Source organism: Paenibacillus humicus NBRC 102415 (assembly GCF_004000905.1).
GTDB lineage: Bacteria > Bacillota > Bacilli > Paenibacillales > Paenibacillaceae > Paenibacillus_O > Paenibacillus_O humicus.
Map to the genome: position 1 here is coordinate 1 of NZ_BIMD01000011.1, position 56,111 is coordinate 56,111.

Below are 56,111 nucleotides of genomic sequence, written 5' to 3' on the forward strand. Positions count from 1 at the left end.
CGAGCGGCTGAGCGTGGCCAACGCCGTAGCCATGCCCGCCGGGAGCCTCCTGCAGCGCCTGGACCTTGCTGCAGCCCGGAGGCGGTCCAAGAATGAGGGACTGCTGGATCGGCGCCACAGCCTTGGCGTATTCTTCTTCATCTACGCAGTACGCCAGGTTCATGATTTCCTTGGGCGTGAAGCGGAGGAAGTCCGAGCCATAGACGATATCCGGAGTCGGCTGATCGAATATCGTCAGGATATGAGCCTTCTCGGACAGCGTCACGATCCAGTGGAACCAGCCCTTCGGCAAGACGGCGACTTGACCCGGCTTCAGCTTTCAGTTCATCAGCTTCTGAGTGAACGGATCAAATACGGAGGTCATGACTTCGCCGCTGATGACGAAGACCAGCTCCGTCACATTGGTATGCCAATGCGGCTGAATGATGATGCCTTTAGTCAAATGAACGTTGAATAGGCCCGTCCGGATGGCCGGAAGCTGCTCGCCGAACAGCTGCGTAATGTAGTTGTGCGAATCCCGCTTGAAATTCAGCACCTCGTTGGAGTCAGCGCATAAGGTCAAATTCGGGGATTGCAGGATGGAATCGGTCACGTTCATGTTCCTCCACTCTAGGTTGCAGTCTAGTTCACTGTATGCCCAGAACGGCCGATCTGCTCCTCCCTGCCGGCAAGCCCATCGCCTGCATCCTAAAAAAAGAAAAAGCACGGGCAACAAGCCCGCGCTTACTCAAGCTATTCGATCTTGAACCGGTCGACCATCCGCTTCATCTCTTCCGCCATAGCGGAGAGATTGCTGGCCGAAGCATGGATCTCCTCCATCGACGCAAGCTGCTCTTCGGTCGAGGCAGCGGCTTCCTCCGAGCCGGCCGCATGGGACTGGGCGATGCCGGCGATCTGCGAGGCCGCATCGGTGACCTCCTGAATGCTGCCCGTAATCTGCTTCACGACATCCGCCATTTCCTCGATATGCGGAATCATGTTTTCTGTGCCGGACAGAATTCGGGAGAACTTCTCCGAGGTGAGCTCCGATATGCTCAGTCCCTGCTGAGCGCCAGCCACAACCTCGCTCATGATGGCGACGGACGCTTCCGTGTCCTGCTGGATGCCGGCGATCAAGGCCGCGATGTTCTTGGCCGACTGCTGCGACTGCTCCGCAAGCGCCCTTACTTCGCCGGCCACGACCCCGAAGCCTTTGCCGTGCTCGCCGGCGCGGGCGGCTTCGATCGCCGCGTTCAAGGCAAGCAGGTTCGTCTGACGGGCCAGATCCGCAATGACTTTCAGGATGCCGCCGATTTCGCGGGAGCGTCCGGACAGCGAGGCGATCACCTCATTGGATTTTTGGACCGACTCATGAATGAATCTCATCTGGTTCAGGTTGTCCTCCACATACCGGCTGCCGTCCTCCGCCTCTCCGAACGTCTGGCGGGAGAACTGCAGCACGCTCTCGGAGCCCGCCGAGATGAGCCTTGCGCCTCCCAGCACTTCCTGAAGGGCATTCTGATTCTGATCCAGCCGCACCGTCGTCATCTCGGCGCCGCCCGCGATTTCCTGGATCGCGGAGGCGACCGTCTCGGCAGCCTTGCCCGACTGCTGCGCCCCAACCTTGAGCTGCTCGGCGGATGCGGCCAGCTGTCCGGCGCTTCCGGCAATGCCCCCGATCATTTCTTTCAGTCCGACCGTCATCTCATGGAAGGCTTCGTTCAGCTGATAAATTTCGTCCCGGCCGTGGATGACGAGCTTGTCCCCCGTCAGATTTCCCTCTGCGACCTGCTTCACCGATGCAGACAGCCGGATGAGCGGACGGGTAAGAAACCACGACACGAGGCCGCCCAATGCCAGCGCGACCAGAGCGGCCGCCGTGCTGATGACGATGACGGCGACCAAGCCTGCATGCGCCTGGTCTGACGCTTTCTTGACATTGTCGGGAATAACGGTGCCGCCCATCCATTCCGCCATGGAATCGGCCTGGCTCGTAATGGACTCACTGACGGGAAGAATGATCGTGACGCCTTCTTCCGCCGCCTTTTTCTTGTTGCTCAAATAACTGTTCATCACCTTGACGGTCACTTGCTTGAATTGCTGGTTGGCCTCGCCGATCGCTTTCAGCCGTTTTTGGGACTCCTCCAATACCGCAAGCTCAAGCCCTTTTTTGACAGCGGCGTCGATCCGGCTGTTGGCGTCATAAATCTGCGTTTTGTACTTGGCGTCTCCATACAGCATATATGCTCGGAAAGCGCTGATCTGCACCGCGGAATCGGTCTGGATGGATTGGGCGAGAGACCTCAACTCACCGGCCGTATTGACGATGTAGTCATAGGATTTCTTCGTATCCTCCACGTTGTGGACCGTAAAAACGGACGATAGCCCAAATAACAAAGAAACCAAAACAAAGCTGCTGATCAGCTTCATTCTAATGGTGAAATTAACCTTCATGGGGTCTGTGGATCCCTCCGTGTCAAAAGATACGTATGTTATCGACGGAGTGGAGAAAAATATTGAGGAATGGTGAAAAGTGATTGGCAGGCTTTCACTTTGGCGGAATAGAGATCGTCGAGGAAGGACGCGCAATAGCAAGGTATAAGCCCCCCTGCCGTTCGGCCATGCTATCAAGCAGGGAGGTGAATGCAATGGCCAAGGATGTTCTTTGCGAAGTGAACTCCTGCCGGCACTGGGCTGCCGGCAATAAATGCGCGGCTACGTCCATCTATGTCGTCAGCCACAGCAAAACAGCCAGCAATTCCGAAGAGACGGACTGCAAAACGTTCGAACCGAAAATTTGATTCCCACTCGGACAGCCGACCGCCGGCTGTCCGTTCTCATTTCCGGCTCTCCTTTAGCATAACCAACAGTGATAATGATTATCACTGTTGGCTGAAATTATTCCCGCCCAGACCCTTATACGCAAAAAAGCCGCCCGGCCTCCGGCCGGACGGCTGATGCCGCTCAACTTGCTGATGCAGGAACTGCCCGCTGCTTAGCGGCTCTTGTTCGCCGGAGCTGCCGTGCGCTCTCCTGCCGGGCGCTGCCCTCCGCGGCGCTGCCAGCCCTGCTTGGCTCCTTGCCCCGACTGGCCGCCTTGGCCGGCTCCGTGCTTGGCTTGACCGCCGCCGTTGCCCGGGGAAGCTTGCTTTGCCTGAGCACCTTGGTTCCCGCCGCGGCCGCCGCCCTGCCTCGCTTGGCCTCCGCCCTTGGACGGGCCTTGCTTCGCCTGCGCGGCCGGCTTCTCCGACGGCGCCGGAGCCCCCAGCATCGGGTACGGATGGTCCGATACAACCGGAATTTTCTTCTTTGTCACCTTCTCGATATCCTTGAGGTAAGGAAGCTCCTCCACCTCGCAGAACGAAACGGCGATTCCGCTATGTCCGGCCCGTCCTGTACGGCCGATCCGGTGCACGTACGTCTCGGGCATGTTGGGCAGATTGAACTGGATGACATGGGACAGCTCGTCGATATCGATGCCGCGGGCGGCGATATCGGTCGCTACGAGCACCCGCGTCGCTCCTTTCTTGAAGTTGCTCAGAGCAGCCTGGCGCGCGTTCTGGGACTTGTCGCCGTGAATCGCCTGGGCGGATATGCTTTTCTTCGCCAGGCCCTTCGCGACCCGGTCCGCTCCATGCTTCGTGCGGGTGAAGACGAGCACCGAGGAGATCGTCTCGTCCTGCAGCAGATGGGTAAGCAGGGACAGCTTGTTTTCCTTGTCGACCAGGTACACCGACTGCTCGATCCGATCGACTGTCGAGGACACCGGGGTAATTTCGATCTTGACCGGATTCACGAGCAGCGATTCCACGAGACGGGCGATCTCCGGAGGCATCGTGGCGGAGAAGAACAGCGTCTGCCTCTTCGCGGGCAGCCTGGTCATGATCTTCTTCACGTCGTTGATGAAGCCCATGTCGAGCATGCGGTCGGCTTCGTCCAGCACAAGCACTTCGACATGCTGCAGATCGGCATGCTTCTGGTTGATGAGGTCGATCAGACGTCCCGGCGTCGCGATCAGGATATCCGTGCCGCGCTGCAGCTGCTGCTCCTGGGCATACTGGGAGACGCCGCCGACGATGACGACGCTGCGCAGCTCGGTGAAGCGGCTGTAGGCCTTGATGTTTTCTTCAATCTGGATGGCGAGCTCCCGCGTCGGCGTCAGGATGAGCGAGCGGATGACCCGCTTGCCGGCAGGCTTGCCGCCCGGACGTCCGGCGCTCAGCTTCTGGATGATCGGAATGGAGAACGCTGCCGTCTTGCCTGTGCCGGTCTGGGCGCAGCCAAGCACGTCCCGTCCTTCAAGCGCAGCCGGAATCGCCTTCTCCTGGATCGGCGTAGGCTGCGTATAGTTTTCTTTGCTCAGCGCCTTGAGTATGGCCGGCGCGATGTTCAGTTCTTCGAATTTCATATGGTCTCCTATGTTAAACGTCTATTTTCGCGTGTGCTCACGAACCGTTCCCCTCCATCATAACCCATCGGCGAGCGGGAATACAGGAACATTGGCAGAAGCCGCTTCCATTCAGGCGCCGGCGCAGTCCAAAAAAGCAGGCCGCCGGCGGCAGTCTGCTTCTTGGGGCTTGACCAAAAACCGTGTGTCAATGGGCAGCCTCGACCTCATCGACATGCTTCACATGCTTATGATTGGCCAGCATGTACAGCACCGATACAAGCACGAAGGTAGCTCCCACGATGAACGGCACATGGGGATTGAACCATTCCGCCAGCTTGCCCGCGAAATAAGGCGCGATCGCGCCGCCGAGAAACCGCAGGAAGCTGTAGGCCGCGGAAGCTGTCGAGCGCTCGACGGGAGCGGCGTTCATGACGCCGGTCGTAATGAGCGTATTGTTGTTGCCGAGCAGAGCCCCCGCGAAAACAACGCAAGCGATGACAACCCAGTGGATATCGGTCCAGATGCCCATCGCCAGCAGCGTGAGGCCGAACAGCGCCAGCATGACCGCCATCGACTTGACCGTGCCGAACGCCCGCTGGAGCTTGGGCGCCATGAAGACGGAGGTGAAGGCGAGCAGAACGCCCCAGCCGAGGAAGACGTAGCCGATGCCGTGGATGTCCAGCCCCATGACGAAGGGAGCGTAGGCCATCAGGGTGAAGAAGCCGAAGTTGTAAAAGCATGCCGTGAGCCCGAACACGACCAGCGACCGGTGCCGCATCGCCTTGAACGGATCCAGCAGGGAAGCCGACAGCTTCTTCTTGGCGTAAGCCGGCGTCTTCGGCGCTTCCGACTTCGGCATGAGGACCGCCAGCGCGATGAAAGCGAGAACCATCAAGGCCGCGACGCCGAGGAACGGTCCTCTCCAGGAGATCGAGCCGAGCTCGCCGCCGAGGATAGGGCCGACGGAGATGCCGAGGCCGATGGCGGCTTCGTACAGGATGATGGCTTTGGCGACGCCGCTGCGGGAGAGCGATACGATCGCCGTCAGCGCCGTGGCGACGAACAGCGCATTGCCGAGGCCCCAGCCCCCGCGGTACCCGACCAGCTCCCAAATTCCATTGGAAAATCCGCCGAGAGCGGAGAAAATGGCGATGATGACGACGCCGAGCAGCAGCGTCCGCTTCATGCCGAGCCGGGAAGTGATCGTGCCGGTAATCAGCATGGCGACGGCCATGACGGCGTTATAGCTGGTGAACAGCAGGCTGACCTGGCTTGGCGTCGCATTCAGCTTTTCGGAAATGGCCGGCAAGATGGGATCCACCAGACCGATCCCCATGAAGGCGATGATTCCGGCAAAAAAAACGGCCCATACGGCGCGCGGCTGATTCAGAATGCCGCTGCGCGCGGCGGGCAATTCAGGCTTTGCAGCTTGTTGAGCTCTATTGGCCACGAAGGCTCACTCCTATTCGATTTCGTATCTGATCTTGGCTTCCTGGATCTTGCCCTTCAGCTCGATAAATTCCGACCGGATCTTCATGATCCTGGCGATCTTCTGATCCATCATCTTCAGCTGCTTCTCCACGGTCTTCTCCATATCGCCAATGATGGAGCGCTTGCGTTCGGCATCCTCCACCTGCCGGATGCCGTCCCGCAGCTCGCTCAGCTCTTCGCCGATCGAGACATATTCCTGAAGCTCCTGCAGCGAGAAGCCGAGCGAATCGCGAGCGTTGACGATCTTCTTCAGCCTCTCGACATCGGATTCGGTGTAGAGACGGAAGCCTCCCCCGCTGCGTTCCGGAGCCAGCAGCCCGATCTCCTCGTAATAGCGCACCGTCCGCTTCGTCAGGCCGCACAGGTTGGCGACATCTTCAATCTTGTAGATTTTTATCCCTTCCCTCTATATTATTTATAACTAAAATAATTATCTTAAAGATACCACCTTGTAACCTTAACGTCAACGTCAACCTTTCTCGATAAGATGCCTGGAGATCCGGATTTAAGCGGTACTCTTGGGCTTTTGGGCATAGAAAAAAACGGAGCCCCTGTCCCGCAGGCCCCGCTTCTATGGTGCTGGCATTCCCACTTGCTTATCCCGCTCCGTCTATCCGGACCGTAACAATGACCCCGTCCGAATTGTTGCCGGACAGCTCGTACGGCTTTCCCGCCGGAATTTTCACCGTCGTCTTACTCTGGACCGGATAATAGGAAATCCGGTACTTGGCGCCATCCACTTCCGTTTCGATCGCCCCTCGATCCTTCAGCAGGTTCAGATATTCTTCCAGCACGAGTCCTTCCCGATGCATGACCGCGCTATGCGGCAGACCTACGTAACGGAAATGCCAGGGCTCGTAGCGGATGCCGGTCACGTCGGTCTTGTCCTCCGGATACCTCAGGATGAATCCGTACTTCCATGCGTTCTTTTTCAGCCACTTGCCTTCCGGGGCTTTGCTCATCTCGGCGGTGCTGGAGCCGATATCCAGCGACAGGCCCAGATTATGCTCGCTGTGGCCCGGCGGAAGCGCCGAATTGCCGCCAAGCTCGCGATAGAGCTTGTCCTGCTCCTCGTCGCTCCTGTAGCCGCTGCTGATCAGGAAATGGTTGACCCCGTCCTTGTCGGCGTCCTTCACCATCGCAATGAACCGCAGCGCCACGCTCTTGGAGAGCCGGATCTTGTTGTCGAGAAGGCCGTAGCCTTCCAGGAGCTCCTTGTGCTCGTACAGATTCACCACATCGGACTTGGTGTATGTCGACGGAACGGCATGTTCCTTATTGACCAGCACCAAATTCCCTTGCTTGATTTGTGCTTTGCCGACCGAAATGGATTCGGTTGCCGGCGCACGATCCGAGGCCGGATTGTCCGATGCCGTCTGAGAGGGCGCCGCCGGCCCAGGCTGCGTCCGGGGTTCCCTCGCCGCGCAGCCGGCCGCCGCTAGAATAAGCAGTCCTATGATGGCGTATTTTTTCATTCGTCGCTTTCCCTCCGCTCTATTCTTGCCAAGTCTAAGGGAAAGTCATTAAGAAGAATTTCAGACTTTTTTAATTTTTTCTTAAATGGCGGCGATTGGATACCGGGGAAAGAAGGGCAAAGGACAGCAACATTCGGGACGCGGCATCCCTGAACGCCAATCAAGCCTTCTCCGAAAGGTTCCGGGAAGGCTCTTCATGGAGGCTGCGGCCGCTCTTTATCCGGCTTGCCCTTGCAGCGGCAAGCGGACTTCAAATACGGTTCGGATCGCGCTGCTTTCGGCCGCAATCTTCCCCTTGTGCCGGTCGATGATGTTTTTGGCGATGAACAGGCCGAGTCCCGTGCTTCCTTCCTGATGAGTTCGGGCCCGATCGCCTTTATAGAACATTTCGAACAAGCGGGGCAGCTCGTCCTCCGGAATCATATCGCCGTAATTGGCGATGCGGACGACGGCTTCGTCCCCCTCTTTGCCGCACTGGACATCCACGAACTCCCCGTCCCTGCCGTACCGGGCGGCGTTGGCGAGCAAATTCTCGAACACCCGCGCGAGCAGCTCGCCGTCGCCGTTCACGATGAGACCCGGGGCGATGTCCGGCCTGACGCTGAGCCGGTTTTGCTGGAACAGGGGATAGAGCTCTTCGTTCAATTGCGCGAGCAGCTCGCTCAGATCCAGAGCCTCGGTCTCGAGCGGGAGACGGCCGTAGTTCATCCGGGTGACTTCGAACAGGCCGTCGATCAGCTTTTCGAGGCGCCTCGACTTGTTGAACGCGATGGACGTGTAATGCTGCTTCTGCTCCGGGGACAGCCCGCCTTCGCGCAGGATGAGGTCCAGGTAGCCCAGCACGGAAGTAAGCGGCGTGCGCAGGTCATGGGCCAGATTCAGGACGAGCTGGTCCTTGCTGCTCTCCGCGAAATCGCCCCGTTCGACCGCGCGCTGCAGGTTGGCGCTGGCCGCATTGATATCCCTCGCGATGCTCTCGAACTCGTCGCGGGAAGCGATGTCGACGCGCCCGCTGAAATCCCCGGATGCAAGGCGTCCGATCCCGTCCGATATTTCGCGGAAGTACGCGGCATAGGGCTTGGTCAGGAAGAAGAAGAAGAGCACCGCAAGCGGGACGAACAGGATCAGGAAGAAGTTCAGATCCCCGAAGCTGCGGATCGCATGGCGGAGCCGCTCAAGCGGCTCCCCGTATCTCACATGATTGCTGTAATAATACTGCAGCCCCTTGAACACGGCGTACGTCGCCAAGCCGGACAGCAGCATGCTGAGCGCCAGCAGCGCGATCATTCGGGCTCTGAAGCTTCTCAGCCACTTATCCATTGAACTTGTATCCCACTCCCCAGATCGTCTTGATCCACTTGTCCTTGTCTTCGCCAAGCTTCTTGCGCAGCGTGCGGATATGGACCATCACCGTATTGCCGCTCTCGAAGTATTCCTCTTCCCACACATGGCGGAAAATGTTCTCGGCTGCGAACACCTTGCCGGGATGGCTTGCGAGCAGATGGAGGATGTCGAATTCCTTGGGCGTCAGCTCCACGCTCTGCCCGTACACGGCAACTGTGCGCCGCATGGAGTCGATCGCCATTCCGCCAAGCTCCAGCACCGAATGCTCCTCCTTCGGCCGGCTCAGCTGCAGCGACCGCCGGAGCTGCGCATTGACCCGCGCCAGAAGCTCAAGGGGGTTGAACGGCTTGGTCATATAATCGTCCGCCCCCATGACCAGACCGGATATTTTATCGAAGTCCGACGTTTTGGCGCTCAGAATGATGATCGGAATATGATTCTCCACCCGGGTCTGCCGAGTCACCTCGTAACCGTCGAGACCCGGCATCATAATGTCGAGAATGGCCAGGTCGACCGGCTGCGACTGAATCGTCCGCAGCGCCTCGGCACCATCCGCCGCCTTGATGACGTTGTATCCTTCCTTCTCCAGATGCAGAGCGACCAGATCGGCAATCTCCGCCTCGTCATCCGCGACCAGAACCGTTATAGGCTTCACCCGCTGTCACCCCTCCCTGATTCCTGCCTTCAAGGCATCTCTTTCCTTCAGTTCTACCAGAGTCGGCTCCAAAAGACCAATCGTTGGGGGCAGACAACAGTCAAAACAGGAAAAAGACCGCCTGTAAAGGCGGCCTGCTGACATCCTAACCGGACAACATGGAGTCTCCGCCTGTTAGAGAGCATGGCCGACTGCGGCCATGTTTTTTTGGCGACTGCGAGCCGTCGGCTGCGGACGGCTCAGCCCGGATACCACAAAGGCTTGCACCGGCTGAAGCCCTCGTGATCGTCGATGACCTTGCCTATCCGCTTCAGCATGTCCGCCGTCTCTGCCGGCCTTACCCGGACGATCCAAGGAACGGAAGAAAGGCAGACCAGGCCGATATAGAACGCATACAGCTGCCAGAAGCCGTCATCCGGCTCCCCGTCATGATAGCCGCGAATCTGGCCGGCCGTGAACGGCACGCTCGTCTCGGCGCTGAAGAAGCCGGCCTTGGCGAATTCCTGAACGGAATCTCCCCAGCCGTACCGGTTGAAGTCGATGATTCCGGCCAAAGCCCCATCGTGGACAATCAGGTTCCCGACGTGATAGTCATGATGCTGGAATACGCTTGGCCTGCCTTCGGTCAGCCCGATATGTTCCTGCAGAAATTTCAGCAGTTCATCGCCTCGGTCCAGCTTGATGCCGCAGGCCTCATATTCCTGCATGTATTTCCGGTACCGCGCCAAAATCCGATCCTGCCAAGGCTCCACGTCTGCCGGGACGCCGGCCCGGTGGATCTTGCGCAGCTCCCGTCCCGCGTGAAGCCCGATCGACTCCTGCTTCCCGACCGGCAGACGAGGCAGCGCCTCCGACGCCTCTTCCCCCTCGATGTAGGTGACGAGCATGTAGCCCAGTCCTTGATCCGGCAAGCTGCCGGCCTGCACAGGCCTGGAGCACAGAACGTCCAGCTCCTTCATCTCCTCCAGAATTCCGTATTCCCTGGCCTTCGTCCCGGCCTGCTCGATCCCGTAAGCACGGAGGACGTAACGAGGCTTTCCCTCGCTGTCGGAAACCAAATATTTGGCATCGTCCGAGTAGCCCTTGAGAATCGGTTCGATTTCTCCGCAGCCGCTCAATAGAGGAATCCATCGCCGCCATGCTCGCGGATGGTCCATCGGCTTCATTTGCATCCCGTCCTTTCGGCTCTAGTTCACGTCTTCCCCCTCTATTTCGAGGCTTTCTTGCCTGCTTCCTCCCGGTTCCCGGCAAGCCGTTCCGCTATTCCTCCATATCGAATTGAACGAATCGCCGCCCGGCGGCGTCACATCCCTTTGATAGGCCAAAAGGAAGAGGCGCGCAACAGGCCGCCTTTCATCCGGCTGCCGGTTCGCTGCATAGCCGAGACTTATCCATCACGTCATTCAATTAAACGGGAGGTAGCAACCATGTCCGATACCCTGAAGCTCGTTTTGCCGCTCGCCATCCTGCAGCTCATTCTCGTCGCCGCCGCTCTTGTCGATCTCTCCAAGGTCCGCCGGACCAACGGTCCCAAGTGGATGTGGGCAATCCTCATCCTGTTCTCCAGTCTCCTCGGCACCGTCGCTTATTTTCTCTTCGGAAGGAGGTCGGACTGAATGCCGGATCTTGAAATCTCCCGGCTGTCCAAATCGTTCGGCAGCAAGGAGGCTGTCCGAGACCTTTCATTCACCGTCGGGGAAGGCCGCTGCGCGGGTCTGCTCGGACCGAACGGCGCCGGCAAAACGACGACTCTTCTCATGCTCGCCGGCCTGCTTGCGCCATCCGGAGGCAGCATCAGCTTCAACGGCAAAAGCGGAGGCGATATCCGGGAGATCATCGGCTATCTGCCCCAGTATCCGGCTTATCCGAACTGGATGAGCGGCCGGGAGTTCCTGAGCTTCACGGGCCGCCTGGCCCGTCTGGACAGACGGGATGCGGCGGATCGAAGCTCTGCCATCCTGGAGCGGGTAGGCCTGACGGACGCCGCGGACCGACGCATCGGAGGGTATTCCGGCGGCATGAAGCAGCGCCTGGGCATCGCCCAGGCCATCATTCACCGTCCGAAGCTGCTGCTCCTCGACGAGCCGGTATCGGCGCTGGATCCGCTCGGACGCCGCGAGGTGCTGGAGCTGCTGCTGGAGCTGAAAAAAGAGACGACCATCCTGTTCTCGACCCATGTCCTTCACGATGCGGAGGCGGTCTGCGACGACATCCTCATCATCCGGGACGGGCGCATCGCGCTGGGCGGCGAGCTTCGCCAAGTAATGCGGGAGCATACGGAGCCGGTTCTGACGGTCCGGTTCACGGAGCCTCGCGCGGAGTGGACCGAAGCTCTGGCGGAGCTTCCTTGCGTCCGGCACGCAGACAGCCGCTCCTTCGGCGTGGTGCTGGCCTTGAAAGGAAATCCGGAAGCGGCGAAGACGGCCGTCCTGAAAAAAATCGTGGACAGAGCAATATCGATATCGAGCTTGGAGTTCGGCCAGTCGACACTGGAGGATCTATTTGTAAAGGCGGTGCGGCCATGAGCCAGTGGATGGTGCTATACCGCAAGGAGATGCTTGGCATGACACGCAGCTACAAATGGCTGTGGATTCCGGTCGTCTTCATTCTGCTCGGCGTCATGAACCCGGTCACGACCGCCTATATGCCGCAGCTGCTGGAGGCGAACGGCATCGCCAAGGAGGTCGCCGCGGCCATGCCCGTTCCTGCCGCCGCCGACATCATGCTGAAGACGCTGTCCCAGTACAACACGCTCGGGCTGCTGATTCTCGCCCTGTCGTTCATGGGCATCGTCTCCGGCGAGCGACAGAGCGGCGCGGCGGTCATGATTCATGTGAAGCCCGTATCCCATCTGTCGCTGGCGACGGCCAAATGGGCCAGCATGGCTTCCCTTGCGCTGACCGCCTTCGGAATCGGTTATCTCGCCACCTGGTACTATACCGATATCCTTATCGGCAGCGTCCCGCCGCATCTCATCGGGCAAAGCCTGCTCCTGTACGCCCTATGGCTGCTGTTCGCCTTGTCCGCGGTCCTCATGTTCAGCAGCGCGATGGACTCGCAGGCCGGAGCCGCCTTCCTCGCGCTGCTGGCGCTGGCCGCGCTCTCGCTGCTGCCCAGCTTGCTTGGGCGCTTCATGAAATGGAGCCCCGGCAGGCTGACCGGCGAAGCGGGCACGCTGCTGTCAACCGGGAGCATGGCTTCAGGCGCCTGGCTGCCGATTGCGGCGGCGCTGCTTTTGACGGCCGCCCTGATTTTCTGTTCCTCGCTGTTCTCGAAGCGGAAGGCCGGGAACACGGGGACAAAATGAGCAAAGCGGACGCCTGTTTCGAAAATGAGAATGTCAGAGACGATGGCAGCACGAATGAAAAACACGCATCGGCCAAGCGCCGTCTGCGTGTTTTTTCGGTTTGCTTTCAAAAAAACGGGTCGTACGTTTGATCCTTTTTCCATCAATTGAAGAACTCGGGAGAAGAAACCGAAAACCAGCCTTCCTTCCCGGCTTTTTCCAGAATGGATTCCTTATCTTCGGAATCAAAGGAGTCCAGGTCCGCAATCTGCCGAGGCTCAACCTGCTTCAGATAATAGCTGCTTTGATCGGTCCGTTAGAAGGATGTAATCGACACTTTCTGTCGACGTTTTGGTCGGGTACTGGAATTGAAGACCATAGATCTTAGAGATAGATTCGGCAGGCGGCAACGCTCTGGATTCGCCGGATCGAATCCACTTCCCGGCTGCAGCCAATTTGTCCGGATCGCTCTGAACAAGAATCAATTCGGGCTGCGCTTTTGCGGAATCGCTGCGGTAGAGAGACATATTGATCAAGCTCAGTTTCCCTCCCGGCGCGCTGTTCGCAGGCTTCCCCTCGCCCGATCCCGCCGAACAAGCCGTCAACACAATCACGAGAACAACCCAAAACGCCGAATGTCTACCCATTCAATCTCATCCCCTGCCGGCTTATTTGTTCTCCTTCACGGCGATTGCGAGTGCCGCTCCTATCCCGACTCCAATGGCAATCCTGCCCCGATATTGTCCATCGCCTGGCCGAGCTAAGCCCCGATGGCGATGCCGACCGCAATTCAGAGGCCGATGGAGCCTCCATTTTTCTTCTTGGGCCCGGTTTTTTCCGGATCAACAGGTTCGTGCGCCATTTGTTCCGCTCCCCTTCGCGTCGTAGAGGCTAGCACGGATTGAAGCCTGAGCCAGTTCCGCGAAAAAGAGCGGACGAGGAGGCTCTCATGCCGATTGGCCCTTATGTCGGGAGGCACAGCAGCGGCGTCCTGCCTCATCGAGATCGTTCAAAGTCATTGAAGGGATTCTTTTTTGCATACATGCCCGGACTCCGCGGAATCATTCGCCTTTTCGTGGCGGAGCAGCCATTCCTTTCTCCAAAGCCCGCCCGCATAACCGGTCAAGGCGCCGCTGGAGCCGATAATCCGGTGGCAGGGGACGACGATGCTCAGCCTGTTCTTCCCGTTGGCGCTGCCGACGGCCCGGATCGCCTTTTCGTTGCCGATCGCAACGGCGATGTCCTTGTAGGAGACGGTGTGCGCGTAAGGCACATCGGTCAAGGCTTGCCATACGTTCTTCTGGAAGTCGGTTCCCTGAGCGGCGCATGGGAACGTGAAGCGCCGGCGCTCGCCGCGGAAATATTCCTCCATTTGCAGCCGGCAGTCCATCAAGGCCCGCGGAGTGTCGGGCCGGATCGGCTCCGGGACCTGATCTTCATCCGAGAACAGGATGGACTGGACGCCTTCGTCCGTGCCGACGATTATAAGCACCCCGATCGGGGTGTCCAGGTCGACTCGATGCGGCTTATTCACGGACAACGACCTCCTTGGGGGGATGGGCCGGATCGGTTCCGCAGGCGGCGGCATCTCCGGAAGCGGCCGAGCGGCGGCGGTATTGGCTCGGCGTGCAAGCCGTCAGGCGCCGGAACGCCTTGTAGAAATGGGACGGGCTTCGGAACCCGGACTCGTAGCAGATGTCCAGGCTGCCCCGGTCTGTCGTGCGCAGGAGGCGGGCCGCTTTGTCCACCCTTATTTTCTCCAGAAACGACCGCGGCGTCTCCGACGTCTCCTGCTTGAACAGCCGCTCCAGATGGTACGGGCTTACACCGGCAAATGCAGAAATGTCCCGCAGCGACAGAGCCTGCTTGTGCTCCCGGAGCAGAAAGGCCGATACGCTCCGGATCAGGGCGGCATGGGGAGTCCGTTCCGCTTCGGGCCGGCATCGCTTGCAGGCACGGAATCCGGCTGCCTGAGCTTCCTCCCTATGCGCGTAAAAGCGGACATTTTCCTTCTTCGGCTTTCTGGAGCGGCAGGACGGACGGCAGTAGATTTTCGTCGTTTTCATGGCGGTGTAGAACAGGCCGTCATATGTTTTATCGCAGGCAATGATTTTTTCCCACATTTCCTCGAAACCCATGGTCTCCATCGCGCGCCTCCTTTCCTTGCCGGTTTCTTCCGGATTGTTTCTCTCCTCCGGATCGGCATCCTGCAGCCGGCTGGAGGAGGTCTCGTAACGTTAGTCTAGCCCAGATAGCGCTCCGATTCATCCTCATTCTTGCTTTTAGAATCGGCATCTCCGCGCCTTCCGCCGTACCGGATGCATTTTTAAGGTATAATCAGGCTCAAACCCATGGAAGCAGGTGAACCCTTCGTGATCCATTTGCTGCCGCTTATGCTCGAGAGGGTCGGCATTCTGCTCATCGTCGTCTTTCTGCTCTCCAGGATGAAGTCGTTCCGCCAGATCATCCACCATGAGCATCGGCTTAAGGAAAAGCTGCTGCTGATCGCCATCTTCGGCGCATTCGGCATCATCAGCAACTATACGGGAATCAAAATCAGCCACGGCGCCATCGCCTCGCAGGCTTGGCAGGCCAATGTCGATTATGAAAGCGCCCTCGCCAATACGCGCGTGCTCGGCGTCGTGCTCGGCGGCCTGCTCGGCGGCCCGCTCGTAGGCTTCGGGACCGGGCTGATCGCCGGCGTGCACCGCATTACGCTGGGCGGCTTCACGGCGGTCGCCTGCGGCGTCTCCACGATCATGGCCGGCTTGATCACCGGCCTGCTCGGAGCCCGGATGCGCCGCAAGGGCAAAAGCATGACCTGGCGCGCCGTCGCCATCGGCATCGTCATGGAATGCGCGCAGATGGGCATCATCCTGCTCGCCGCCCGCCCGTTCGAGCCCGCTCTGGAGCTCGTGCGGGTCATCGGCATCCCGATGATCGTCATCAACGGGTTCGGCACGCTGCTGTTCATGCTGTTCGTGCAATCGATCGTGCAGGAGGAAGAGCGCACCCGCGCGCTCCAGACGCACAAGGCGCTGCATATCGCCGACCAGACGCTGCCGTTCTTCCGACAAGGACTGAGCGAGTACTCCTGCCGCGAAGTGGCGGAAATACTGCTGCGGACGACCCACGCCGACGCGATCTCGATCACCAACCGGCAGCAGGTGCTGGCTCATGTAGGGATCGGCTCGGACCATCATATCCCGATGCAGAGCCTGTCGACGCAGCTCACCCGCAACGTGCTGGAGCACGGACGGCTGCTGAAAGCCAAGACGCGGGAGGCGATCCAGTGCAACCATGAAGGCTGTCCGCTGCAGGCGGCTATCGTGCTCCCTCTCCAGGTGCATCAGCGTACCGTCGGCACGCTCAAGCTTTATTTCACGAATCCGCTCCAAATGGACCGGGTCGAGCAGGAGCTCGCCGAAGGCCTCGGCAAGCTGTTCTCCACGCAGCTGGAGCTGGCGGAGGCCGAGCAGCAGAGCCGCCTGCTGAAGGATGCGGAGATCAAGGCGCTGCAGGCGCAGGTGCATCCTCATTTCCTGTTCAATGCGATCAACACGATCTCGGCCCTGTGCCGCACCGATCCGGAGACCGCGCGCAAGCTGCTGCTGCAGCTTGGGGTCTTTTTCCGCAGCAACCTGCAGGGCGCGCGGCAGATGCTCATCCCGCTGCGCAAGGAGCTGGAGCATGTCGAAGCCTACCTGACGCTGGAGAAGGCCCGTTTTCCGGGCAAATACACGGTCGAGCTGGACATCGACCCTGCGCTTGAAGAGGTGCTCCTCCCTCCGTTCACCTTGCAGCCGCTCGTGGAGAACGCTGTCCGGCATGCGTTCGGACCGCTGAAGGGGAAACGGGTCGGACATGTGACGATCACCGCGTTCCGGGAGGCGGAACGGATGGTGCTGGTCGCGGAGGATGACGGCATCGGCTTCGCCGAGGAGCTTCTCGCGACGGTCGGCAGGCAGAAGGTCAAGTCCGCTTCGGGCACAGGAACAGCGCTGCACAATATCAAGAAACGCATCGAAGAAATCTACCAGGGAGCCGCAAGCTTCGAGATCGCAAGCGGCAGCGGCGGCGCCAGAATCAGAATTGCCGTGCCGCTCAGCCATCATGATGGAGGGGAACAGGATGCTGAAAGCATTTATCGTGGATGACGAGCCGCTCGCCCGCGACGAGCTGGCCTATATTTTGCACCGCACCAATCGCGTGGATGTGGTCGGGGAAGCGGAATCGCTGGAGGAAGCGCTCCAGGGCATACGAAAGACAGAGCCCGATGCCGTCTTTCTCGATATCCAGCTAGCCGAGGAGAGCGGGCTTGAAATCGCGCAGCAGCTGCAGATTTTGGACGCCCGTCCGGAGATCGTGTTCGCCACCGCTTACGACGAGCATGCGCTGCGCGCCTTCGAGCTCAACGCCGCCGACTACATCCTGAAGCCGTACGATGAAGAACGGATCCGCAAGGCGGTGGAGAAGATCGCCGCGCTGCGGGAAAGCCGCCCCAGTAGTCCGGCTCCCGCTCCGCTGCGGCCTCCTTCCGCTCCGGAGCGGACCGGCAAGCTGGCGATCACGGTCGAGGAGCGCATCCTGCTGGTGAACGTCGGCAAAATCCTCTATATCACGGCGGAAGAAGGAAAAACGCTGGTGGTGACCGCAGAGCAGACGTACAAGGTCGGCGAGCCGCTCGTCACCTTCGAGCAGAAGCTGCAGGGAACGCCGATCATGCGCGTCCACCGCGCCTATCTGGCCAATGTGGACGAGATCGAGGAGATCCAGCCCTGGTTCCACTCGACCTGCACGCTGATCATGAGAAACGGAGCCAAAGTGCCCGTCAGCCGGACGTATCTGAAGGAGCTGAAGCAGCTGATCGGGCTTTGAATTCCCTTGCGGAGCCCGTTTTTTTCCTCTAGCGGAGCCCGGCCTGCTGTTGCTTTCCTTTTGCGGATCCCGCTGCTTTTTTTCTTTGCGGATTCCGCTTTGTCGTCCTTTAGCGCAGCCCGCTGCTTTTGCTTTCCTTTTGCGGACCTAGATCTGCCCTTCCTTCACCCCGCCTCCGAACCTCGACGTTCACGATGAAGCCGCTTCCATTCGCTGCTTGATCTCTGCGCCTCAGCCCCGATTTCCTGCGTTTTATCTTGAAAACGGTTTCCAAGACGTTTCTTTTTCTATGCTATAGAATATCAACGTCTTGGGAGGCCACCACCATGAATGCGATTTCAATCGTAATCGGATCCATATGCATGCTCATGATTGCCTATCGATTATACGGCACGTTCTTCACGCGCAAGGTGCTGAAGCTGAGCGACGATACGCCGACTCCGGCGCATACGCTGAAGGACTGCAAGGATTATGTCCCGACGAACAAATGGGTCGCCTTCGGCCATCACTTCGCCGCCATCGCCGCGGCCGGACCGCTCGTCGGCCCGATCCTCGCCGCCCAGTTCGGCTACCTGCCGGGCCTGCTGTGGCTGCTCATCGGGGCGGTCGTCGGCGGCGCGGTGCATGACGCCGTCGTCCTGTTCGCCTCGATGCGCCGGAACGGCCAGTCGCTCTCCGAGGTCGCCAAGCAGGAGCTCGGACCGGTCGCCGGCTTCTGCACCGGCCTCGCGATGCTCTTCATCATCACCATCACGATGGCCGGCTTGTCGATGGTCGTGCTGCATGCGCTGGAGAACAACCCCTGGGGCACGTTCGCCGTCGCCATCACGATCCCGATCGCCATGGGCGTCGGCCTCTTCTACAAGAAGACCGGCAACCTGAAGCTCGCCTCCACGATCGGCTTCATCCTGCTCATGATCGGCGTCTTCGCCGGCCCCTCCATCCAGGACACCATCGTCGGCGACTGGCTGACGTTCGATACGAGCACGCTCTCGGTCATCCTGCCGATCTACGCCTTCTTCGCCGCCGCCCTGCCGGTCTGGCTGCTGCTCGCCCCTCGCGACTACCTGAGCAGCTTCATGAAGATCGGCGTGTTCATCGCCCTCATCGTCGGCGTCTTCATCATCAATCCGGCGATCCAGTTCCCTGCCGTGACGGAATTCATCGGCGGCGGCGGACCGATCCTCGCCGGGCCGGTATGGCCGTTCATCTCGATTACGATCGCCTGCGGCGCGATCTCCGGCTTCCATGCGTTCATCGGCTCCGGCACGACGCCGAAGATGATCAACCGCTGGAGCGACATCAAGCCGGTCGCGTTCGGCGCGATGCTCGTCGAATGCCTTGTCGCCATCATGGCGCTGATCGCGGCTACGGCGCTGCAGCCAGGCGACTATTTCGCCATCAACTCCAAGCCTGACGTATTCGCGACGCTGGGCATGAGCACCGTCCATCTGCCGGAATTGAGCCAGGAGATCGGCCTTGATCTGGAAGGCCGCACAGGCGGCGCGGTGACGCTCGCCGTCGGCATGACGTATATCTTCACAAAGATTCCATGGTTCGAGAATCTCGCTCCATATTTCTTCCAATTCGTCATCATGTTCGAAGCGGTGTTCATCCTGACGGCGATCGATGCCGGCACGCGCGTCTCCCGCTATCTGATCCAGGACTTCTTCGGCGAGCTGTACAAGCCGCTGAAGCGCGTCGACTGGATTCCCGGCACGATATTCGCCAGCGCGCTCGCCTGCTTCATGTGGGGCTATCTGCTCTTCTCGGGCGACATCGGCTCGGTATGGGCGCTGTTCGGCGTCTCCAACCAGCTGATGGCCTCCATCGGCCTCATCATCGGAGCGACGGTCATCCTGCGGGTAGCCGACAAGCGGCGGTATATGCTCACCTGCCTCATCCCGCTCGCCTACCTGTTCGCCACCGTCAACTACGCGGGCTACTGGATGGTCAAAAACGTCTACCTGAACCCGGACGCATCCGGCTACAACGTGCTCAACGCCGTGCTGTCCATCATCATGCTGGTGCTCGGCATCATCATCATGTTCACGGCGGCGCGCAACTGGATCAAGACGTTCAACCATCCGCGGGCTCGGCTGGAAACCTTTTCTTCTTAGCTAATCTTTTGATCTTCCCTGTAACGGTCCGCAAACAAGGCATTCCAGAGCCATCTGGGATGCCTTGTTCATGGCCGCTTCATGGCCGCCTTATTGGCAAAGCCGGCAGACGCCTTCCTCCTCCTCCACCTTGCTCTCGTCCTTATCCGTGAACACGTGTTGAAAGCGGATTCCGCATGTGCCACAATAGAAGCATATCGTAATTTTTGGCTAGCCCTTATCCGTACATACATCCACTTAGGAGGTTTATATCTATGAGAACGATTCCACTCGGAACAAGCGGTCTTGAAGTTCCCGTCGTCGCCGTCGGCTGCATGCGCATCAACTCGCTGGACAAGCCCGAGGCTGAGCGCTTCGTCCAGACGGCGCTTGAGCTCGGCGCCAATTTCTTCGAGCATGCGGACATTTACGGCGGAGGCGACTGCGAGGAAATCTTCGCGGAAGCCGTCCATATGACGCCGAGCGTGCGCGAGAACCTCATCCTGCAGTCCAAATGCGGCATCCGTCCCGGCATGTTCGACTTCTCCAAGGAGCATATCCTGAATTCCGTCGACGCCATCCTGAAGCGCCTGAAGACCGATTACCTGGACACGCTGCTGCTCCACCGTCCGGATACGCTCGTCGAGCCGGAGGAGGTCGCAGAGGCGTTCAACCTGCTGGAGAGCTCCGGCAAGGTCCGCCACTTCGGCGTCTCCAACCAGAATCCGATGCAGATCCAGCTGCTGCAGAAATATGTAAAGCAGCCGATCGTAGCCAACCAGCTGCAGCTGAGCATCACGAACGCCACGATGATCTCCCAGGGCTTCAACGTCAACATGGAGAACGCTTCGGCCGTGAACCGCGACGGCAGCATCCTCGACTTCTGCCGTCTGCATGACATCACGATCCAGCCTTGGTCGCCGTTCCAGTACGGATTCTTCGAAGGCGTCTTCCTCGGCAGCGACAAGTTCCCCGAGCTGAACAAGCAGATCGACGAGGTCGCGGCGAAGTACGGCGTCAGCAACACGACGATCGCCGTCGCCTGGATTCTGCGCCATCCGGCCCGCATGCAGCCGGTCATCGGCACGATGAACATCGAGCGTCTGCAGGACTGCGTCAAGGCCGCCGACATCGCTCTCACGCGCGAGGAATGGTACGCCATCTTCCGCGCAGCAGGCAATATCCTTCCTTAAAAAAAAAAGCAAAGAGCGAGCCTCCAACCATCGGCGATGGTTGGAGGCTCGCTCTTTTTCATCCGTTCAGGCTTTATTTCAAAAAGCCTTCCTTGAAAATGGCCAGCAGATGATCCAAGGTGATCGGATCGCTGTAGCTGGACTCTTCCGTCTTGATCGTGATGACCCGGTTTTTTTCGACCGCCGGAATGCTCTTCCACGTCTTGGTTTCGAAAATCGGGTTTTCGACTCCAGCCATCTGGCTGAGGACGATCCAATCGCCCGCATAATCCGGCACCTTTTCGCTCGAAAGGGTATAGTAGCCGGGACCAAGGGCGTCTTTCTGGACCGATTCAGGCATGCCGAGTCCCATCGCCTGGTACAGAATCTCCGTCCCGCGGGCCCAGTTGTTGCCGAAGACATAGAAGCTCTTGGCGTCGTATTCAAGCACCGATACCGTCGCATTGTCGCCGATCTTGGCCTTGATTTCCTTGCCGGCCTCGGCGGCGCGCGTCTTGAAGCTGTCGATCCACTCCTGGGCTTCCTTCTCCTTGTTCAGGAGCTTGCCGATCTCCAGCTGCTGGTTCAGGTAATCCAGCTTGCCCCAGGTGTAGACGACCGTAGGCGCGATTTCCTTGAGCTTGTCGATGTTTTTCGTCTGAGCGCCGGCCACGATGAGATCCGGCTTCAGCTCGATGATCTGCTCGAGGCTGTCCTCGGATACGACGGCGACTCCCTGCAGCTTGTCCTTGAACAGCGGGTCTTTCCCCGTCCATTCATCGACGCCCACCAGCTTGCCGTCCATGGCAAGGATGTTCGGCGCGTTCGTCAAGCCGACGATGCGCTGCGGATTGGCCGGAACCTCCACCGGACCGGTCTCGGACTCGTAGGTGATTGTCCCGGAAGCCTCGTCGAGCGCAGGCGATGGAGCCGGAGACGCGGCGGGAGCTTCGGAGGCAGCAGGCGTGCCGCCGCTGTTCGCAGCCGTATTGCCGTTGCTGCCGTTATTTTTGCTGCCGCAGGAGGCCAGCGCCACCGTCAGCAGCAGAAGGACGGATATGAACATCCACTTTTTCATTGAAATACCCCTTTTTGTCCAATCTTTTGATAATGATTATCAGTATCACCCTTTAAACTATAGAGGCAGATAGAAGGCTTGTCAATCGGGAACGTCTGCTTGTTGCGATTGCCGACCGCCGAAAAAAAGACCCCTTCTCCGGAATGGAGAGGGGTCTTGGTAGATCTTTACCAGTTGTTGCCGGAACCGGATACCGTGAAGCTGGAGGAAGTGTTGAGGAACTTGCCGGAAGGAGCTCCGTTCACCGTATTGTTCGTAAAGGTGGACGCGCCGGTCGCCGAGCCCCTCACATAGAAGCCGTAAGTGCCTGCATTCGTAATCGTATTGGAAGCGTACGTCACGGATACGCCCGGAGCCGGCTCTTCGATGAAGACGCCGGAGTAGACGCTGTCCTGAATCGTATTGCCCGATACGGTGACCGTCAGGTTTTGAGCTTTGCCGCTGTTGCCGACCCAGTAAGCCCAGATCGCGCCGATCTGATAGCCGTAGTCCTTATGGTAGGAGCCCGCTCTCAGCAGCATGTTGTTCTGGACCGTCAGCGTGCCCGTCATGGACGGAGGGTTGAAGTTCGTGCCGAAGGAGATGCCGGAGCCGTTCACGACGGTATCCGTCACCAGATTGCCGATGACCTTGTTGTCCTTGCCGCCGTAGATCGCGATGTTGTTCGCCAGCGTCGGAATCTGGACCGTGTTGTAGCTGAACGTGTTGTTCGTATCCAGATAGGTGTCCGACCACATCGCCATGCCGTCGTCGCCGCTATTGCGGATCGAGTTGTTGCTTACGGTCGTATTGCTCGTGCCGTAATGCAGGTTGATGCCGTCCGCCCATACTTGGCGGATTCGTGAATTCGTGATCGTGGCGGCATTGGTCTGGTTCGTCAGCCAGACTCCGACCTTGGCATGCTCGATCCACAGATTGGAGATCGTCGAGTTCGTTCCGTTGCCCTCCACGCCCGTCACGCCGTTGTAGTCGTCGCGGATGAAGTCGTTCGCGCTGAGCTTGAAGTCCGACAGCGTGACGTTGCCGCCCCGCAGGTAGATGCCCGCATAGCTGCCGGATAGGGTGGAATACCAGACGCCGGCGCCCTTCATCGATACGCCGCTGTCCAGGTACAGCCTTGTGCCGGTTCCGTTGTAGCCGGCTCCCTTGGTCCCGTTGTTGAGCGTGAAGGTTCCCGCCGGAATCCAGATGCCTTTGTAGGTTCCGCCCGAGTTTTTGACTGCATTGATGGCGTTGTTGATGGCCGTCGTATCGTCGGCTCCGTCGTTCGCCGCCGCGCCGTAGCTCGTGATGGACACATAACCCGCAGGCATCGACAAGGCGGCCGGAATCGCTTCCGGCTCGATCAGGTCGACCGTCACGTTCGCCGTCGCGGCGAAGTTCAGGTTGGAGGCGTTGCGCTGCAGCTTGATGACCGTGCCGGCCGGATACGATTTGTCCAGCTGGACGGATACCTCGTCATACATGTGATGCGGGGTGTTTGGAGTCGCATTCGGATTGTTGGACCAGCGGATCTCCCCGCCTTCCGTGCCGTAGGCTCCATAGATCCAGCTGTACTTGGATGTCAGGCCGACGTCCTTGATCAGCGTTCCGCCGGCATACAGGCTGATCGCGGAATCGATGCCCGTTCCGGCCGCGTTGTCCGGGATGGAGTAGCGGATCGTCAAGCCTTGGGCGGCTTTGTTCAGCGTGAACTGCACGTACTGGCCGGCAGCGGTCAGCTTGACGGCTTTCCTGCCCGAAGCTTCGGAGGCGAGATCGCCGAAGGCAGTCGAAGGTCCGACGATCGTGCCCGTGTAGGACGCGCTTTCCGCTTCATAAGCATCGTACGGCATCGAAGCTCCATAGGAGCCCGGGGACGGCGTCGGTGTCGGCACCGGCGTCGGCGTCGGCACGACATAGGCGATGTCGATCTTGTCCAGGTTCACGTTGCCGGTATCGGTCGCATCGTATTTGTACATGATCGTATTGCTGCCGGCGTTCAAGGCGACCGTATCGGTCTTGGAGGCCCAGGTGTCCCAGTTCGCCGTCGCGGCAAGGGAAGTCTGGGCAGCCTTGGCTCCGTTCACGTAGATGCTCAAGGACTGGACAGCCGTCGAGCCGTTGGCGTAACGCAGCGCAACGGTGTAATTGCCCGCGGTCGCCGCGCTCACGTTGAACCTTGCCGATGCATTGCCTTTGTTGGCATCGGTGAAGCCTCCGACAAAGCCGGTGCCGCTGTAGCCCGTGTGATCGCTCGCCACAGCCGCTCCTCCGGACAGCGTCGCCGTTTCGGCTTCATACGTTCCGGCCGGTGTCGGCGTCGGCGTTGGCGTCTTTGTTGGTGTCGGGGTTGGCGTTGGAGTTGGCGTCGCTGTCGGCGTAGCGGTTGGCGTCGGCGTCGCCGAGCCGGATCCGTACACTTCGACTTCGCTCAGCTGGCCTCCGGTCGAGCCGGTATTGGCCGTCACGTTCACCCGCACATAGCGGGCCGAGACTGCCGTGAAGGTGATCGTTGCCGTGTTGGACGATGAAGGGTCGAAGGCATACGCCTTGGACGCCGCAAGCGTGACATAGGAGGAGTTGTCGGAGCTGCCCTGCACGGAGAGCGTCTCGGTCCTCGCCCCCCAGGAAGGAGGAAGCTTGAGCACAACCTTGCCGATGCTTTGCGCGCTGCCCAGATCCACGGTCAACGTGTTCGGATAGGAATTCGCCGCTCCTTCATAATAGCTGGAGGCATTGCCGTCCGTAGCATTGGATGCCGGGAAGCCCGAGAACGTATTGTTGGCCGTCGCGGCTTTGTTCAGCGCCAGATTGGCGCCCGGGGAAGCATCGACGGCGATGCTGTCGATATTGACGTTGCCCGTATCTGCCGCGTCGAATTTATAAGCGATCGTATTGCTTCCCGAGTTCAGCGAGACGGTTTCGGTCTGGGTCGACCAAGTATTCCAGTCCGCCGTCCCGGCAAGCGAGATTTGCTTGATCTTAGACCCGTTCACATACAGGCTCAGCGTTTGGTTGCCGCCGGAGCCGTTGGCATAACGGAGAACCGTCGTGTAGCTGCCTGCGGATGAAGCGCTTACAGTAAAAGTAATGGAAGCTTTGCCTTTATTGGCGTCGGTCAATCCTCCGACAAAGCCCGTGCCTGTATAACCGGTATGATCGGTCGCCTTCACGGCGCCGCCGGCCAGCGCGGCAGACTCGGCTTCATATATTTGCGGAGCTGCTGAAGCGCCAGGCGCAAAAGGAATTTGCAGAATCATCAAGGACAACGCCAGGAACAGAGCCAGGAATTTGCCCGTTTTTGCATTCGATCTCATGTTATTCATACCTCCGTATGATTTAGTCTGAAGCGGAACTTGCTTAGCCCTCCTTCTCGTTCGGAATGCATGGCGGTCAGGCGCGCTTTCACCCCCATTGTAGCCAGCCGGGCCTAGGCAGGCCACTACATTGATGACCTATAAAGCCATTATTGTGACAACGGTCTGGACGGAACAAGCAAAAGAGCCCTTCCCCCTTATAGGGAAGAGCTCCTTGCGTGGCTATTGACGGCGACCCTGGAAGCTTTCCTTCGAAAGCACATGCATTCTCTCTCCATTGCAGTTCCCGTCATCGCCGTCCAGTCCTTCGAGAATATGGCTGAAGGAGAAGCCGAGCTTCTCGAGCACCCGGAGCGACGCGGCGTTGCGGGGATCGGCCTTGGCATGCAGCCGGTCCAGCCCGATCGTGTCGAATCCATAGGCCGCCAGCGCGGCAGCCGCTTCGCCCGCATATCCCCGGCCCCAGTCGCTGCGGCGGATCAGGTAGTACAGCTCCTTGTCCGGGCGGCTGAAATCAAGCTCCCCGATTCCGCACCAGCCGACCATTTCGCCGGACGACTTGGCGATGATGGGGAACGAGTATTTGAAAGGCCCTTCGAACCGATCCCCGTAACTGGCCAGCAGCCATTGGAACAGCTCTTCGTACGGCTCCATGGGCAATACGTCCATATGCATGTACGTCAGCAGCTCCGCATCCTGCATCAGCTCGTAGGACTCCAGCAGGTCGCTTTCCTTGTAGGGACGGATGATCAGACGCTCCGTTTCCAGGCGCATCGCACATAAGATTTCATTCACTTGTATTCATCTCCCGGTCTGATGTATTCATGCCACAACAGCCTAGAGAAAGGAATTCGGCACGCAGGTCAGCACCCTTCGGATTTTAGCCTAAGCTTACGAGGCAGCAAATAGGAAAGCAAGGGACTATTTCGATATAGCCATTCGTTAGGGTACGGAAAATCTCCTATGGTCTCCTCTTATTCTCCGAATAAAATTATCCCGATGTCGATTTACGTTTTCCTTCTATTTTGGAAATTTTGATTTGATTTCCCAATATTCCTTTAATTCTTATTAATGTTCTACTAAACTGTTTCAAGGTAAGTAAATAAGGGGCGTGCAGATGGAATGAACGGAAAGGCATCAAGCATGAAGAAATGGATGTTGCCTTTGGCTCTGGCCTTGTCCTTGACGGTGCCGGCAGTGGCTTCCGCAGAGGGAGAGCTGAACTGGATCGAGGGCAGCGGCCAGCAGGTCGAGCTCGGAGACGGCCTTGCTCAGCTGAAGCTTGGCAGCGGATACGTCATGCTGAATGCGGATGACACGCGGGCCTTCCAGAAGAGCAACGGGGGCGTTCCGAACGGCAGCGAGATCGGCTCGGTCTTTCCGGCGGATAACGACAGCTGGGCCGTCTTCTTCGATTACGACGATGTCGGGCACATCTCGGATGAGGACAAGAACAGCATCGATGCCAAGGAGCTTCTCAAGAGCTACAAGGAAGGGACCGAAGAAGCGAACAAGGAGCGCGGCGAAGCCGATTGGCTGTTCGTCGACGGCTGGGAGAACGAGCCCCATTACGACGAGAAGCTGCATAACCTGACCTGGACTCTGAGGGCGCATGACAACGACCAGGAGACGATCATCAACGACAACGTCCGCTTGCTGACGCGCGAAGGCTATATTTCGGCTGTTCTTGTTTCCGATCCGGAGCATCTTGCTGCGGCACGGGAGCAGATGGAGGCGGAGGTGCTCAGCGTGTTCACGATCCAGGAAGGCAAGCGCTACGAGGATTACGTGGAGGGGAAGGACAAAAAATCCAACTACGGCCTGGCAGCTCTGGTCGTCGGCGGCGCAAGCCTCGCGGTGGCCAAAAAGGTCGGCCTGCTTGCGCTCCTCGTGGTCGGCATCAAGAAATTCGGCGTCATCCTGATCGCCGCGCTCGCGGGAGCCTGGCGCTGGATGCGGGGCAAGAAACAGCAGGCCGCAGCCAGGACCGTTGAGCAGGAAAACCGGCCGGCGGAGCAGGCCGGGCTGGCGGAAGCGCAGCCGGGACCGGATCCAAGCATCAACAGAGACACGCCGAGCCTTTGATCTTGCCGAGCCTATATAAGCGACAAAAAAAAGGAAGCCCCTCGAAGGCTTCTTTTTTTGGCGCTTGCTGCAGCCTGCTTTTTTCACCTTATGGCGTTGTGGATGCGCGCTTCCGTGTCCCCCGGGTTTTCAAGCGAATCATACTGTTCGAATTCGTCTTGGCCGACACCTCGAACCGCTCCGCCATCTCTCTGGCGCTCACCCGTTTGCGGCTCAGCAGCAGAACGGTAATCGCCAGAAGGCGGTCGACTTTCATCGACGGGCGATATACAGCGGGCCCAGCTCGACGGTCGAGCCGGCGGATTGGCGCAGCGCTTCCAGCACGACCTGGGCGTTGTAGCCGTCCGCGAAATCATAGACGAGCGCATCTTCGCCTCTCAGCGCCGCGATGACCTGCTTCAGCATCGGGAGCGGGCTTGCAATCCCGTCGTCGGTATCGACTTCCTGAAGGCTGTCGACGGAAACCCCGCTGTACAGATGCTGCCAGTTTTCCAAGGCGATGACGCCTTGGGAACCATGCACAACCATGGAAACCCGCTCCTCGCCGGGCAGGCCCGTGCTTCCGCTTAGGGCGATCGGAATCCCGCTCTCCAGGGTCAGCGTCGCTTCGGCCCTATTCTCGGACAAGGCGCTGTCGGCCGGATAGGAGACCTTGCTGCTCAGCCGGGCGATTCGGCCGAAAATTTGCTGGATCATATGGATCCAATGAATGCCGACTTCAAGCAGAAATCCGCCCTGCTCCCGGGTCGCGACCCATCCGTTCTGCTGCCAGGCCCTCGGCCACTGCGGGAACTGCAGGAACAGCTCGATTCTCTCCACAGTCCCGGCCGCGCCATCCTCCAGCAGCTCCTTGAGCTTGAGAACCGGGGGATCGAGCGGGAACGAGAAATGCACGGCGTTCACGAGCTCCGATCCTGCCGCCAGCTCCGCCATTTCGCGGGCTTCCTCCAGGCTGTTCGCAAGCGGCTTCTCGCAGAACACATGAATGTTCTTCTCGAAAGCGGCTGTCGCCACCTCATGATGCATCGCCGGCGGGACGGCGATGTACAGCAAATCGATGCCGCCCTCATCCAGCATGATGCGGTAATCCGCATAAGTCCTTACCCCGCCTGCGCTGCCCAGGATGTTGTCGATCGCAGCCGCGTTCGGGTCGCATACCGCCGCCAGCTCGATAGCCTCCGGAAACCCGGGAGCCTTCTGAACAATCATATTCCTTCCCATTACGCCCAGACCGATGACGGCCAACCTGATTTTATCCATGCTCCGCTCCGTTTCTTCGTTCAAGAATGATAATCCCGCCCAGGGTCTGCCACTGCGGACAGCCTATGGATAAAGAAAATATACCACGGATGGCAGGGCAAAAAAGAGAGGGAACACGTTCCCTCTCTTCAGCCGACGATATCGGACCGCCTCAGCCCATCAGAAAATCCGGATCGGCGAAGCTCGGGTTTTGGATACTTATAGAATATCGGTCCATACGGGCTCCTCCACAGAGCAAGCCCGCGCTGGATGCCCCGGCTCAAATGAATGACGGCCGCGTTCTTCTCCCTATCCGCCGCTGCTGGCGGACAGCTCGCAAGAAACCAACCGGCAGTTCCGGCTTAAACGGACAAAGAAGAGAGGCCGAGGCCTCTCTTCTTGCTGTGCGCGCATGGACAGGAATGGGAGCTCTCGCGGGCAGCCAAAACGCCGGCCGTTCATTTCACCGCGTAAATTCCTTCCTTGTAGGTCATCGAGTACACCATGCCCTCCTCCGTCAGAATAGCGCCGGCGATATTGTCTGGGGCTACCCGCACCTGCCTGCCGTCGGGATCGACCCGATAGATGCCGGGCTCGTAACCGCCGGACAAATAGTAGACGCCGGCCGCACCCGTATAGTACGAGCTTATGGGCTGAGCCGTCAGCTTCGTTTCCTTGCCGGAGGCAAGGTCGTACCGGAACAGCTCTCCGGGATCGTAGTCGCTGCCGGCCGGATTGACCTTGTAATAGATGGCTCCAGAGGCGAACTGGATCTGTGCCGCCTTGCGGCTGACCAGCGTCTTGGCGCCGCTCCCGTCCATCCCGGCGGACATGACATGCCCGGTCTTGGCTTCGACGTAATAAATCCGGCTGCCTTCTATCCAGAACGAAGCGGCCGGGCCCGTCAGCTTGGTCTGCGTCTGATCTCCCAAGCTGATTCTGTACACGGCGCTCTCATCCGCCCCGTCGCTCGTCTTGTAGCCAAGCGCATACAGATAGCCGTCCCGAGCATACATGCTGCCGACGTCCGAGTACCCGGGACCTTGCCCGCTGGTCGTCCGGTTGATGAGGTAGGCATATCCCGGCTGCCCGAACGGCTCCTTCTTGCCGGTCTTCAGATCCACCCGGCTTAGATTGCCTTCCGGCTTGGCCATCGGATCGGAGTCGGTCAGGTACACAGCTTCTCCCGATTTGACGTAGTGGACGATGCTGCGGGCGTCGGCCACCTTGGCGATGGTCCCGTTATCCACCCGGTATAACGTCTCCGATCCCACCGTCAAGTCTCCTGTATGCAGGATGATGTACAGGTCGTTATCCATCCTCTCGATGCCGGCAACCCAGCCATTCTCAGGCTTCCAGGACAGCAGCTTGGCAACGGTGGCGGATTGTCCCGAGGCAAGGTCGTACGCTTGCAGCTCTGCCAGCTTGTTAACGGTAGTGACATAATACAGCTTTTGCCCGATGACCTTCGCTTGATCGAAAACCGGACTTCCCGCCAGCTCAATGGCCGCCTCTTTCTGACCGTCTGTTTTGCGGTACAGCTTCTCCACGGCTCCGCTTCCGGTATAAATGCGCTTGAAGGAATACGAGGTATTGCCATGCCGGGCGAGGGGAACCGTGTCGCCATAATTGATCGGCTTGCGGGTGTCGGCCAGCTGTTCCTTGACCTTGTTCTTGACCGCCTCCGTACCGGCGGCCTTCCAATCCACGGCATTGTCTCCGATGAGAATAAGGCCGTCATGCCAATCGATCTGCTTGCCGATCGCTTCCGCCGCGCTTCGGAGCGGCAGCATGATCTGTCCGTTCACCTTCTCCGGCGCCGCATCCATGACGCGGACTTCGCCATTCACAGTCATCGAGGTGCTGTTGACGGTGAACTTGACCGTTCGTTTGAGCTTGCTGCTGTGGAGAACGACCTCATTCGGCTTCTGCTGCTGCCAATTGGCTTCCCAGCCCTGCTGGAGGTCTGCCTGAGTCGCAAGATAGCTCATCAGGCGGATCGGCACCAGGACGCGCCCATTTCTCTGAGCCAGCTTGAAATCGGTGTAGACGTCCGTCTTCTGTCCACGGATGAATGCTTTGTTCTGATAGTCATAGGGAAAGACAATCATATTCCCGAACGCTTCGGGCAATGGCTTGGCAGCTTCCGCCGCATTCGCCAGAGGGGCCAGAAGGCTCAGACAGAGACTTGACGCCAGTAGAACCGAGGCTGCTTTCTTCATGTCGGATTCTCCTTATAGGATCAGGTTAGGATCTTCACTATAGACGCGCCAAGCAGGAATATGTTTCCATTTATTCGATAGGTATTTGGCCAAGCGCCTTCCCCACGCCTTTCATAGAATGAATGGACCTGAATCGAAATGGAGGGGCGACACTTGGCCAAACCTGGAGTATCGATCGTGGCCTGCACGAACAGGCCCGAATTCATTCCGAACATTCTGAGCAATTATAAACGACAGCTCTATCCGAACAAGGAATTGATCCTCATCGTCAACAAGGACAAGGCCGATCTGAAGGCCATCCGGCGCATAGCCTCCGCTCACCGCCATGTCCGCGTCTACTCTGTGCCCGAGAGAATATCGCTGGGCCAATGCTTGAACTGCGGCATCTCGCGGGCCAGGCATCCTCTGATCGCCAAGTTTGACCACGATGATTATTATTCGCCTTATTATCTTCGGGAGCAGGTCAAGACGCTTGCCTCCAAAGGAAGCTCCGTCATCGGCAAGCATGCCTGCCTCGTCTATTTGGAAGGGAGCAAGCGGCTCGTCGTCCGCTCCCCCGAGGAGCAGCATAAATTCGTCGATTTTGTGCAGGGCGGAACGATCTTGTTCCGGAGGAGCGTGCTGAAACACGCGCGCTTCGACGATATCTCCTTGGGCGAGGATGTCCGGTTTTTAAGAAAATGCACAAAAAGAGGCTGCACCGTCTATGCATCCTCACCCTACAATTACGTGTACATCCGCCGAAAAAACAAGAGCACCCACACCTGGAAGGTCAATGACCGGTACTATCTGGCCAAAAGCCTTCCCGTTGCGGTTACCGACAACTATGCCGCCTACGCCAAGAAAAAAGCCTGACCTGAGCAGAGGACCGGTGAAAGAAGCTGCGGCAGCAGCAGCTTTCACCGGTCGCTCACGGGTATGGTGATCAGGAAGGTCGTGCCGATGCCCTTTTCGCTCTCGACTTCGATGACGCCCTTCACTTTGTCGATCGTGCTGTAGACCATGAGCATGCCAAGGCCGGTCCCTTCCGCCTTCGTGGAATAATACGGCTTGCCCAGGCGGGATATCTCCTCCTTGGTCATTCCGATTCCCGTATCCCGGATGCTGATGACGATATGCTGCTTTCTCTCGGCGACATCGATGGAGAGGATGCCGCCTCCCGTCTCCTTCATCGCTTCAATTCCGTTTTTGTAGATATTGATCAGGCATTGCTGGATCTGATTCCGGTCATATCGAATTCGGAGGCTGTTGCTGAAGCTGAATTTCACCTCTACGGCATGGATGGATGCATAGGGCATGATGACATTTTTGGTATATTCCAGCTCATCGATCATGTTGGAGTAGACCATGTTTTCCGACTGCGGCTTGGCGAACGACAGATAATCGCTGACGATCTTCTCGGCCCGGTTGAGCTCCTGCAAAGACAGGTCCACGAATTTTTTCTCTTCCGGCGTAATCGTCGCCGATTTCTGCAGCATTTGCAGGAATCCGCTCGTTACGGTGAGCGGGTTCCGGATCTCATGCGAGACGCTTGCCGCCAGCTGGCTGACGACCTTCAACCTTTCCGACTGGAGGATCCGCTCCCTGTTTTTGAAGTTGATCAGAATCTTCTCGATCAGAATCATGATTACGCTTATCACTCCGACATAAGTCGTCAAAGCATTCCAGGCGAGGGTCTGGAATTGCCGATCGGATACGCCTAAAATCAGGCTCAGAGTCGCGAGGTAACATCCCATCGTCAGAAAAGCGATAGCGGCTGCCGCGACAACGCGGCCACGGGAATCCAATTTCAAGAACGTCTTGCTGTAGACAGGAATCAGGATGAAGGCCCCGGTAGAGAACAGGAACGATTCGAGCATCCCTGGCCCTCCAACATAGAACCGGCATGCATTCAAGATGATATACAGCGGGAATACACTCTTGTGGCCTCCAAACAAGGCCACGATGATGAATGGAATATATCTCAAATCAAATATAAATCCAATATCTAGCTTTATTGGCTTGATGATACAAAGAATCATCGTAATGGCCGATAGAACAACAAGGATATTGTTGGAATAGGGGTGGGTTTTATTTTCAAAAAAGATTAAAAAAGTCAAAACCGGAACTAATAAAAATAAAAAATTCAAGAGCAAGGTCTCAAACAATGAATAACTTCCTTTCAATATTTGATACAGCAAGGAAATAACCTTCATTTTCAAGCTATATTCTGTCAGTAAGCATTTCGTTACACCATTATAATCACAGATTGCTCAATTACATATGATTTCTTCGCTATATATTTTGAATAATCCTAAAATTTAAATTGAAAACGCTGCCAACAAAAATTTTGAAGTGGCTTGAGCCAGGAAGGAATCGCCGTAGGACACGGCCTCTATCGTGCGAAGCTTCATGGCCTCGCTGCGCTGTCGTTCTTCCCTGCGAGCGCCAAAAAAAGGCCGACGAAGTCCATTGCGTGCCCTGTTTTGCAGCCATCGTACGATTGGGATTTTCCTGTTCTTCCATTTATTCCGTTGTCGTTCCTGTGCTATTGTAGGATATGGCAGCAGCCAAGTTCTGTAAGTCAAAACCATTCAATCGGAGGTAGTTTCTCAATGGCCGATGCTGTAATAAATCCGCAGAATACAAAATATCCAATCGAGGTCATGAAGGCTGTTCGCGCATCCCTGGGCGCAGATGAAAACTCGGATGAGATGGACAGCCAGATCATTACTTTGGCGCAAGTCCGTGTCATGGACATCTTCCTGGAGTCGCTCGGGAATCCAGCGCGGGGCCAAGTCATTCGAGACACGGTAGGCAAGGTTTTCGGGTTCGACCTCGATCTCATGTCTCAAAACGATGAAGGCAACCTGCTTGCGAGCTACAACTCCGAGATCATGGCCGGTGTGCGAACCTATCTCGGCCTGGCTTCGGATGACAGGAGCCGGGACTCTGCGATCATGAGTCTGAAAAAGAATGACGTCATGGACCATTTTCTATCCGCCTATGGAGAAACGATTCCAGGTTCGGACAGCCGCCGGATAATCAATTACATCTTCGGGGTAAATATTGACGGCCTAAGCGGGCTTGAGCGCTCGAGATTGTCGGTTTACTCGAAGGGCCAATGGGAGCTGAACAACCAAAACGACGTGCTGATCATTAAATCGAGCAAAGGCGACGTCGATCTTTATGTGGGTCCGACAGCCTATTACGTGGACAAGCTCGGAACAGACCAGCTTCCTCCTGAACTTGTACATGCCCTGCTTTCGCTCGGATTCACTCTCGATACGGATGCCAACCTGTATACCTACCACAACGTATCCGGCGAATCTGTTCCCGATGCGTTCAAAGGGCAGGTTATCGGCGCAATTGTCACTTGCATTCAAACTAACTTTGCCAACCTGTAAAGTCGGGCAGGCCCGGCCAAGCTGCTTGCCGCAGCGGCGGCCGGCAGCCCTCCACACCTTGCCTATGACTCTTGTAAATGGCCAAAAAGAAACCCTGCTCAACGAATGAGCAGGGTTTCTTTGCCTTTATGCCGTACAGTATGCAGACGACAAACCGCCACATCATATGGATTCATTCACGCAGAAAGGGTGCCTGCGGGTTTAAAAGGTCATCAACAACTGCTTGTAGTCCTCGTAAGCCAGCTTCCACTCCTCCATGCGGACTATCTTTCTCCCGTCCAGCAGGGCGGCGATGACATCGAGACAGACATGCCAGCCGGCCAGATCCTTGGGTGTATGGCCGGTCATCTCGCGGATGGTCTCGATCAAGACGAGGCGGCATCCGCCGGGTTCCGGATACAATTCGAAACGGACCCGGTCCTCGCCCCAAGCGTATTCAAGGACGGAATGCTCCCGAAGCTCGAGAATTTCGAGCTCCTTGAACGTGCCGTCCTGCATGTCGAACCGGATGCTTCCGCCTTCGCGAAGCTCTTCCACCCGCAGCTCCGGGAACCATTCCGCCAGCTTGTCGTTGACGGTGAGCGACGACCAGACTTTCTCTGCCGTGTGCTTCAGGCGTCGCTCGAAGCGGGCTTCGTAGCCATCCGCTACAGGGGTTAATGACGCCAACATGATTGGACCTCCTCCTTGGGAATCAGGGCCGCTGCCCCGGGATCCCTGGTTTCACGCGGGCCGTTCTAGCGGTCCTCTTCGTCCATATGCTTCTCCAGTGCGTCCAGCTTGTCCGACCAGAACCGCCGATAAGGCTCGAACCAATGATCCAGCTCCTTCAATGGCTCCACGTTCAATCGATACCAATGGCTTTGCCCTTCTTTTCTTACCGAGACGAGCTCTGCTTCGCGCAATATCCGCAAATGCTTGGAGATTCCGGGCTGACTTAGCGACGATAAAGCAACCAGCTCTCCGACAGAGCGCTCCCGGACGCGCAGGGAGTCGAGAATTTTTCTGCGCTGGGGCTCGGCGAGCACTTCAAACAGCTTGTCCTCATTCATGGCTTATACATTACCTTTCAGTTATATTTCTGTCAAGGCATGAAAAGCAGCCGGCATACGGTGGTCTCCCTGCCAAACAATGCGCTATTTTCATCGGTCAGAAGGTCGTGTACCGTATAATTCCAAGTATGCTTTTTTGATAACCCAACTTTATACCGGAAGGAGTCGAATCATTCCCTGTCGAGCTGCTGCTCAACACCGATACATCCTCTTACAGCCCCTTCGTCAACGGCGAGCGCGTCACGGACAAAGGCTTCAACAATTCGGGAATTTCCGCTTTGACGGACCTCCGGTTCGAAGTGAACGATGCGGACGGCATCTTCTACATCGACAACGCCAAGGTCGAGAAGCTGGGCTGGCCCCGGTTCCAACGCTCATGCCTCCCTATGGCTGGCCTTGGGCTGACCTTCGCCACCCCATGGCGCCTCATCAAAAAGCCCAGAGTCCAGCCTCGGGGCTTATTCCTTTGGTGCGAATAAAGGAGGCCTTGCGGTGGAAATTTAATCCTTGGACTTGCGCCGGAGATTCCCGGTCCAACCGGCGTTCACAGAACCTAACTCGACGATGTCAGCGTTGAAGCGCCGGCTGGCTCATAAATTCCAGGTTCACGGCCCTGCATTTATGTTAAAATAGCTGTAGACAAGCATTGGCTGGTCCATTAGCCTTGCCATTCTCATTTTGCCCTCGGGCTCCAATGAGGAGAAACCATCTACAGAAACAGGACACTAGGAGGAGTTACAATGGCACTCGTTTCCATGAAGGACATGCTGAACAAAGCGCTTGCCGAGGGCTACGCCGTCGGCCAGTACAACATCAACAACCTGGAGTGGACGCAGGCGATCCTCGCTGCGGCACAGGAAGAGCAATCCCCGGTCATTCTCGGCGTATCCGAAGGCGCGGCCCGTTACATGGGCGGCTTCAAAGTCGTTACCGCCATCGTCGGCGCTCTGATCGACGAAATGAAAATCACGGTTCCGGTTGCCATCCACCTCGACCACGGCTCCAGCTTCGACAAATGTAAAGAAGCCATCGATGCCGGCTTCACTTCCGTCATGATCGACGCTTCCCACCATCCGTTCGACGAGAACGTCGAAACGACGAAGAAAGTCGTTGAATACGCGCACAGCAAAGGCGTTTCCGTTGAAGCCGAGCTCGGCACGGTCGGCGGCCAGGAAGACGACGTCGTTGCTGACGGCGTTATCTACGCAGATCCTAAAGAATGCTTCGAGCTGGTCAAGCTGACAGGCATCGACTGCCTGGCTCCTGCTCTGGGCTCCGTCCACGGCCCTTACAAAGGGGAGCCTAACCTCGGCTTCAAGGAAATGGCCGAGATCCGCGAGACGATCAAGCTTCCGCTCGTACTGCACGGCGGCACGGGCATCCCTACGAACGACATCAAGAAATCCATCTCCCTCGGAACGGCCAAGATCAACGTGAACACGGAGAACCAAATCTCCTTCACGAAAAAAGTCCGTGAAATCGTGACGGCTGACCATGAAGTCTACGATCCGCGCAAATTCCTGGCACCAGGACGCGACGCGATCAAAGCGACGGTCATCGGCAAAATGCGCGAGTTCGGTTCTTCGAACAAAGCGTAAGACGCCCGCAGGAACGAAAAAGGCAGGAAGGACCTCGGTCCTTCCTGCCTTTTTTGGCATGCCGTGCCCGGAAGTGAAGCTGATCCCAACACGACCGCTGTTTAAGGGCGGAAGAAGCAGGCTCTTGTCCGGTCATGGACTCTTGCCAGTCACCGGCTCCTTCGGCAGTCATGTCCCCGCCGCCTCGATCGTACACTAGAACGAGGATGCTTGTACGAGACCGCTATCGGAGGGATGACGATGAAAATTACATCCGGGGGAATGGAGGCCGTCTATTACGGCCGCGTATCCGCCTACGGCATGAGCCCGATTGAAATAACGCTGTCGGAAGAAAAGGACCCTCTGACGTTCCATTTCTGCATCGAGCACGACCCGCAGCGGGACGACATCGCGACGGATATCCGGCTGATCCGCTACAACGAAGTCCGGATCGCCTGCATCAACTATCCGCGAGGCAAGCCGACCGGCAATGAGGATCTGATCCATCTGGGCGTACTGGACAGCCGCAGCCTGTCTCTGCGCTACGAGGTGACGATCCACTACGACTTGTCGGCCTGGGCGCTGGCCTTCACGTTCTACTCCGGCAAGGGAGGTCCGGGAGATGAATAAGCTCGAGATCCAGGATCCCAAGGTCGCCAGCAAAATCATCGCCGCCAACGCGGAGAGCGACAAAAGAAAAGCCGAGCTCGGCTTCCTCGGAAAATTTTTCGGCTCCGGCGAAAATGTCCGCCTCTATATCGTGGGCACGATCGCGCTGAGCGTCCTGCTCATCGCCCTCGTGTATACGCTGACGCCCGCTTCCTACCGGTCCGCCGACTTCGGGCTGAAGGAGATGTGGACGCTCGTCGTCCTTCCGGTCGAATCGACCATCATCGGATATTTGATCGGATCGCGCTCCAAGGATTCCGGAGGATGAGCCGTCACTTCAGCATCCGCAGCAGCAGCGCTTCATACCAGCGCCAGGGCAGCAGGGCGCGGCCCCAGACAGAGAGCCTCATGCCGCGCCCGGACAGGTAGCGCATCCGGGGCTTGGCCGTGCCGGCGATCGATGCGACAAGCCGGGCGACTGCGGCAGGATCCGGCGCGTTATCGGAAGTTTTGCGCGAATAAGCCAGAATCCTGTCCAGCATCCCTCGATATGGAGAGGCGTCGGAGACATGGACCGCATGGAAGCCCTTCTTCCAGATCTCTGTCCGGTAAGCTCCCGGCTCCACCAGCGAGACATCGATGCCGAAAGGCTTCATCTCCAATCTCAGCGCCTCGCTGAAGCCCTCCACGGCGAACTTGGACGTACTATAGGGCGCGTAGCCGGGAAGGGCGATCAGGCCGCTTACGCTGCTGATATTGACGATATGCCCGCAGCCCTGCCCGCGCATATGCGGCAGCACCGCTTGCGTGACGGCGATCAGGCCGAACACATTGGTTTCCATCTGCTCCCGCCAGGCCGCCATCGGCACCTCCTCGACGAAGCCTCCCGCCGCGTAGCCCGCGTTGTTGACCAGGACGTCGATTCTCCCATGCCTGCGCATGACATCCGCAACAGCCTCCCGGATCGCAGCCGGTTCCGTGACGTCCAGGCGGATCGTCTCCAGACGGTCCTGCACCGCTGCGCGTTCAGCCTCTGCGAGCAGCGTCCCGCTCTTGCCGGGATTCCGCATCGTCGCGATGACCTTAAATCCTCGCCTGGCCAATTCGACGGACGTGAGCAGCCCGAACCCGCTCGATGCCCCCGTAACCAGGGCGATTCTATCCCCTTGCTTCATCCCTCTCTCCTCTCCGCCCCGGCCAATCAGAGCTTGTATTTCCGCAGCAGCGGGATCCCGATCCGGTTCAGCACAAGATGCAGGAACGACCAGCCGGCCCTCCGGTGCCAGGGCAGATGGGCATCATACACGGCGCTGTACTCGATGTCGGAGACAGCGCCGCGATTGCGCTTGAACTGAGCGGCCCCGGAGCTCTCATGCAGCAGATGCCCGCTCGAGCCGGCCGTCCGGATCAGGACCGCGGACAGCATCCGGTACAGGCCGAGCTCCTGCGGCAGCGAGGTGTCATAGCCGAATACAGGCGTCGTCATGATCCCATTGCGGCAGAAATACCCCATGACCCCGTCGATCCGCCCCGTCTTCCGGCTCCGCAGCGCCTGGAAGCGGAGCAGCTTCTCCGTTCTTGCCAGCTCGAGAAACGCTTCCCCGAATTGGGGATTGTCGTACGAGTATTTCTCCAGATACAGCATTCGGTACAGTTCAGCAAGCCGCGGCATATCTGCGCTCTTCAGCTCGTCGTGATCCATGACCTCGTAGCCGCTCGATGCCAGCAGAGCGTAATCGCGCTTCACCAGCCAGCGGGCCTTGGCGTTCATCGCAGCCGGGTTCGACGGCTCCAAGAAATAGATCTGGCGGCTCGGAACAAGCCGGAAGCCCTCCTGCACGAGCGCGTCCAGCAGTTCCCCGTGGTTCGTGCGGTTCAAGGAGCGCAGCACGAGGCCGTAATCCGGGAAACGCTGCTTCAGCGTCTGCGCGACGGCCTTCAGCTGATCGGGAGAGCAGGACGGGTACAGGTTGGTGGACACCATCCAATTGTTGATATGCGCCGTCCGGTTGAAGCGGCTCGCCTTCAGCAGACCGCCCATCACCGTCAGCAGCCCGGAGAGCAGCACGCGGGCCGCGCGGGAGCGGATCAGATGCAGCTCCTGCCGGGCGTAGCTGACATAATGCGTATAGGGCGAGCAGACATAGGAGTTGCCGTATTCCGCCTCGTTCAGCGTCACCGGCAGCACCTGCTTGCCCGCCTGGACGACATAGAGCCTCGTCCGGACATTCGGAATGAAGCCCTCCACCGACTGCTCCAGCATCGGCCGCAAAAATCGCTCCGCGTACCGGCCATCCTCTGTTTTCGGCCACGGGATCTTCTCTGCAGAATCCCGTTCATACAGCGTGATCTCCGCCGCTCTGCTCAAGCTCGAACCTCCTCTCTACCCGGCGCAGCTTGCGGTCTCCGGGAGCATGCCGATAAGCCGAGAAGGCTACATGGGGAGGCTGGCTGCCCGTCCGTTCGCCGAGCGCCCGCAACGCCTGCAGAATCGCCGACTGCGACGCTTCCCGGTGACGGTCGTCCACCTCTAGAGCCAGCTCCATCTCGCCCGGGGCATGCTGAACGGCGTGGTAGGCCGTCACCTCGGAGGCTGCAGCCACGATCGCCCGGGTAATGAAATCGGGGAATATCAGCACCTGCCGGTCGCCGCTTACGGACGGAAAAGCAAACATATCGTCGCAGCGGCCTTCAATCCGCTCGATGGCCAGAAAGGGCGAGCCGCAAGGGCAAGGCTCCTGCCGCTCCGTCAGCAGATCGTTCAGCCGATAGCGGACAATCGGCTGTGTCAGGCGGGAGAAGTCGGTCAGGATCGGCACGAACTTCCCGGCCTCGCGGTCAACATATTCCTTTTGCATGCAGACGACATCCTCGTTGATATGCAGCGTGCCCTGGGCGCAGGTGGCGCCCAGGAAGCCCTCCGTGCACTGGTAGACCTGATGCAGCCGCTGACCGAAGGCCTTCTCGATGATTCCCTGGTCCAGGGGATCGAGCACCTCGGCTACGGACACGAGCTTGTCCGGACGGATCGACAGCCTTCCTTCCCGCTGCAGGTCCGCCAGCAGGCGCAGCATCGAGGCGGGAGCGACGAGCAGGCTCGGCTGCTGCTGCTGAAGGCGGGCGACGAGCTCCGCAATCGGGTCCAGCAGATCGTAGAAGCGGAATTCGATGTTCCGGCTGCCGACGGAGCCGTACAGATTGCTGTCCGCCCTCAGAAAGAAGGCGATGCGGTGGCGGCCGAGCAGCGGTCCGGGCAGCACCTTGGCCAGCACCGTCCCCGCCCACGCCAGCCGCTCCCTGCGGCTGACCAGGAACAGCCCCCGGCTTCCCGACGTGCCGGAGGAGAGGCCGACCGTCACTTCGCCGATCATCGGCGCGAATTCGCGCGTGCGCTCCGCCCTCAGCGCCAGCTCCATGGCGGTCTCCTTGCGGATCCCTGCCGTATTCAGCTCATCCAGGCGCTCCATGAACACGCCCTTGTCGATGACGGGATACGACCGCCAGCCATCCGGCGAGCCGTCCCGCCACAGCTCCCGGTAAAAGGGAGAATGCTTGCGCACCTCGCGCAAATGCCGCCGGACCCGGCGCTCCTGCCAAGCCTCCAGCCGGCTCCGATCGCGCAGCATGACGTTCTTGAGATAATTCGTCTTGATGTAATGGCTCAGGATCAGCCAAGCATCCGGCAGCTTCATGAACCTTCTCCTCCTTGGACGTCCTTCTCCCAGATCTCGGGACAATGCGAAGGGATGATGCGCAGATCGGGCATCCGCCGCTGCAGCCGGACAAGCCGGTCCAGGCTGTCGGCGTACGCCTTCCGGTCCGGCATGATGAGGCCGGCCAGGAGATGGGGCGGCCGGTTGCCGCGGATGGCCGCGCTCGACCAAGCCGCGTCCGCGCAGAGGAGATGATCGCTCTCCTCCGTCGACAGCAGCAGCCCGATCTGTCCGTCGGCATGGCCCGGCAGCGGCACGGCCAGCAGGCTGCCGTCGCCCAGCACGTCTGCGGCATCGGAAAACGGGTAGGCTTCCGGCAGCTTGACCTTCTTCCGGGGGTCGATGGCTTGCGAACGCTCAAGGAAATCGGCCGGCAGCAGACCCGGCAGGAAAGCGCGGCGGACGGCTGAAATTCCCCGCAAATGGCGCACCTTCTCGTACGCCTCGGCTTCATAATAGAATCGGGCATTCGGGAAATCCTTCAGCCCGGCGATATGATCGGCGTGGAAATGGGACACGATGATGCCGTTGACCTGCTCCGGCGCGATGCCTCTGGCAGTCAATTGCCGGGCAGCGCTCTCCTCGGCGCGGAAGACGACGGGCGTCGTCATCCGGTACAGCCGTGCGGGCAGCTTGTCCGTCTCCGTCAGGAACCGGGAGGCATAGCCGGTATCCCACAGCAGAATGCCTGCATCCGGATGTTCGATGCAGGCGAACAGCGCCGGGATGCGGATGGCGCCCCTTCCGCCGCCGCGAATGGTGACCCATTCCGGGTGCTTGCAATAGCCGGCCGCATGCAGCGTCAGCTTGACCTTCTTGGTTGTCGGCAGCTTAACGTCCATGATCGCGCTCCTTCCACCACGCTGCAAATGCAGCCAGTCCTTCGTCGATGCTTGCGCGCGGCTCGTAACCGAGCTCGCTCCGGGCCGCTCCGATATCCAGCGTCTGGCTGCGGCCGATCATGCCGGCCGTCGCCCGCGTCAGCATCGGCTCGCGGCCGCCGGGAACGGCAGCCGCTGCGAGCTCCATGAGCGCCGCCGCCGCGTAAGCGGCCGGGAACGGCAGCTTCTTGGCGCGCATCGGCTCGCCAAGCGCCCGGAACAGCCGCTCCGCCGCCTCCGCAAATGGAATCGGCTCCCCGTTTGTAATGTGATACACGCGCCCGGACAGAGATTCCGGAGCTTGCCGGGCGAGAAGCAGCGCGTCCACAGCATTGTCGACATAAGTCAGGTCGATCAAAGCCCGCCCGCCGCCGATCATCGGAAGCCGGCCGGCGGCGTTGGCCTGAATCAGCCGCGGCAGAATCGACGTGTCGCCGGGACCGAAAACAGCCCGAGGACGGAGAACGATCGCGGACAAGCCCGCTGCGGCGGCATCCAGCACCGCTTCCTCGGCCATCCGTTTCGTAGCGGCGTAAGGGCTCGCTTGGCGGGCCGGCAAACGGTCTGTCTCCCGCACGTTCAGGCGATGCGAAGAGCCGAAGCATACGCTTGGCGTCGACACATGGACAAGGCGCGCCGTGCCATGCCGTCTGCAGCCCGCGATTACATTCGCCGTGCCTTGGACATTCGTCTCCTGGAAATCCCGATACGGCCCCCAGGAAGCCGACAAAGCGCCGCAGTGGAACACCGCCTCCTGGCCGGCGCATGCCTGCATGACATGCCCGCTGTCCCGCAGGTCTCCCTTCAGATAGCGGATTCCCTCCTTCTTCAGCCTCGCGCCGGCCTCGTCGCTGCGGCCCATCGCCGTCACCTCCCAGCCGGCATCGCGAAGACGGGCAGCCAGGCGGCTCCCCAGAAATCCCGTCCCGCCCGTCACCAATGCCTTCATACCAGCTCACGCCCGTTCCATTCGATGTCGCAGGTTGCCGCTTCAATCAGGCTCAGCCCTCTCCTCCGGGCCGTCCGCTGCAGCTCCCTCGCCAGCAGCAGCTGCTCCAGGGCGGGCCGGGGATCGGACCAGCGGAACGTCGCGTCGCCCGCTCCGAGCCAGCGCGGCAGCCAGTGCCGCCCCGGCTTGCCCCGCAGCCGGCCGCTGAGGCCTGCGGCCAGCATCGGCAGCGCCAGCATGACGCGCTTGTCCGGCCGAGGTTCGACAGGAGCCGAGGCCGAACTTGCCTGCGGCAGCAGCAAGGCCTCGGCTATGCCGGGGTTTCCAGCCAGCAGATGGATGCCGCTGGTCGTACGCGGATTGCATTCGATCGGCATCAGGCTGCCGTCCTCCTGCTCGATCAAGTCGAAGGCGAGCTGCCCGGTGAACCTCTCCAGCTCCGCGAACCGGGCTGCCCAGGCCTGTGCGGCGGGGTGGCGCAAAGGCTCGAAATAAACGCTCGCCCCGCCATAGGCGGAGAGCTCGGAGGCGTAGGCCGCATGAGCGGTCACCTTGCCGTCGTGAACGATGCTGTAGGTGCAGATTTCCCGTCCTCCGATATATTGCTGGGCTACCCATGGATAATGGCCCGTCCCCAGCTCGGATGCCGCCTCCGCCAGCTCTTGGCGGCTGGTCGCGATCCTGACCTTGGCCGCGAAGCGGGAGTATTCCGGCTTCAGGACGCAGCCTCCCGAGGAGAGCATGTCGCGGAAGGAGGAGGAATGCGCGAAATCGCGCCACTCCTCGGGCTTGCTGATCCGTACGGTCATGGGCACGTTGAAGCCCAGACGGCCGGCCGTGCGGATGAACTCCGCCTTGCTGTGCAGCCTCTGCAGCTGGGCCAGCGGCGCCGTGAACACGGCGCACTGCGACCCGAGCCGCTCGCGGCTTGCCGCAACGAAAAAGAGCTCCTCGCAGGTCGGAATCAGGCTGTGTATTCCCTCCTGTGCGATGATCTCCTCCAGCGCGTCCGCAAATGCGGCAGGATCCGCGGCGGGCGAGGGAACCCGGCAGCTGCGCTTCACGGACCGCGATACCCGGCACAGATGATGCCGGGTGCTCTCCGCGGCGATCACCTCGCAGCCTGCAGCTGCCAGCAGGCGTGCCATCTCCAGCGCAGCCGGAGCCCGCCCCCCGGTCAGAAGCACTCTCTTCCCTCTGAGGCCGTCAGTAGACAAGATCGATCGCTCCGATCGAAAATCCGGCCGATGTCCCGAATAGCAGGATCCGGTCGCCCCGCTGCATCCTGCCCTGCCGGATCGCCTCGTGAAGCGCCATCGGGATCGACGCTGCAATCACATTGCCGAATTCCGGCGTAATGTTCATCAGCTGCTCGTCCGAGATGCCCAGCTTGCGGCTCAGCAGCCTCATCGCCATCGCGCTTCCCTGATGGGGGACGACGAGACGGTAGTCGCCGATCGCGCTTCCCGTCGCTTGGAGCACGCCCTCCATGAAGTCCGGCAGCAGCTTGTAAGCCATTCGGAAGATCGCTTCGCCTTTCATATCGAAGCGGAACTCGGAGTCGTTCTCCTCCTTGTACTCGCCGGCATGCAGTCCGCTGCCGCCGCCCCGAATCTCCGAATGATGCGCCCCTGCGCTGTATGTATTCATCGCCGCATGCAGGATGCGGGAGGCTCCTTCTCCAGAGCGCTCGACGACGACCGCGGCAGCTCCGTCGCCGAACAGCGCCGCGCTTTCTTTTTGCTCCCAGTTCAGCCCTTTGGAAGCAACCTCCGTCGAGACGAGCAGCACCCTCCGGTATCGTCCTGCATGCACCATATAGGACATCACATCCATGCCGGCCACGAAGCTCAGGCAGGTGGAATTGATGTCGAAGGAAGGGACCCCCGATTTGCCCTGTCCGAGAGCTTCCTGGATCAGCGATGCCGTACATGGAATCGGCTGCTGCATCGTGGCGCTGGTACATACCAGGCAGTCGATGTCGGCGAATTCGAGCTGCGCCGCCTCAAGCGCCCGCTTCGCCGCAACCGCCCCCATTTGCGAAGCCGTTTCGGTCCCGACAAAGCGCCGCCGATGGACATTGGTCTTCTTTCTCACCCACCCCGGCTTCACCTGCAGGCGATGGTCCATTTCCGCATCCGTCACGAGAATCTCCGGCAGATAAATCCCCGTCCCCGCTATTCTTACCTTCATATCCGTCATGGTGTCCCCCGCTCGCATTCGGACCGCATGGCCCTTCCGCTCTCTTTTTAGCTATGGGGCAGGCAGCACGCCTGCGCTCTGCGCATACTGATGAATCCTACTTTTTACCCATCTATTGCCATAATAGAACATTTTGTCGGTTTATGTCCTTGAATTCGGCCTAAAAGCCTCCGGCAAGCAAGAGGATTTCGTTTCGACATTGCGATTCGAGAGCTGCCGGCTGCGGCAGGCAAACCCAAAAAAAAAGGCATCCTCTCGGATGCCTTTCGAATTTCTTCTCGCGCGCATGGCCTGCATGCAGGATGAGCTGGTCGCGGAGACGATAGGAGACGATCCTAATCAGCTCTGTCCCCGTCAGCCGTATCCCGCTCCACTTCAATCAGCTTGAACTGCGTCACATCCGCCAGCCCCCGGTTCGTAATCCGGATTTCCGGAATGACCGGCAGGGCCACCAGCGAGAAGGTCATGTAAGGAGCATTCAGGGAGCAGCCGATCGCCTTCCAGGCTTCCTCGAGGCCGGCCACCTCGGATACGACTTCCGGCAGCGATTTCTCCGACATCAGCCCCGCGATGGCCATCGGCACCTGCGCCAGCACCTTCCCGTCCTCGACCACGATCATGCCTCCGCCGATCTTCACGAGCTCATTGGCCGCAAACGCCATCTCCTGCTCATCCACGCCCATGACGAGCAGGTTGTGGCTGTCGTGAGCCACCGTGGAGGCGACAGCCCCTCGGGTGATGCCGAAGCCCTGCACGAAGCCCAGCGACACCTGGCCCTTGCCGTGATGCCGCTCGATGCAGGCGAGACGGATCGTGTCCTGCCGGATATCCGGCAGGATGACGCCGTTCTCTACGGGGAGCTCGGCGGCAGCCTTCGCGGTCCGCGCGCTGTTCTCAATGATGCGGATGACATGGACATGGGCAGCCGTGGAATCGAATCGGCTGGCCAGCCTGAAGTCTTCCGCCGCCAGCTCGCGGCCGACATGCATGGACTGGCGGATATGGGGCGGATACACGAATGCCGGGAAGCATTCCTTGCGCAGCTGTCCTTGATCGTAGACAACAACCCCGTCCGCCAGCACGGTCGACGGCGTCATCCGCTCCAGATCGTCCAGCAGCAGGATATCCGCACAGCGCCCCGGGGCGATGCTGCCCAGATCCTGTTCGCATTTGAAATACCTCGCCACATTCACCGTCGCCATCTGGATGGCCGTGACGGGCTCCACGCCTTCCTCCATGGCCCGCCGGACGACATGGTTGAGATGCCCTTTCTCCATCAGCGTCTGCGGACTGACGTCGTCGGTGACGAGAGAGATGTTGCCCGTCGGCACCTTGTCCTCGGTCACGACCTTGATGACTTCCTTGACGTCATGCCAGGCGGAGCCTTCGCGAATCATGAGATGCATGCCCATCCGCAGCTTCTGCAGCCCCTGCTCCCGGGTGACGGTCTCATGATCCGAGGTGACGCCAGCGGCGAGATAGGCTTGCAGCATGCGGCCGTCCTCGCTGGGGAAGTGGCCGGTGACCGTTTTGCCGCTCTTGATCGTAGCCTCGATCTCTCCCAGCATGACGGGATCGCCATAGACGACCCCAGGGAAATTCATGACCTCCCCGAGCCCGACGACATTGTCCCAGGCCAGTCCCTTGGAGATGTCCTCGACGCCCAGCCTGGCTCCGGCATCCTCGAGATCGAGAGTCGCCGGAACGCAGGAGGGAAAGGTCGTGAACACCTTGAGAGGAAGCTGCTGCCCCTCCTCATGCATCAGCCTCACGCCCTCCGCTCCGAACACATTGGCGATCTCATGCGGGTCCATGAAGATCCCGGTCGTTCCTTTGGCCAGAGCGGCCTTGGCGAACTCGGTCACGGACAGCATCGTGCTCTCCACATGCATATGCCCGTCCAGCAAGCCGGGGCAGATATACCTGCCCGCTGCATCGATGATTTGCGTCCCGCTTCCGATGGCATGCTCCGCGTTCCCCACGTACGCGATCCGGCCGGCGGCAATCGCAACGTCGACATGCTCCAGCAGCTCCCCGGTATGGACGTTGACCAGAATCCCATTCCGGATGACGACCTCGGCCCCCGCCTCGCCCCGGGCTACCCGGGACAGCAGCCGGCTTGCTTCATACAGCGGCGTTCTTTTTCCAGCGCTCATCCTGCTCCTCCACTCCTTCAATACGCAATCCTTCCAAATATTTAGCTTGTCACGATATCCGCCGCCCTATGCGACCCTCTGTGCCGCGCCAGCTTGCAGGCGAGCGGTGGGATCGCATGACGGCGGTCAGCCGGCATGCCGCTGCTCCAATGCCAGGACGGGCAGCCCGTTCTAAGGCTGCAGCCGTCCCCGCAGATAGGCTGCCAGCTCGCGCGCAGCCTGTTCATGCGCCGCGGCGCCGGGATGGCTTCTTGCGCCCGTCGTCTCCTCCGTCATGGCGGGAAGCTGGAACACCGATACCTTCCGGTCGCCCGAACGCTTGATGTAGGCATCGACAGCGCGGTAGATGGCCGGCATCATCGGCGTCCCCAGCATGCCGTAGGCCCAGACGATATAGGCATCCGGGTTGCAGGAGCGGATCGTCGAGAGGAAGCTCTCCGCCGCCGCCTCGAAAGCCTTCAGATCCTCTTCGTTGAAGGTCCCGTCCTCGTTCAGACGCTGCTTGTAGATCTTTCCGGTCTCCTCATCCTTCCACTCGGGCGAGTAGAACGCGCCTCCGTCGTTGGTGCCCAGATTCACGACCACGGCATCCGGCTGCCAGGAAGCGAAGTCATAGTCGCGGAAGGCGCCGAGAGCCGCATTCCTCTCTCCCGTCAGAAGGCCGCATACCTTCCGGTAATGCTGCGGAATATTGCCGTGCGGATTGTTGTCCCAGCTCGTCAGGACGCCCCATCCGCTCTGGGCAACAATCCGGCAATCCGCATGGAGCATTTCCGCCGCCAGGGCTGCATAGGTGCGCGTGCCGCTGAACCACATCGGAATCCAGTCCGCTTCCTCCCTGCCCCCGATCGCTCCCTCGCCGGAAGTGATGCTGTCTCCGATGAACTCGATTTTATAGGGCTTGTCCTCGACGGGCAGGAACTTCCCGTCGAACCTGACCGCATGGATGTGCAAGGAGCAGCGCGGATCGCCGCTCATCGGCTGCACGTCCTTCACGATGCGGACGTTCTTCGCCGTCTCTCCGTTCATGCCCCGGAACAGGCAGACCCAGTGCCTGCCGGCCGTAATCATTTGCCTGCCGACCGGCACCGAATTGATCAGAATGGTGATCCACGGCTCGTATTGGCCGTAATCGGCCTCAAGCTCCACCCATAGCTCGGACCCCTGGGCCTGGAGCTCAAGAGCGCTTCCGCTCCAGAATAAAGTAAGCGGGGAGAGTTCCCCCGTCGTTCGGCCATGCACTTTGGCATGCGGTAGATCGGATAAGGCCTGTACAGGTAATTCGTTCATCGTCTGGTCCTCCATCTGCGGTTCCGTCGTTAGCTCCAGTTTACTCCCAGACCCGGCCTGATGTCGCCCTGCAAAAGGAAAAAACCGCTGCCTGCCAACATCGGGAGAGCACGCGGAGCGGATGCGCCGGGTCCCCGGACCTAGACAAACAGCCCCGTCATGACGACGGGGCTGTCAACAAAACCGATGCCGCACCATTCGCGGCGACGGCCATTTTAAATCGATCCTTACCTGACTGCTTGAGGACTAGGGCTCAGTCCAAGCGTTCTTGCCGTTGAATCATGGATGTCGCGGATAAGCTCCGGATTGCCCATCAAGGACAAGCCGTACGAAGGAATCATTTCCTTGATTTTCGGCTCCCACGATTTGATCTGCTGAGGGAAGCATTTCGCCAATACCTCCAGCATGACCGGAACGGCAGTGGACGCGCCGGGGGACGCGCCGAGCAGAGCGGCGATCGAGCCGTCCGCGGCGTTGATGACCTCGGTGCCGAATTGCAGCGTTCCTTTGCCGGCTGCCGTATCCTTGATGATCTGCACGCGCTGGCCGGCTACGAGCAGGTCCCAATCCTCGCTTTTGGCGTTCGGAACGAACTCCCGCAGGGCGTCCATCCGCTTTTCTTTCGACTGCATCACTTCCTTGATCAGGTACGTGGTCAAGGATGCGTTTTTCACGCCTGCCGCCATCATCGTGACCAGGTTGTGCATCTTGACGGAGGTGACGAGATCAAGCATGGAGCCGTATTTCAAAAACTTCGGCGAGAAGCCGGCAAACGGTCCGAACAGCAGCGATTCCTTCTTGTCGATGACCCTGGTATCCAGATGCGGGACCGACATCGGCGGAGCGCCAAGCGGTGCCTTGCCGTATACTTTGGCATGGTGTTCCGCGACGACTTCCGGCTTCTGGCACACCATGAACAGTCCGCTGACCGGGAAGCCGCCGATGCCCTTCCCTTCCGGAATGCCGGACTTCTGCAGCAGATGGAGGCTGCCGCCTCCGCCGCCGATGAAGACGAACTTGGCCGTGCGGCGTTCGACCGCGCCGCTGTCGACGTTCCGCACTTTGAGTTCCCACAAGCCGTCGCTTGTCCGCTTGATATCGTCGACGTTCTGCTTGTAGTTGATCTCCACGTTCCGGCTCTGCAGGTTGGCGAACAGCATGCGCGTTAAAGCGCCAAAGTTGACGTCCGTTCCGGATTCAATCCTGGTCGCCGCTATAGGCCCCTTCGTTGTCCGGTCCTTCATCATCAGCGGAATCCATTCCTTCAGCTTCTGCGGATCGTCGGAAAATTCCATTCCATCAAAGAGCGGATTGGCCGACAGGGCGTCGAACCGTTTTTTCAAAAAGGCGACATCCTTCTCCCCTTGCACGAAGCTCATATGGGGAACCGGCATGATGAAGTCCTGCGGGTTGGCGATCAGCTTGCTTTGGACCAGATAGGACCAGAACTGCTTCGATACCTGAAATTCCTCATTGACGCCGATCGCCTTGCTGATATCCATCGATCCGTCCGGCTTCTCGACCGTGTAGTTGAGCTCGCACAGGGAGGAGTGTCCCGTCCCCGCATTGTTCCATTCGTTGGAGCTCTCCTCGCCTGCGGTCGCCCGCCTTTCGAGCACGGAGATGTTCCAGTCGGGCGCTAATTCCTTGAGCAGCGCCCCTAAAGTCGCGCTCATGATGCCTGCACCAATTAAGATAACGTCTGTTTGGGTTTGTGTTTTACTCATTTTAACCTTCCTTACACGCTGATATTTGAAGAAAAAGCAGCTCTTTCGGACAAATTGCATAGCAAGCAAGGCGCGAACAGAGTCCCGCCGCCAGTTCTGAACACCGTGACCAAGATTATCTGCAGATTAAGATATTTACTATTATATAATAATGGGAGGCGATAAGCAGGCCGCTAAATGTGGATTTAGCGGACGGTATTCCCCATCTTAGCTTAGTATTCCAACCCGGGCATTTGAATATAGATTCCCATGTCGGAAAGTTGGCATTGTATACAATTATACGGACTCTCCCAGTAGGAGTCGAGCATAATGTCTATAAAAGAATCACGCTAATAGGGCAAAATTCGCAGCAGCCTGCCGAACAGCGTCGGGCGACGGCTCCTAATGCCCCGATTCGCGCCATTTCACGCCTCTATTGCGCCTTGAGAAGCGGTCTTTTTCCTCCAATACGTCGACAAGAAAAAAATCGCCTCCGCTGAACCAGCAGAGGCGATTGGCATTCAGATAGGGCCGGAATGGCGGCGCGGAACGTTCAGAAAGCGGAAGTCCAGCCCGCGTCGGCGGTGACGACCGTTCCATTCAGGAAGCTGGAATCGTCGGAGGCCAGGAACAGGGCGACCTTGGCGATCTCCTCCGGCGAGCCCGCGCGGGGAATCAAGCCTTGGGACAGCTGGGTGCGGCTGATCCCGAACTCGTTCATGTTCTTCATCGAGGACTGAATGTTGGTCATGACCGCCCCCGGAGCGATCGCATTGCAGCGGATGCCCTTTTGCGCATACATGAACCCGGTGTTCTTGGTCAAGCCGACAACCGCGTGCTTGGATGCCGTGTAGGCCGCGCCCGCGTGCGCTCCGTTGTATCCGCCGGTGGAGGCGGTGTTGACGATGACGCCCTTGCCTTTCTCCAGGAAGATCGGAATGGCTTTGCGCATGGCCCGCATGACGCTCTTGGTGTTGATGTCGAAGATCAGATCCCAGCGCTCGTCGGCAATGTCGCCGGCCGGCTCGAAGCCGTCCATGATGCCCGCATTGTTGACGAGGATGTCCAGCGTGCCGTATTCGCTCACGGCGGTGTCGATCATGCCTTCAATGTCTTCCAGCTTCGCTACGTTGACTTGAAGGGCCTTGGCCGTGCCGCCTTGGGCGACGATTCCCTGGGCGACCTGCTCCGCGCCCTCGAGGTTGAGATCGGCGACAATGACCTTGGCGCCTTCCTTGGCATACAGCTCGGCAATGGCTTTGCCCATGCCGGAGGCGGCGCCGGTTACGACGGCAACTTGATCGTGGAGTTTCATGACAGAATCGCTCCTTTTATCTACTAGGATGTCAGCTGGCGGATAGGCCTATCCATCATTCGCGAATTTGTACACCACCAGTGTAGTCCTCTATAATTTAAGGATCAATATGCAAAAAACTTCCCGACTGTCGAAAAACGGATGCTCGTCCCACAATCTGTTCATCTTCATGCGCGAAGTAGACATTTAGGCGGTGATCTGTTGCCAGTACCCAACCGGCGTGTGAGCAAGACCAAACGCGAGCTGAAGGACGCCTTGATCCTGCTCATGGAGACCAAGGAGTTCAAGCACATCACCGTCACGGATATCGTCACCCGGGCGGAGCTGAACCGCGGGACGTTCTACAAGCATTATCAGACGAAAGAAGAGCTCCTCGGGGAGCTCATGAACGATGTCATGGAGGATCTGATCCGGGCTTACAACGAGCCCTATCTCCATACGGACAAGCTCGTAATCGGCGAGCTGACGGCATCCTCTGTGATCATTTTCAAGCATGTCGATTCCTACTCCGACTTTTACCGGATCATTATCAATTCCAATGCGCTCCCCGGCTTCCAGGACCGCATCTGCGGCACGCTGAAGCAGCTGGTCATGCAGGAGCAGGACATCATGGGAAGCAGCGACGGGAAGATCAATCCGGATCTGTTCGCCAGCTATATCGCCTATGCCCTCTTCGGACTCATCGTCGAGTGGGTCAAGGAAGGCTACAAATATACTCCGGATCATATGGCGGAGCAGCTGATCCGGATTCTGACGTATCCGTACGATCGAGCGGACGGCAGAGCCCCCAGGTTCTGAATCCGCCATGGATCGGAAGTCGGGCAAAAGAAAAGGAACCCGGAGTCCGGGTTCCCCTTGGGATGCTCATGCTTCACGCCAAGACGACTTCGGAAGAAGACGAAGCGGCCCCGGCGGCCAGCCATGATGATGCCGCGCGCGTCTACCGAGGCAGCGAAAGCTGCCAGGAAACGCCGAACTTGTCCACGATCCAGCCGAATTTCCTGCTGAACGGATACTCGCCCAGAGGCATCAGAACCTCCCCGCCCTCCGACAGGCGCGCAAAGACGCGCTCTACTTCCTCTTCGGTGTCGCAAGCAAGGAACAGGGAGAAAGACGGCGTGAACGTAAAGGCATGCTTGACAAAGCTGTCTACGCACATGATTTCCTGGCCCTTCAAGGAGAACGCCGCCTGCTTGACGGTTCCCTCCGGACCGGGTTCATCCGCCCCATACCGGGTAATGCTCGTGATTCCCGAATCCTCGATGACAGAGATGTATTCCTTCATCGCCGCCTCCGCGTTTCCTTCAAACATCAAAAAGGGCGTAACCTTTTTCATGATCCGCTCCCTCCTTATTCTCCTGCTTCCAAAGCCAAGGCCGCTCCTTCGGATCCGCATTCCGCCCGCCGATCGATCGCTCTCTTAGTCTTCGCTGTTCATCTTCTTATATATTCTCGCCAAATGGGCCCGGTCCTCCTCGGTCAGCTTCTGGAACAGCTCCCTGCGCAGCCTTTGGCCTTCCAGAGTCGCCTTCCTAAGAACGGATGCGCCCTTCTCGGTGATTTCCAAGTAAACGATCCGGCGATCGGTTTCATCCACCTTGCGGACAGCCAGTTCCTTGCCGACCAGCTTTTCCGACAGGTAGCTGAGCGTCGGCGGGGTGAGCCCCAATATTTTGGCGATGTCCGAAGGGCGGCTTTTCCCGTTCTGCTTCAAGTGGCCGAGCACGAGAACATGGGAGACGCCGAGATCTTCGGAAAAGGTTTTATTCCACTGGACGATCAATTGATTGGTGAATTGATCCATATCGCGGATGAGTTCGAATATGGTCTGCTCTTCCATAAGCTCCTCCTTGAACAAAAAGAGACAGCCCCTAATGGAAATTAAGGGCTGTCATCATCTTACACGTTATTGGGCCGAGTATCCACCGTCGACGACCAGCTCGGAGCCGGTGATGTACGAGGAGTCGTCGGAAGCCAGGAAGAGCGCCGCTTGGGCGATGTCGATGGCTTGTCCGAGGCGCTGGAGAGGCGTGGCCTGGATCAGGCGTCCCAGCAGATCCTTGGACGTGCTCAGCGCTTGGGTCATCGGCGTTTCGACGATGCCGGGGAAGATGGCGTTGACCCGGACGCCTTGGCGGCCGAACGTCGTAGCCGCCGCTTTGGACAGAGCCCGCACCGCTCCCTTGGAGGCGGAGTAGGGATTGAAGCCTTGGCCGATCAAGGCGGTGTAGGAAGAAATATTGACGATCGACCCTTTGTTCCGGGCGGCCATATAGGGAGCGACATGCTTCATGCCGGCGAAGGGCCCGAAGCCGTTGATGGAGAGCATCTTCTGCCAGTCCTGGGCATCGGTTTCGGCGAAAGGCTTCTCCGAGGAGATGCCGGCGTTGTTGACGAGGATATCGATTTTGCCGAAGCGTTCGCTCACTTCCTTGGCCAGCGCCTGCCAGTCCTCGTCGGAGGCGACATTCAGCTTCATTCCATGCACATTCGTTTTCTGGCTGGCCCTTTCTAGCGCGGCCTCATTGATGTCCGCCGCAATGACGATGGCGCCTTCCTGTGCGAACAGGTCCACCATGCATTCGCCGATTCCCGATGCTCCGCCGGTGATGATGGCTACTTTCCGATCCAATTTACCCATTGTGATTGCTCCTAACGTAATTTGATGGAACCGCCGTCGACCATGATCGTCTGGCCGGTAATGTAATTCGCTTCTTCGCTCGCCAGGAATACGGCGACCTGGCCGATATCCTGCTCCGGGTCGCCAAGGCGGCGCAGCGGGATCCGGTTGATCATCGCCTCGTACATGTCCGGAGCGCTGTCGCGCCACTGCTCGACACCCGGCGTCAGCGCGATCGGAGAGATAAGGTTGACGTTGATTCCGTCCGGTCCCCATTCATTCGCCGCGACGCGGGAGATCGCCCGGATCGCTTCCTTGGCGGCCGCATAGGAGGTCTGGGTCGCTTGTCCGTCGATGCCGGCGCCCGATGCGAAGTTGATCACCTTGCCTTGCGATTTCTTCAGCTCGGCGTAAGCTGCCTGCATGAAATGGAAGGTCGGATAAAAACCCGTTCCGAACGACAGATCGAGCTGCTCCTGGGTTGTTTCGATAAAGCTGGCTTGTCTGGACGCATGCGCGTTGTTCACCAGAATATCCAGCTTGCCGAACTTCTTGACGACCTCGGCCACAATGTCATGCGCATTGTCCTTGACCGAGATGTCCCGGATGAACAGGCGGCCTTCCGTGTAGCGGTTGACCTCGGCGAGCGTCTCCCGCCCCTTCTGCTCGTTCACGTCGACGATGGCAATATGCGCGCCTTCCTTGGCCATGGCGAGCGCCATGCCGCGCCCGATACCCGATGCGCTGCCGGTGATGATTCCGACTTTTCCTTGCAATCTCATTGAAATCCCTCTCTCTTCGTTGGATTAATTCCATGAGCCGGCTTGCTCCAGCCTTTTCTTTCCTCGGAAGGCAAGGCCGATGCAGGCGATATTAATGATCAGCATGATGCCGATGGCGTACAGCACCGGGGTGTAGCTTCCCGTGTAGTCGAACACGTAACCATAGGCCGGCAGAGCCACGATCGATGAGATCGCCAGCCCCATGGAGGCGTTGGAGTAGATCTGGCTGTATTCCTTGTTGCCGAACAGAGCCGAGGTCAGAGCCGGCCCGAGCGTTCCGATCGACGCGGACACAAGGCCGAAGAGGCCGACCGCAAGCGAGATGACGGCCGTGCTGGAAGCCGAGAACAGCAGCAAGCCGATGGACAGCAGGCCAAGAAGCATCGTGGCGATCGCCGTGTTCCGGGTGCCGATCTTATCGCTCGCGTAGCCGATGACCAAGGAGCCGATCAGCACGCCGATCATATTGGTCGCCATGACATTGCCCGCGAACGACACATCGAAGCCTTTGTTCATCAAGTACGTCGGAATGTGCATCGAAAAGCTTGCCGCGGAAGTGATCATGAAGAAAAAGGCGATCAGCGCATAAAAAGCGGAGGATTTTTTGGCGGCAGCCAAGGTGACCCCTTTATTTTCCACCGCTGCGGCAGCGCTCCCTTTTGTGCCCGCCATTTCTCCCGCCCCATACGCAAGCGCTTTCTTTTCTTGAGGCGACTTCCTCAGCAAAAGAATAATGATGGGAACCACGATGACGATGACCGCGATGCCGACGATCATATAGGACTGTCTCCAGCCTTGATGCGCGATCAGGCTGCCGACAGCCGGCTGGGTGAAGGCTCCAAGCAGGCCGCCTGCCGCGCCCATGATTCCAAGCGCCAGCCCTTTGCTCTTCTTGAACCACTGATTGATCAGGACGGGACCGGCGATCACGGTGATGAACACTCCGCCTACGGCCAGCGGAACGGCAAGGATATACCATCCCCATACGGAGCTCATGAGCCCGAACAGAGCGAACGCTCCGGCCTGCAGAATGATGGCGATGCTCAAGATGAACCGGGTATCGTACTTGGCCATCAATTTGCCGCCGATAGGCAGAAACACCATCGTCACGATAGCCGAGACGCTGAAGTACAAGGACAAGCTGCCCATTCCGACTCCCAGATCGGTCGATACTTGCTTTA

54 protein-coding genes (1 of these 54 running past the window's edge) are annotated in these 56,111 nt (G+C 58.9%); 15 read left to right on the forward strand and 39 right to left on the reverse strand.

Annotated elements, in window-relative coordinates:
* The 3 genes from PHU01S_RS26980 to PHU01S_RS09320 all read right to left on the reverse strand — a co-directional run.
* Window positions 1-292: cupin domain-containing protein (locus PHU01S_RS26980; protein ID WP_507763345.1), on the reverse strand; the 292-nt coding region annotated here is incomplete at its 3' end.
* A gap of 27 nt (window positions 293-319) precedes the next feature.
* On the reverse strand, window positions 320-592 hold the full coding sequence (locus tag PHU01S_RS26985) for a cupin domain-containing protein (protein WP_307721791.1): 273 nt from the start codon (window positions 590-592) through the stop codon (window positions 320-322).
* Window positions 593-732: 140 nt separating this feature from the next.
* Complete coding sequence (locus PHU01S_RS09320; RefSeq protein ID WP_049868525.1) at window positions 733-2,433, reverse strand: methyl-accepting chemotaxis protein; 1,701 nt, start codon at window positions 2,431-2,433, stop codon at window positions 733-735.
* A 194-nt stretch (window positions 2,434-2,627) separates the two neighbouring features.
* On the opposite strand from PHU01S_RS09320, the gene PHU01S_RS09325 reads away from it, so the two are divergent.
* Window positions 2,628-2,780: a DUF1540 domain-containing protein gene (locus tag PHU01S_RS09325; protein ID WP_083436193.1), complete on the forward strand. Its 153-nt coding sequence runs from the start codon at window positions 2,628-2,630 to the stop codon at window positions 2,778-2,780.
* A 194-nt stretch (window positions 2,781-2,974) separates the two neighbouring features.
* Here PHU01S_RS09325 and PHU01S_RS09330 read toward each other — a convergent pair whose 3' ends face one another.
* The 7 genes from PHU01S_RS09330 to PHU01S_RS09360 all read right to left on the reverse strand — a co-directional run bounded on the left by PHU01S_RS09330 (window position 2,975) and on the right by PHU01S_RS09360 (window position 10,500).
* Window positions 2,975-4,387, reverse strand: coding sequence for a DEAD/DEAH box helicase (locus tag PHU01S_RS09330; protein ID WP_127507301.1), 1,413 nt, complete (start codon window positions 4,385-4,387; stop codon window positions 2,975-2,977).
* A gap of 187 nt (window positions 4,388-4,574) precedes the next feature.
* A complete protein-coding gene (locus PHU01S_RS09335; protein ID WP_246029183.1) occupies window positions 4,575-5,819 on the reverse strand; it encodes an MFS transporter in 1,245 nt (414 codons plus the stop codon).
* A gap of 12 nt (window positions 5,820-5,831) precedes the next feature.
* Window positions 5,832-6,200 (reverse strand): MerR family transcriptional regulator, encoded by a 369-nt coding sequence (locus PHU01S_RS09340; RefSeq protein WP_246029184.1) that lies wholly within the window; start codon window positions 6,198-6,200, stop codon window positions 5,832-5,834.
* Between the two features lie 256 nt (window positions 6,201-6,456).
* Window positions 6,457-7,335: a M15 family metallopeptidase gene (locus PHU01S_RS09345; RefSeq protein WP_127507305.1), complete on the reverse strand. Its 879-nt coding sequence runs from the start codon at window positions 7,333-7,335 to the stop codon at window positions 6,457-6,459.
* Between the two features lie 216 nt (window positions 7,336-7,551).
* Window positions 7,552-8,655: a sensor histidine kinase gene (locus PHU01S_RS09350; RefSeq protein WP_048744158.1), complete on the reverse strand. Its 1,104-nt coding sequence runs from the start codon at window positions 8,653-8,655 to the stop codon at window positions 7,552-7,554.
* On the reverse strand, window positions 8,648-9,334 hold the full coding sequence (locus tag PHU01S_RS09355; RefSeq protein ID WP_048744159.1) for a response regulator transcription factor: 687 nt from the start codon (window positions 9,332-9,334) through the stop codon (window positions 8,648-8,650). Before PHU01S_RS09355 ends, PHU01S_RS09350 begins: the two co-directional genes overlap by 8 nt.
* A 239-nt stretch (window positions 9,335-9,573) precedes the next feature.
* A complete protein-coding gene (locus tag PHU01S_RS09360; protein ID WP_246029185.1) occupies window positions 9,574-10,500 on the reverse strand; it encodes a phosphotransferase family protein in 927 nt (308 codons plus the stop codon).
* 261 nt (window positions 10,501-10,761) lie between these two features.
* Here PHU01S_RS09360 and PHU01S_RS09365 point away from each other — a divergent pair, with 261 nt between their 5' ends.
* Genes PHU01S_RS09365 through PHU01S_RS09375 form a run of 3 tightly spaced genes read left to right on the forward strand, consistent with a single transcriptional unit; the run spans window position 10,762 to window position 12,641 of the window.
* A complete protein-coding gene (locus tag PHU01S_RS09365; protein WP_021877681.1) occupies window positions 10,762-10,950 on the forward strand; it encodes a PLD nuclease N-terminal domain-containing protein in 189 nt (62 codons plus the stop codon).
* Window positions 10,951-11,859 carry an ABC transporter ATP-binding protein gene (locus tag PHU01S_RS09370; RefSeq protein ID WP_021877682.1) on the forward strand — a complete coding sequence of 303 codons (909 nt, stop codon included), beginning with the start codon at window positions 10,951-10,953 and terminating at the stop codon, window positions 11,857-11,859.
* Window positions 11,856-12,641, forward strand: a complete 786-nt coding sequence (locus tag PHU01S_RS09375) for an ABC transporter permease subunit (protein WP_127507307.1) — start codon at window positions 11,856-11,858, stop codon at window positions 12,639-12,641. The genes PHU01S_RS09370 and PHU01S_RS09375 overlap by 4 nt, the downstream gene beginning before the upstream one ends.
* Before the next feature lie 257 nt (window positions 12,642-12,898).
* Here the strand turns inward: PHU01S_RS09375 and PHU01S_RS09380 are convergent, their stop codons facing one another.
* From PHU01S_RS09380 to PHU01S_RS09390, 3 genes are all read right to left on the reverse strand, one after another.
* A complete protein-coding gene (locus PHU01S_RS09380; RefSeq protein ID WP_127507309.1) occupies window positions 12,899-13,267 on the reverse strand; it encodes a hypothetical protein in 369 nt (122 codons plus the stop codon).
* A 368-nt stretch (window positions 13,268-13,635) separates the two neighbouring features.
* The gene (locus tag PHU01S_RS09385) at window positions 13,636-14,154 is read right to left on the reverse strand and encodes a methylated-DNA--[protein]-cysteine S-methyltransferase (RefSeq protein ID WP_174806349.1); all 519 of its coding nucleotides are present in this window, start codon (window positions 14,152-14,154) and stop codon (window positions 13,636-13,638) included.
* Window positions 14,147-14,767 (reverse strand): bifunctional transcriptional activator/DNA repair enzyme AdaA, encoded by a 621-nt coding sequence (locus PHU01S_RS09390; protein ID WP_127507314.1) that lies wholly within the window; start codon window positions 14,765-14,767, stop codon window positions 14,147-14,149. Before PHU01S_RS09390 ends, PHU01S_RS09385 begins: the two co-directional genes overlap by 8 nt.
* Window positions 14,768-14,992: 225 nt before the next feature.
* Here PHU01S_RS09390 and PHU01S_RS09395 point away from each other — a divergent pair, with 225 nt between their 5' ends.
* The 4 genes from PHU01S_RS09395 (at window position 14,993) to PHU01S_RS09410 (ending at window position 20,790) form a co-directional block, all read left to right on the forward strand.
* Window positions 14,993-16,777 carry a sensor histidine kinase gene (locus PHU01S_RS09395; RefSeq protein ID WP_127507316.1) on the forward strand — a complete coding sequence of 595 codons (1,785 nt, stop codon included), beginning with the start codon at window positions 14,993-14,995 and terminating at the stop codon, window positions 16,775-16,777.
* The gene (locus tag PHU01S_RS09400) at window positions 16,752-17,498 is read left to right on the forward strand and encodes a LytR/AlgR family response regulator transcription factor (RefSeq protein WP_049868532.1); all 747 of its coding nucleotides are present in this window, start codon (window positions 16,752-16,754) and stop codon (window positions 17,496-17,498) included. Before PHU01S_RS09395 ends, PHU01S_RS09400 begins: the two co-directional genes overlap by 26 nt.
* Window positions 17,499-17,824: 326 nt before the next feature.
* Window positions 17,825-19,618 (forward strand): carbon starvation protein CstA, encoded by a 1,794-nt coding sequence (gene cstA, locus PHU01S_RS09405; protein ID WP_127507318.1) that lies wholly within the window; start codon window positions 17,825-17,827, stop codon window positions 19,616-19,618.
* 254 nt (window positions 19,619-19,872) lie between these two features.
* Window positions 19,873-20,790, forward strand: a complete 918-nt coding sequence (locus tag PHU01S_RS09410) for an aldo/keto reductase (RefSeq protein ID WP_048747612.1) — start codon at window positions 19,873-19,875, stop codon at window positions 20,788-20,790.
* A 73-nt stretch (window positions 20,791-20,863) separates the two neighbouring features.
* Here PHU01S_RS09410 and PHU01S_RS09415 read toward each other — a convergent pair whose 3' ends face one another.
* The 3 genes from PHU01S_RS09415 to PHU01S_RS09425 form a co-directional block, all read right to left on the reverse strand.
* The gene (locus PHU01S_RS09415) at window positions 20,864-21,847 is read right to left on the reverse strand and encodes an iron-hydroxamate ABC transporter substrate-binding protein (RefSeq protein WP_127507320.1); all 984 of its coding nucleotides are present in this window, start codon (window positions 21,845-21,847) and stop codon (window positions 20,864-20,866) included.
* Between the two features lie 167 nt (window positions 21,848-22,014).
* The gene (locus PHU01S_RS09420; protein WP_127507322.1) at window positions 22,015-25,146 is read right to left on the reverse strand and encodes a galactose-binding domain-containing protein; all 3,132 of its coding nucleotides are present in this window, start codon (window positions 25,144-25,146) and stop codon (window positions 22,015-22,017) included.
* A 222-nt stretch (window positions 25,147-25,368) separates the two neighbouring features.
* Window positions 25,369-25,941, reverse strand: a complete 573-nt coding sequence (locus tag PHU01S_RS09425) for a GNAT family N-acetyltransferase (protein ID WP_246029186.1) — start codon at window positions 25,939-25,941, stop codon at window positions 25,369-25,371.
* Between the two features lie 348 nt (window positions 25,942-26,289).
* Here PHU01S_RS09425 and PHU01S_RS09430 point away from each other — a divergent pair, with 348 nt between their 5' ends.
* Window positions 26,290-27,231 carry a DUF2167 domain-containing protein gene (locus tag PHU01S_RS09430; RefSeq protein ID WP_164763034.1) on the forward strand — a complete coding sequence of 314 codons (942 nt, stop codon included), beginning with the start codon at window positions 26,290-26,292 and terminating at the stop codon, window positions 27,229-27,231.
* A gap of 88 nt (window positions 27,232-27,319) precedes the next feature.
* On the opposite strand, the gene PHU01S_RS27215 is transcribed toward PHU01S_RS09430, so the two are convergent.
* The 3 genes from PHU01S_RS27215 to PHU01S_RS09445 form a co-directional block, all read right to left on the reverse strand.
* Window positions 27,320-27,487 carry a hypothetical protein gene (locus PHU01S_RS27215; protein WP_507763346.1) on the reverse strand — a complete coding sequence of 56 codons (168 nt, stop codon included), beginning with the start codon at window positions 27,485-27,487 and terminating at the stop codon, window positions 27,320-27,322.
* Complete coding sequence (locus PHU01S_RS09440) at window positions 27,484-28,491, reverse strand: Gfo/Idh/MocA family protein (protein ID WP_127507432.1); 1,008 nt, start codon at window positions 28,489-28,491, stop codon at window positions 27,484-27,486. Before PHU01S_RS09440 ends, PHU01S_RS27215 begins: the two co-directional genes overlap by 4 nt.
* A gap of 437 nt (window positions 28,492-28,928) precedes the next feature.
* Complete coding sequence (locus PHU01S_RS09445; RefSeq protein ID WP_127507328.1) at window positions 28,929-30,692, reverse strand: stalk domain-containing protein; 1,764 nt, start codon at window positions 30,690-30,692, stop codon at window positions 28,929-28,931.
* Window positions 30,693-30,845: 153 nt separating this feature from the next.
* On the opposite strand from PHU01S_RS09445, the gene PHU01S_RS09450 reads away from it, so the two are divergent.
* Window positions 30,846-31,547, forward strand: coding sequence for a glycosyltransferase family 2 protein (locus tag PHU01S_RS09450; protein WP_232313140.1), 702 nt, complete (start codon window positions 30,846-30,848; stop codon window positions 31,545-31,547).
* Window positions 31,548-31,591: 44 nt separating this feature from the next.
* Here the strand turns inward: PHU01S_RS09450 and PHU01S_RS09455 are convergent, their stop codons facing one another.
* Window positions 31,592-32,551: an ATP-binding protein gene (locus PHU01S_RS09455; protein WP_232316978.1), complete on the reverse strand. Its 960-nt coding sequence runs from the start codon at window positions 32,549-32,551 to the stop codon at window positions 31,592-31,594.
* Between the two features lie 735 nt (window positions 32,552-33,286).
* On the opposite strand from PHU01S_RS09455, the gene PHU01S_RS09460 reads away from it, so the two are divergent.
* Window positions 33,287-34,078 (forward strand): hypothetical protein, encoded by a 792-nt coding sequence (locus tag PHU01S_RS09460; protein WP_164763035.1) that lies wholly within the window; start codon window positions 33,287-33,289, stop codon window positions 34,076-34,078.
* 201 nt (window positions 34,079-34,279) lie between these two features.
* On the opposite strand, the gene PHU01S_RS09465 is transcribed toward PHU01S_RS09460, so the two are convergent.
* The 3 genes from PHU01S_RS09465 to PHU01S_RS09475 all read right to left on the reverse strand — a co-directional run bounded on the left by PHU01S_RS09465 (window position 34,280) and on the right by PHU01S_RS09475 (window position 35,501).
* Window positions 34,280-34,750, reverse strand: coding sequence for an SRPBCC family protein (locus PHU01S_RS09465; RefSeq protein WP_127507332.1), 471 nt, complete (start codon window positions 34,748-34,750; stop codon window positions 34,280-34,282).
* A 65-nt stretch (window positions 34,751-34,815) separates the two neighbouring features.
* Window positions 34,816-35,130, reverse strand: coding sequence for an ArsR/SmtB family transcription factor (locus PHU01S_RS09470; protein ID WP_021877703.1), 315 nt, complete (start codon window positions 35,128-35,130; stop codon window positions 34,816-34,818).
* Between the two features lie 170 nt (window positions 35,131-35,300).
* A complete protein-coding gene (locus PHU01S_RS09475) occupies window positions 35,301-35,501 on the reverse strand; it encodes a hypothetical protein (protein ID WP_127507334.1) in 201 nt (66 codons plus the stop codon).
* A gap of 369 nt (window positions 35,502-35,870) precedes the next feature.
* Here PHU01S_RS09475 and PHU01S_RS09480 point away from each other — a divergent pair, with 369 nt between their 5' ends.
* The 3 genes from PHU01S_RS09480 to PHU01S_RS09490 all read left to right on the forward strand — a co-directional run bounded on the left by PHU01S_RS09480 (window position 35,871) and on the right by PHU01S_RS09490 (window position 37,644).
* Window positions 35,871-36,728, forward strand: a complete 858-nt coding sequence (locus tag PHU01S_RS09480) for a class II fructose-bisphosphate aldolase (protein WP_048747599.1) — start codon at window positions 35,871-35,873, stop codon at window positions 36,726-36,728.
* Window positions 36,729-36,968: 240 nt separating this feature from the next.
* Window positions 36,969-37,337 (forward strand): DUF6864 domain-containing function, encoded by a 369-nt coding sequence (locus PHU01S_RS09485; protein WP_048747597.1) that lies wholly within the window; start codon window positions 36,969-36,971, stop codon window positions 37,335-37,337.
* Entirely contained in the window at window positions 37,330-37,644 is a 315-nt protein-coding gene (locus tag PHU01S_RS09490; RefSeq protein WP_021877706.1) for a hypothetical protein, read from the forward strand. Before PHU01S_RS09485 ends, PHU01S_RS09490 begins: the two co-directional genes overlap by 8 nt.
* A gap of 4 nt (window positions 37,645-37,648) precedes the next feature.
* Here the strand turns inward: PHU01S_RS09490 and PHU01S_RS09495 are convergent, their stop codons facing one another.
* The 11 genes from PHU01S_RS09495 to PHU01S_RS09545 all read right to left on the reverse strand — a co-directional run bounded on the left by PHU01S_RS09495 (window position 37,649) and on the right by PHU01S_RS09545 (window position 51,528).
* Entirely contained in the window at window positions 37,649-38,491 is an 843-nt protein-coding gene (locus PHU01S_RS09495) for an SDR family oxidoreductase (protein WP_049868541.1), read from the reverse strand.
* A gap of 26 nt (window positions 38,492-38,517) precedes the next feature.
* Window positions 38,518-39,684 (reverse strand): hypothetical protein, encoded by a 1,167-nt coding sequence (locus PHU01S_RS09500; protein WP_049868542.1) that lies wholly within the window; start codon window positions 39,682-39,684, stop codon window positions 38,518-38,520.
* On the reverse strand, window positions 39,653-41,008 hold the full coding sequence (locus PHU01S_RS09505) for a F390 synthetase-related protein (protein ID WP_127507336.1): 1,356 nt from the start codon (window positions 41,006-41,008) through the stop codon (window positions 39,653-39,655). The genes PHU01S_RS09500 and PHU01S_RS09505 overlap by 32 nt, the downstream gene beginning before the upstream one ends.
* Entirely contained in the window at window positions 41,005-41,871 is an 867-nt protein-coding gene (locus PHU01S_RS09510) for an MBL fold metallo-hydrolase (RefSeq protein WP_049868544.1), read from the reverse strand. Before PHU01S_RS09510 ends, PHU01S_RS09505 begins: the two co-directional genes overlap by 4 nt.
* Window positions 41,861-42,859, reverse strand: a complete 999-nt coding sequence (locus PHU01S_RS09515; RefSeq protein WP_127507338.1) for an NAD-dependent epimerase/dehydratase family protein — start codon at window positions 42,857-42,859, stop codon at window positions 41,861-41,863. The genes PHU01S_RS09510 and PHU01S_RS09515 overlap by 11 nt, the downstream gene beginning before the upstream one ends.
* A complete protein-coding gene (locus tag PHU01S_RS09520) occupies window positions 42,856-44,076 on the reverse strand; it encodes an ATP-grasp domain-containing protein (RefSeq protein WP_127507340.1) in 1,221 nt (406 codons plus the stop codon). The genes PHU01S_RS09515 and PHU01S_RS09520 overlap by 4 nt, the downstream gene beginning before the upstream one ends.
* Window positions 44,066-45,061, reverse strand: a complete 996-nt coding sequence (locus tag PHU01S_RS09525; protein ID WP_127507342.1) for a beta-ketoacyl-ACP synthase III — start codon at window positions 45,059-45,061, stop codon at window positions 44,066-44,068. The genes PHU01S_RS09520 and PHU01S_RS09525 overlap by 11 nt, the downstream gene beginning before the upstream one ends.
* Before the next feature lie 335 nt (window positions 45,062-45,396).
* On the reverse strand, window positions 45,397-47,217 hold the full coding sequence (gene ade / locus PHU01S_RS09530; RefSeq protein ID WP_127507344.1) for an adenine deaminase: 1,821 nt from the start codon (window positions 47,215-47,217) through the stop codon (window positions 45,397-45,399).
* Between the two features lie 171 nt (window positions 47,218-47,388).
* Window positions 47,389-48,507 (reverse strand): SGNH/GDSL hydrolase family protein, encoded by a 1,119-nt coding sequence (locus tag PHU01S_RS09535; protein ID WP_218032436.1) that lies wholly within the window; start codon window positions 48,505-48,507, stop codon window positions 47,389-47,391.
* 227 nt (window positions 48,508-48,734) lie between these two features.
* Window positions 48,735-50,234: a malate:quinone oxidoreductase gene (locus PHU01S_RS09540; protein WP_232312966.1), complete on the reverse strand. Its 1,500-nt coding sequence runs from the start codon at window positions 50,232-50,234 to the stop codon at window positions 48,735-48,737.
* 532 nt (window positions 50,235-50,766) lie between these two features.
* Window positions 50,767-51,528 carry an SDR family oxidoreductase gene (locus tag PHU01S_RS09545; RefSeq protein WP_048743528.1) on the reverse strand — a complete coding sequence of 254 codons (762 nt, stop codon included), beginning with the start codon at window positions 51,526-51,528 and terminating at the stop codon, window positions 50,767-50,769.
* 222 nt (window positions 51,529-51,750) lie between these two features.
* Here PHU01S_RS09545 and PHU01S_RS09550 point away from each other — a divergent pair, with 222 nt between their 5' ends.
* Window positions 51,751-52,326, forward strand: a complete 576-nt coding sequence (locus PHU01S_RS09550) for a TetR/AcrR family transcriptional regulator (protein ID WP_246029187.1) — start codon at window positions 51,751-51,753, stop codon at window positions 52,324-52,326.
* A gap of 142 nt (window positions 52,327-52,468) precedes the next feature.
* Here the strand turns inward: PHU01S_RS09550 and PHU01S_RS09555 are convergent, their stop codons facing one another.
* From PHU01S_RS09555 to PHU01S_RS09575, 5 genes are all read right to left on the reverse strand, one after another.
* Window positions 52,469-52,864: a VOC family protein gene (locus tag PHU01S_RS09555; RefSeq protein WP_049868557.1), complete on the reverse strand. Its 396-nt coding sequence runs from the start codon at window positions 52,862-52,864 to the stop codon at window positions 52,469-52,471.
* 84 nt (window positions 52,865-52,948) lie between these two features.
* A complete protein-coding gene (locus PHU01S_RS09560) occupies window positions 52,949-53,368 on the reverse strand; it encodes a MarR family winged helix-turn-helix transcriptional regulator (protein ID WP_048743559.1) in 420 nt (139 codons plus the stop codon).
* Window positions 53,369-53,434: 66 nt separating this feature from the next.
* Complete coding sequence (locus PHU01S_RS09565) at window positions 53,435-54,169, reverse strand: SDR family NAD(P)-dependent oxidoreductase (protein ID WP_049868558.1); 735 nt, start codon at window positions 54,167-54,169, stop codon at window positions 53,435-53,437.
* An 11-nt stretch (window positions 54,170-54,180) separates the two neighbouring features.
* Complete coding sequence (locus PHU01S_RS09570) at window positions 54,181-54,930, reverse strand: SDR family NAD(P)-dependent oxidoreductase (RefSeq protein ID WP_127507348.1); 750 nt, start codon at window positions 54,928-54,930, stop codon at window positions 54,181-54,183.
* Between the two features lie 24 nt (window positions 54,931-54,954).
* Window positions 54,955-56,111, reverse strand: partial view of an MFS transporter gene (locus PHU01S_RS09575; protein ID WP_127507350.1) — the 3' portion only. The gene runs 109 nt beyond the window's last position; 1,157 of the gene's 1,266 nt are visible here — the last part of the coding sequence; its start codon lies off the right edge, out of view; it ends in the stop codon at window positions 54,955-54,957.

What these genes read in the sequence shown, in the direction of transcription:
- PHU01S_RS09485 (WP_048747597.1), top strand. Translation starts at nt 36,969, where the DNA reads ATGAAAATTACATCCGGGGGAATGGAGGCCGTCTATTACGGCCGCGTA.
- PHU01S_RS09390 (WP_127507314.1), bottom strand. Translation starts at nt 14,767, where the DNA reads ATGGAGACCATGGGTTTCGAGGAAATGTGGGAAAAAATCATTGCCTGC.
- PHU01S_RS09380 (WP_127507309.1), bottom strand. Translation starts at nt 13,267, where the DNA reads ATGGGTAGACATTCGGCGTTTTGGGTTGTTCTCGTGATTGTGTTGACG.
- PHU01S_RS09445 (WP_127507328.1), bottom strand. Translation starts at nt 30,692, where the DNA reads ATGAAGAAAGCAGCCTCGGTTCTACTGGCGTCAAGTCTCTGTCTGAGC.
- PHU01S_RS09420 (WP_127507322.1), bottom strand. Translation starts at nt 25,146, where the DNA reads ATGAGATCGAATGCAAAAACGGGCAAATTCCTGGCTCTGTTCCTGGCG.
- PHU01S_RS09565 (WP_049868558.1), bottom strand. Translation starts at nt 54,169, where the DNA reads ATGGGTAAATTGGATCGGAAAGTAGCCATCATCACCGGCGGAGCATCG.
- PHU01S_RS09560 (WP_048743559.1), bottom strand. Translation starts at nt 53,368, where the DNA reads ATGGAAGAGCAGACCATATTCGAACTCATCCGCGATATGGATCAATTC.
- PHU01S_RS09540 (WP_232312966.1), bottom strand. Translation starts at nt 50,234, where the DNA reads ATGAGTAAAACACAAACCCAAACAGACGTTATCTTAATTGGTGCAGGC.
- PHU01S_RS09545 (WP_048743528.1), bottom strand. Translation starts at nt 51,528, where the DNA reads ATGAAACTCCACGATCAAGTTGCCGTCGTAACCGGCGCCGCCTCCGGC.
- PHU01S_RS09325 (WP_083436193.1), top strand. Translation starts at nt 2,628, where the DNA reads ATGGCCAAGGATGTTCTTTGCGAAGTGAACTCCTGCCGGCACTGGGCT.
- PHU01S_RS09555 (WP_049868557.1), bottom strand. Translation starts at nt 52,864, where the DNA reads ATGAAAAAGGTTACGCCCTTTTTGATGTTTGAAGGAAACGCGGAGGCG.
- PHU01S_RS09415 (WP_127507320.1), bottom strand. Translation starts at nt 21,847, where the DNA reads ATGAAAAAGTGGATGTTCATATCCGTCCTTCTGCTGCTGACGGTGGCG.
- PHU01S_RS09470 (WP_021877703.1), bottom strand. Translation starts at nt 35,130, where the DNA reads ATGAATGAGGACAAGCTGTTTGAAGTGCTCGCCGAGCCCCAGCGCAGA.
- PHU01S_RS09490 (WP_021877706.1), top strand. Translation starts at nt 37,330, where the DNA reads ATGAATAAGCTCGAGATCCAGGATCCCAAGGTCGCCAGCAAAATCATC.
- PHU01S_RS09455 (WP_232316978.1), bottom strand. Translation starts at nt 32,551, where the DNA reads ATGCTCGAATCGTTCCTGTTCTCTACCGGGGCCTTCATCCTGATTCCT.
- PHU01S_RS09330 (WP_127507301.1), bottom strand. Translation starts at nt 4,387, where the DNA reads ATGAAATTCGAAGAACTGAACATCGCGCCGGCCATACTCAAGGCGCTG.
- PHU01S_RS09505 (WP_127507336.1), bottom strand. Translation starts at nt 41,008, where the DNA reads ATGAAGCTGCCGGATGCTTGGCTGATCCTGAGCCATTACATCAAGACG.
- cstA (WP_127507318.1), top strand. Translation starts at nt 17,825, where the DNA reads ATGAATGCGATTTCAATCGTAATCGGATCCATATGCATGCTCATGATT.
- PHU01S_RS09410 (WP_048747612.1), top strand. Translation starts at nt 19,873, where the DNA reads ATGAGAACGATTCCACTCGGAACAAGCGGTCTTGAAGTTCCCGTCGTC.
- PHU01S_RS09350 (WP_048744158.1), bottom strand. Translation starts at nt 8,655, where the DNA reads ATGGATAAGTGGCTGAGAAGCTTCAGAGCCCGAATGATCGCGCTGCTG.
- PHU01S_RS09360 (WP_246029185.1), bottom strand. Translation starts at nt 10,500, where the DNA reads ATGAAGCCGATGGACCATCCGCGAGCATGGCGGCGATGGATTCCTCTA.
- PHU01S_RS09515 (WP_127507338.1), bottom strand. Translation starts at nt 42,859, where the DNA reads ATGAAGGCATTGGTGACGGGCGGGACGGGATTTCTGGGGAGCCGCCTG.
- PHU01S_RS09440 (WP_127507432.1), bottom strand. Translation starts at nt 28,491, where the DNA reads ATGGATAAAATCAGGTTGGCCGTCATCGGTCTGGGCGTAATGGGAAGG.
- PHU01S_RS09495 (WP_049868541.1), bottom strand. Translation starts at nt 38,491, where the DNA reads ATGAAGCAAGGGGATAGAATCGCCCTGGTTACGGGGGCATCGAGCGGG.
- PHU01S_RS09375 (WP_127507307.1), top strand. Translation starts at nt 11,856, where the DNA reads ATGAGCCAGTGGATGGTGCTATACCGCAAGGAGATGCTTGGCATGACA.
- PHU01S_RS09345 (WP_127507305.1), bottom strand. Translation starts at nt 7,335, where the DNA reads ATGAAAAAATACGCCATCATAGGACTGCTTATTCTAGCGGCGGCCGGC.
- PHU01S_RS09400 (WP_049868532.1), top strand. Translation starts at nt 16,752, where the DNA reads ATGCTGAAAGCATTTATCGTGGATGACGAGCCGCTCGCCCGCGACGAG.
- PHU01S_RS09525 (WP_127507342.1), bottom strand. Translation starts at nt 45,061, where the DNA reads ATGACGGATATGAAGGTAAGAATAGCGGGGACGGGGATTTATCTGCCG.
- PHU01S_RS09510 (WP_049868544.1), bottom strand. Translation starts at nt 41,871, where the DNA reads ATGGACGTTAAGCTGCCGACAACCAAGAAGGTCAAGCTGACGCTGCAT.
- PHU01S_RS09370 (WP_021877682.1), top strand. Translation starts at nt 10,951, where the DNA reads ATGCCGGATCTTGAAATCTCCCGGCTGTCCAAATCGTTCGGCAGCAAG.
- PHU01S_RS27215 (WP_507763346.1), bottom strand. Translation starts at nt 27,487, where the DNA reads ATGAAAGTCGACCGCCTTCTGGCGATTACCGTTCTGCTGCTGAGCCGC.
- PHU01S_RS09535 (WP_218032436.1), bottom strand. Translation starts at nt 48,507, where the DNA reads ATGAACGAATTACCTGTACAGGCCTTATCCGATCTACCGCATGCCAAA.
- PHU01S_RS09570 (WP_127507348.1), bottom strand. Translation starts at nt 54,930, where the DNA reads ATGAGATTGCAAGGAAAAGTCGGAATCATCACCGGCAGCGCATCGGGT.
- ade (WP_127507344.1), bottom strand. Translation starts at nt 47,217, where the DNA reads ATGAGCGCTGGAAAAAGAACGCCGCTGTATGAAGCAAGCCGGCTGCTG.
- PHU01S_RS09460 (WP_164763035.1), top strand. Translation starts at nt 33,287, where the DNA reads ATGGCCGATGCTGTAATAAATCCGCAGAATACAAAATATCCAATCGAG.
- PHU01S_RS09320 (WP_049868525.1), bottom strand. Translation starts at nt 2,433, where the DNA reads ATGAAGGTTAATTTCACCATTAGAATGAAGCTGATCAGCAGCTTTGTT.
- PHU01S_RS09480 (WP_048747599.1), top strand. Translation starts at nt 35,871, where the DNA reads ATGGCACTCGTTTCCATGAAGGACATGCTGAACAAAGCGCTTGCCGAG.
- PHU01S_RS09365 (WP_021877681.1), top strand. Translation starts at nt 10,762, where the DNA reads ATGTCCGATACCCTGAAGCTCGTTTTGCCGCTCGCCATCCTGCAGCTC.
- PHU01S_RS09430 (WP_164763034.1), top strand. Translation starts at nt 26,290, where the DNA reads ATGAAGAAATGGATGTTGCCTTTGGCTCTGGCCTTGTCCTTGACGGTG.
- PHU01S_RS09465 (WP_127507332.1), bottom strand. Translation starts at nt 34,750, where the DNA reads ATGTTGGCGTCATTAACCCCTGTAGCGGATGGCTACGAAGCCCGCTTC.